Genomic DNA, 57,671 nt, shown 5'->3' on the forward strand with positions numbered 1-57,671 from the left:
CTCAATATGGATACGGGAACAGTGAAGAGTCTTCCAAAAAAACGTTTCCAAGCACTGATGAACCAAAGCTACCGTGAACGTATTCTTTCCCTAGCTTGATCGCCCTGTTTCAATGACAAGGTTGGAATATTCGGAACCTAATTGCCCTACGGCCTCGGCTAAAACATCACAGAGTTCGCTCGGGATCGAAAAGAAACCCATTTCCTCCTCGGACAGCTCTAACAAGTTAACGGCATCCAATTGAGATTTTCCGTTCAACCTTTGGCTCTTTGTAGGCAGACGGGATTCCTCCGCTGGGTCAAAAGGCCCTCCGCCATTCTTAGCGCCAGACTCGTTACTTCCCTTCTCCAATAGACGAGAACCAGATTGATTTTCATTCCAAAGCCAAAAGGCCGCCAGCATTAGAAAAATCGCGAGAAGAGAGAAGAGTATTCGCGACGATCTCATTGCATTCTAGAAGTGTATAGATGCCTTTTCGGCTATAGAGAGTCAATCGCCTCTACTTTTTGGGCTTCGCTTTCTTGGCCTCAGCTTTGGGAGCCTCCCACACGTGCGAGTCAGCCACGAGGGCGGTGTATTCCTTCTCGACCAAAGTCTTCAATTCCGCCAATTTCTCCGGCTTTTCGCCTGACAAGTCATTAGCCTCGTGCACGTCGGAGGTGAGGTTGAAGAGCTGGAAATCGGAAAGCGTCGCGCTCTTCACTTTCTCGGCAATCTTCTCGTTGACCGAGTTGTAGCGCGGCAGGTTCAGCTTGGCCATGAGCTTCCAATCGCCATGGCGCATCGCCACCCGGCGCTCGTTGAGGGCATTGTAGAAAACCCACAGCAGAGGCTTTTCCCGCTCTAAAGTTCCGCCGCCGAGATAGGGCAAGAGACTGGTGCCATCGAGGGCTCGGTTGCGGGGAACCTCGGCGCCGGCCAACTCCAAAAAGGTCGGGAAAAAGTCGAGACTGGAGAATGCTGCTTTTTCGGTCTGCTTGGGCGCAATCACTCCCGGCCAAGACATAATACCCGGCACGCGGAATCCAGCCTCGGTGGTCCAAAGCTTCATCCCCCGCAGCGGCGCGGCCGAACCAAAGGAATTCTTGGCCCGCTGGTAGCGAAGAAGAGTCTCGGGCCCGTTGTCCGAACTGAAAATCACGAGCGTATCATCGGTCAACCCCATCTCCGCCAGCCTCGCCTGCAGCCGTCCCACCGCCGCGTCCACATTGGCCACATTGGCAAAGTAGAGGGCCTCCTCTTCCTGACGAGCGTCCTCGCGGTAGTCCTTCACCAGACTCTCGGGCGAAGCGATGGGCTCGTGGGGTTCATGAAAGGCGAGATAGAGAAAGAAGGGCTGCTCGGCATCCGCCTTTTGCTGCTTCTCAATCCAGCCCAAGGCCTCGTCGGTCGCGATTTGGCAAGAATACCCTTCCAGGGCTCCTACTTCCTCGCCATTGCGCACGTAGTTTCTTGGGTTGGCATGTGAAGGACTGGCATTATTCTGAGTCGCGAACCAGTGGTCGAAACCGGCGGCATCGGGTTGGGGCTGGGCATCGTTGTTGAACTTGCCGTTGCAGTGCCACTTCCCTGAGAGACAAGTCGCGTAACCTGCCTTTTTCAGCAGTTGGGGAAAGGTCACCTCGGAGGCACGCAGATAGATGTCCTTGTTTCCAGGAATGAAATCGTAAACACCGGCACGGTTCGGATTACGCCCCGTCATCAGTCCCACCCGCGAAGGAGAACACACGGGCGCGGCAGAATAAAAGTCGGTGAAGCGAATCCCGCTCTCCGCCAGAGCATTGAGATGGGGAGTCTTGATATGAGGATGCCCGTAGCACTCCAGATCACCGTAACCCAAATCATCACAGAGAATCACCACGATGTTGGGGCGCTTGCCTTCCAGTGCCCCTCCCTCTTGGCCGTGGGCTAAAGTGGAAAGAAGGGCGAATAAGAAGAGAAATAGGCGGCTGCTCATAGGGAGGGTGTCGATTAGAAGACCTTTTCCAAACGAGACCGAGCAAAAACTCTTTCAGTTCTTGTCCCTGATTGGCGAACTCTTGTCTCTTTGAGCCAACCAGCAACCGGCGCCGAGAATTCTACAAAGCGACCACGCCGACCTTCAGCTTCTTGGCCAATTCCGCCGCTTCCTCCCAACCGAGAACGAGGGTCTTTTTCGCCTCAATGGCGATGGCACCCACCCCGGCCTCCGCACAATTGCGGATGGTATCGGGACCAATCACCGGCACATCGAAGCGCATGTCCTGATTGGGTTTGGAAACCTTGGCGAGGATCACCTTCTTGCCTTTTCCCAAAGCCCCACCACGGCGAACGCACTCATTGGTTCCCTCAAAGGCCTCCACCGCCAGCACCGTGCCCTCGCGAACCACCACGCTCTGCCCGATGTCGAGCCGGCTGGTTTCCTTGGCGATGCCGAAACCATAGCGCGCGGCTTCCAACTCCTCCTCGGACAAAGCGCGCCCCAAGACCGGGCCTTCGGGCGGAAGCAAGTGATCGAGAAAAGTCGTCGCAGGTAGCACGGTGATGCCGTCCTTGGCGAACTCGTCCGCCAAAGCGCCGAAGAGGGTCTCGGCGTTGCGCTGCTTCAGCTTGGCCATCGCCATCGTGATGCGGAGGTCGGGACGAAACTCGAAGAGGTTCTTGGGGGTGATCTGGCCGACCATCACGATCTCGCTGACCCCCTCCTTTTTGAAAAACTTGATGATCTTGCCCAGCTGACCCACGCGACACCAATCGAGGGTATCGACGGAATCAGCCAAGGCCGGATCCGTTTCTCCGGTGAAGGCCATGGTCACCAGCCGCATCGGTTCCTCCTGCCGCCTCGCCCCATCCACAAAGGCGGTCGGATAGAGTCCCTTCCCTGCCAGCATTCCAATCGTCCTCACGCCGCCCAGTGAACCCGACTTCGAGCCATGTCGCAAAACCAATTGCCCGAGTTGACGGATTTCGTTGCAAGCAGCCCGACAAGGGATAAGCTCTGCAATATGGAAATCATTTTCTTAGCAGTCGCTGGAGTAGTCGGTCTCGTCTTCCTCCTCTTGATGATTAACTTCTTCAATCTCTGGTTGCAGGCCCGGGTCTCGGGAGCTCCGGTCGGCTTCTTCAACCTCCTCTTCATGCGTTTACGAAAGGTGCCCCCCGCCCTGATCGTGAACAACCGTATTACCGCCTCGAAGGCCAACATCGAGATTTCCACCGATGACCTCGAGGCCCACTACCTGTCCGGTGGTGATGTCACCAACGTGGTGCTGGCTCTCGTCGCGGCAGACAAGGCGGGCATCCCTCTCCCGTTCAACCGCGCCTGCGCCATCGACCTCGCCACCAAGGACACCGGTAAGACCGTCTTGGAAGCGGTGCGCACCTCGATCAACCCGAAGGTGATCGAATGCCCGAATCCCAACACCGGAATTTCCAAGATCACCGCGGTGGCCAAAGATGGTATCGCGGTCAATGTCCGTGCCCGTGTCACCGTCCGCACCAACTTGGAGCGCTTCGTCGGTGGTGCGACTGAAGAGACCGTGATTGCCCGCGTCGGTGAAGGCATCGTGACCTCGGTAGGTTCGGCCAATTCCTACAAAGAGGTGCTCGAGAATCCCGATTCCATCTCCCGCCTCGTTTTGCAAAAAGGCGTCGACTCCGGAACTTCCTTCGAAATCCTTTCCATTGATGTCGCGGATGTTGATGTTGCCGACAACATCGGTGCCCGTCTCCAAGCCGAACAAGCCGAAGCAGACAAACAAGTCGCGCAGGCCAAGGCCGAGATGCGTCGCGCCGCGGCCGTCGCCAGCGAGCAGGAAATGTCCGCCCGCACCCAGGAGATGCGCGCCAAGGTTGTAGAGGCCGAAGCCGACATCCCCAAAGCCATTGCCGAGGCCTTCCGCAGCGGTAATCTGGGCATCATGGACTACGTGAAGTATCAGAATGTGAATGCGGATACCGACATGCGGAACTCCATCGCGGGCGAGCAGTCCTAAGCTCTAACAGCCCCCTTTCCCTCTTCCTTATGGACGACTTTCCCTTCCAGCTCGTTGTAGTCATCGTCTTCATCGTCATCGGTGTGATTCGATGGTTCCTCGAGAACGTGCTGGGGCGAAAGCCCAGCCAACAGCAGCCAGAGCATTGGGAGGAGTATAACTACGACGAGCGCGCGGACACCGTGCAGCCCCGCTCCAACAGCCTGGAAGACCTCTATGAAGAGGCTCGGCGGGAGATTCTGGATCGGCAAAACCGCAACAATCCTGAACCCGAGGTGGTTCAGGAAAAATTGAATCGCACCCCTCCCCCACTCCCACCGGTTCCCGGGAAGGCACGCATCAACCGCCCGGTTCCCGCGCAAACTTCGTCGCAAAAAGCGCAAAGTTCTTTTCAAGCGACCGCGCAGAAATCCCTCAAGCGAACCGTTCTCACCGACGCGCAGAAGAAAGCCGCCTCGGACTTTCAACAACTGGGCAAGAAAGCGAAGCGAGCCACTCGTCAGAAATCACGGGTGAAGGAAATCCTTTCCACTCCCTCCTCAGCAAGAGACGCCATCGTGCTGGCTGAAATCCTGGGCAAGCCAAAAGGACTGCGCTAGTGTCCTGCGCGCTAAGGTCGTTGCAGAAATCCGAAGGGGATTTTTTTTCAAGGGCAAGGCGTGAAGAAGGAGTGAATTGGAATTCATGACTGACGAACAACGCAGCCATTGGAAAAAAGACCCGAGATACCGCAAAATTTCGACACCGAAGGTACTGTCTCATTTAGGAATACGAAGATTGAGTTCTGTAACGAACTTAGCGTGCAGAACACGAGTGCACCGTTCCGGAAAAGGCCCCACGTTGGAGATGCGGGGCTTTTCTCATCATCTCAGGAAAGGGCGAAATCCCCTTACTCCCCATGCGGACAGCACGGGCACTAGAGCGAGGCCTCTCTCCGGAGAGAAACTGATAGCAACTGCCTTTCGTGACTAGGAGGAGCGGTGACAGGCCTCGTGATTTCGAACTCTCGATTCACAAGAAGCTCTTCACCCTCACTCGACTGCCACGACACGATAGAAACGCTTGGTCTCTTCATTCGCAGTGCTGTCGGTTGTGGTTGCACTCCCATCAACCAAAGTCATCACTTCCAAGTCGGTCCAGCCCTCATTCGTCAGGTCCGCAGACCACTGCAACTGCCAGCTCGAATCTCCCGCCCCGATCAACTGCAGCTCGGGAGCCCCATTTTCGTCGAATCCTGTTAGGGCTAGAGTCACAGTCTGGCTCCCAACGGTTGTAACGCCATCATAGGTAAAATCGCCATTACCCAGTCCAAACCCGGCGAGCGAATTCCCGGCCGCATCGAGAATGGAATCATCGTCAACGAGCCCGAAGCTTGTGGGCACCCCATTCACTTTGACTTTCCAACTATTGCCAATCCGCGTGGTGGACAGAATCTCGAGAACTCCAATCTCATCCACCGCCATGAAATCCTCGGCCCGAACGCCCGCAACCGCTTCGTCGAAGTTGACCACATAGGTCGTCACCACCCCATTGCTTTCCGACAGATCGAGCGCGATGCTCTGGACTTCAGCAGGATCCGTATCACCCACATACTCATAGACTGCGATGAAGCGCTTGTTCTGATTATTATCTACCAACAGAGTCCGGCTCGCCTCGTCCCCATTCGTCGAAGACCCCGCCAGATAGTCGCCGAGTGCATTGTTATAAATGGCATTCTGACCAAAAGCGTTGAGGTATGACTCCCCCTGTTGGCGAATACGGCCTCCGGTCTGCGAAATCCAGTGCGAGAACCGGAAACCATTGGGCTGGGCATCGCCCGCCGTGAGCACATCTCCATAAAACTCTTGGGGACGAATTTCAAAGGAACCCGGGGTGAAGGAACGGGTAATGGAACCAATTCCATCGCGACGGCCCCACTCTTCATTCGGCGCCTGGCCATTCGCGAGGTCGAAACGGAAGCGAGGCAAAATATCCAACGGATTGCCATCAGGATCTTGCACTCGAATCTCAGTCTCTTCGGTTCCAGTAGACTCATAGAAATCAATTCCAGCGCACAAGTTCAGACTTTCGATAACGACCCCGACATCGCCAACCGGTGCCCCGGACCATTCCGGCTCGGGGGTCAAGACCTTCACCACCAGATCGGCTGCAGCTCCCGGACGGGAAAACCTCTGAATACTCAAGTCGCCATCGTCTCCAAGAAAGGTAGTGAGAAGCGATTCACTGGCATAACTCAAATCAAAAGAAGACACATTAGCAACCGGCAGATTGTCCTCTGTCAGATCAACGGTGAACTTCCAGCGAATCGGATTTTCAGTCTCGCTCCCACTGGTGTAGTGATTGAAGAGATAGCGCTGACCTTCGCGGGTAATCACTGAACGACCGGAATGAACCACTTGAATCTCGACCTTCGAACCGGCAGTCAACCCAATCGCTGCCGCAGTGGTCGGTTGACCGTCCAGAGTCAGGGAAAAGCTCACGTTGTCTAACACCAAGCTGCGAATCCTTTGCATTTCTTTGCCAACATCCAGCTTGCCTGATTTCTCCAAATTGACTGTCACTTGGCCTAGGCTGCCATTGAGCATTTCCAATTCCCGCTCATCAAAAACAAGAGGATCACAATTCTGCTCAAATTCGCTCGTATCGTAATTGTCGACAATGCGAGTCGAAATCTTCGACAGCTCGTCTCTAAAAATACTAGCGAGGGCCCTGAATCCATCCGCATTGATAATATGGGGAGCTGCGGTAGCAGTGGGAACGACACTTTCCAAGTTTCCATTACTGTTAGTGAAGGTAACCAAGTCTTGGGGAGCCTGAATAATGGCCTCCACTTTCTCAAAAACATCCACGGCATCGAAGGCTGCGCCTGAGCCCTGTCGATAAGACTCCACTAGGCGATATTCGTATGCCTTGGCGAGGAGATAGAATTGCTTTCGCAAGCGGTCCTTCGCCCGCCGCTCCATCTCACGAACCACTGAGAGAGCTTGCGGGTCAAGCACGCCTTGGAAGTCCGTCGCGCTGCGATCCAATCTCTCGATCGCAATGGCATTCTTCATGACCAAAGCCGGAATTTCCCTCACTTGGTTCTGGGCCGAAAGCAATCGAGCGGCAAAGGCCTCCTTGCGCCTCATCAGTTCGCTGATCGAGTCCACCATCGAGACAAACTGAGGGTCCGTGGCCTTTACTTGTTCCAGCATTGCCGCAATTTCGTCTGCTGGAGCCTCATAAGTCCCCAAGAAAAGCTGGAGTTCCTTGACCCCCAAATAGTCATCCGAGGTTTCAGCATTTCCATCATCATAACCTTGGTCCAGATAGCCCAACTTTTGCTCAAGGTCGTTCGCCTGTGCATTGTAAGCCTCCTGCTTCGTCGTCGATTGCAGCGAAGGAGCCTCCACGGACTCTTCCAAGTCTTTGGCACTCTTTCTGAGGTCGGCCACTTGATAGCTTCCGACAATCGAGGCCCCGTCCAGAATAGTCTCCAGCGAATCCTGCTCATCGACGCGAGAGACCAGATCGAGCCCGCCCCCCGCAGCAGCCAAGGCCGGTTGCCCGACCGGCACAACTTGCATCACCGCACCCAATGTGCGCGCGGTCTTTTTCCAAGCCTCCTTGCGATCTTCCTCTTCTTGGAGATCTTCCGCCCGTTCCAAAAGCCTAGCCTCCAATTCCTGCAAGCGCTCGGTTTGCCTCTCAATCAGATCATTCAGCTCGCTCTCTTCCAACTGAAGCTCGTAGATTTCACCGCTAGTCTCGCCAGTGCGATTCTGTCCTAACAGGAAGTCCATCTGCGCATTCAAGAGCCCATTTTCCGCCGTCAGCTGAGCCTCAGCCTCGCTCAGAGCAGCGGTCTGCTCTTCGATGAAATCAGAACTCCGATTGATCCAGTAGCTTACATACAAAGCCTCGATCGCATTGTCGATGAAGGCGTCAGTGAGGAGAAAGTTGGTTTCCAGAGAGAGAAGAGGGACCCAGCCCGCGGGATTTCCATAATAGTCCAACTTGTCTGACAAACGGGCCAAGTGACGATCCACATCAGCCTCCAATTCTGCAAATTCCAGTCTCGCGTCCAAAGTATCTGGAAAGAAATCCAACGAAGGATCGACCGGACATCCCACTTCGTCCGGGTAGTTGGCGTCATCAGGCAGATGGGAAAAATCACCCAACTGGGAAAGATAGCGTTTGTAGGCAAGAAACTCGCTCTCCGCTTCGGTGAGAAAGCCTAAGAAATAGAGATCTTTGGCATAGGCCAGAGCAGAACGAACCGCGATCGGATGTAGCCATGAGTAACCCCGAAACTCCTCCGAAATCCGATCTTCGCATTCACTCAATACAACCGGCACCGTGGCTCCTTCGCTAGCGCCATTTCCTCCCAGAAGTTTCGCAAAGAGCGCCATCCCCTCGAATGGAGTTTTCAGCATGCCAGCCGCCCCACCGGAGCCGTTGGTTGAATCTCCACCATTGAGCACAAATCGAGGATGGTCCGAGGGAACTCCCTCAATCGCCAAAGCGTGAATGGTCACATCTCCCGCATCCAAACGGCTCCCTGGAGAATCCGCCAAAGGAGTGGTAATCAGTTGCCCCTGCTCGGTAGGAAAATTCACCGTTTTGGCATAAATTGTCACCTTCGTCCCAGGAACATGAAGCGCGGACTCGAAGGTCACCGTCTCAGCATAAATCCGCAACTCTTCAATGGCAGTTGGCCCCACCCAGGAGAGATTACCACTGCCGTCATCCTGTTGATAATAACCAACGGCCTCAAAGAACCGTCCCTCATCGAGACCATCCTCCGTCTGGCGAAACAGGATCTCCTTTCCCGACATCGTTACGATTCGGGTATTCGTTGATTCAGAATTCAGATTCATCAAAGCCTCCCCCTTGGCCTTGTGAATCTGATTGTAGTTGGCCCCAGCGGGATCAGGGAGGCTTTCTGGCTGCGGCTGCAGAGCAAGAATCTCCAGCTCATTCGACAAGTCTGGCTCAGGACTAATCATCACGACCTGACTTTCGCCGCCATAAGAAAAACGAACTTCAAACGGACTGCGATCTTCAATACTAGGCTCATAGTAAAACCAACCCGACCCGGTAATGAACAACGCCCCTTCCGGAGCACCAGAGACCAGTTCCAAACTCGTGCCCGGAGCGAAGGTCATTCCCAGCACCTGACTTTCTCCTACCGTCTGGGGAGGGATGGCTCCGATCGTCGCGCTTGCAGCTTCGTCGAAGGTCACCGTCACCGTAGTCGTGATTCCACCTGGCACGACATCGACCCGACTCCCGCGCGGTGGCAGCCATCCCGGCACGGTGGGAAAGGAAAGCTCATGAACGCCCAGAGGAACATTGGGGACAAGCTCTCCACTCTGGTAAACCCCTCCCTGCGAATCGACTTGCCAGCGAGCTCCCGCCGCGACCGCCTCAGCGGGCACGATATTGACCTCCAGCTCTCCAGTAGAAGTGAAGAGCAACCGGTCCCCGCTTTCCGGGTAACCGGGACTGATGAAGTCTTCCTCAACAGCATCCGGAATTACGGTCGCAACGGTGAAGCCGGGCGTCGTGAGATACTCCACCTCGAGAATCCCCAACTCCAAATCAGCACTCTCCTCGAGAAAAATCTGACCATTCTCAAAGCCCCAGGCGACAAAGCTCACTTCCGAAGGAATCAAGGTGGCATAGACCCCATGAGCTTCCAGATAGGGATGGATCGAAGAGCCCGCCCCTCCAAACGCCTCTTTAGTGGCCAATCCGCCATCAATCAAGCTTGAGAACCAGCCACTATCACCGGCCCCTAAGACCGGAGACTGCAGCTGATTGGCTGTGAGATTGATCAAGAAAATCCAATCATACCCCGGGTAGGACTCCCCCGCGAAAGTAGCAGATCGCATCACCGCGAGGACGGCATCCCCAGGGGCGCCGGAAACCACAGCCGAGAAATCCCCGGCGTTGAAGCCATTCAATAATCCACCCACTTCTGCCCCTCCCCGGAGGGAAGCCAAATACGGAGTCTCGGTCAAAACGTCCAAGTGAGGATTGGCCCCACTCAAACCTCCAAAGTCTTCAAACTTGCTCCCAAAATCGTAGCCAAAAAGCTCATTGGGACCGGACTCGGAAAAAATAATCCGACCTTCGGTATCTAAGCTGGTTCCCCCCGTCACAATCAGAACAGCCCCGTCGGTATCGATGCGATGGCCCTCGAACTTGAAGGTTCCTCCCGAGCCTCCTCCACCTTCGCCACCATTGCCACCATCACCTCCAGCGCCACCCCTTCCGCCATCTCCCCCATCTCCCCCGTCGCCACCTGCACCACGACTAGGATTGATACCGCCAATTCCATTCTCACCATCTACTCCCGACGCCCCCATGTGGATTGCTGTCGGTGCCTCTGAGGCGCCCCCTTCTCCCCCCGTTGCGACGAAGGTCCCCTTGGCCACCAGATAGCGATAAGCGGTCAAAGCGACTGCCCCTCCTCCGCCTCCACCTTGACCACCTGCAGTTCCAATCGCGCCCGCTCCGCCATCACCGCCTTTTCCGCCATCGCCGCCTGCTCCCCCTGATTCTCCATTTCCTGTATTCCGAAAGGCTTCTCCACCACCACCTCCTCCGCCGCCGCCAGCGCCGCCTGCTGCGCCACCTCCGCCACCAGCACCACCTCGCCCGCCCGAACCTCCGGCCCCGCCGGAAATCAAAAGTCCACTCCCAAGATTGCGACCGCCCCGGCCACGCCCCCCTCGCGGTCCATCCCCCCCTGCGGCTCCAACGCCGCCATCAAGGGTAGAGCCTCCGCCCCCATTGGAGCCATTGGCCCCAGCGGCGACAAAATTATAGTCCCCACCATTGCCACCATTGCCTCCGGGTCCGTGGGCGCTGCTGCTGAAAAGAGCCCTCTCGCCGCGCCCGTAAACGAGAGTATCAGAGCTCCCGCCACCACCCGAGGCCCCAAAGCCCGGCAGTCCTGCCCCTCCTTCACTACCCCACTCACCCCATCCTCCATTCTGTGCTCCTCCATTGCTGATAGCGAGCTTGCCATCGTTGCCATCGAAACCATCTTTCCCATCAGTGCTTCCCAGAATTCCACCATCACCACCATTCCGGCCATCTCCTCCTTCGGTGACCGAACCATCACCCCCAGCTCCGCCCATTCCACCAGCTCCCCCGCCACCACCAAGACCTCCCCCGGGTCCGGGCAGCACTCCATCAGCAGAGGCATCGATGACGGCTCCCTCAGGAATCACAAGGTCACGCGCCGCCACCAGGGAGATGGGATAATCACCTTTGCAAATCACCCTATCGTTGGGCTGAAGAATCAAATCCTGCCCGAAAATGAAGTGCATGATCCCTCCACGAAGCGCGACCTCATAGGGCATGTCATCACGGAAGACCCCTTCTTCATCGGTGAAAATGCCATCGCCATCTGCATCAACCGAAAAGGTTCTCGCAGTGGAATCGATCTCAATGGTGGGGCGCACTCCTTTGAAGAAAGCAAAACTGAAGACGTCTTCAAAGCCCGTCACGTCTTGCACGAAATTGCCGTTCACATCATAGGTGGTGATCAGCCAGCTCTCCGATGCTTGGTGCCATGCAGCGGAAACTTGATTATCAATATTATTAATGCCTCCCCCCTCATTACTCAATAGCAAGGTACCCGTCTCAAAGGTGTGCTTGATCGTCTTTGCGGCGTCTTGGTAAATCTCCAACTGCCAAACTGCGGAAGCCCCGGAACCAGACTTGCTCACCGTGTAGTGTCCGCCTTGGACCTCCGATGTCCCTCCGCCCTCTACCCGGCCCAATGCTTCCAGATTTCTAGTCCCTACTGCATTGATAGGGAGATAGACGAACGAGATCGGACGACGAGTATACACTCCCGCATTATCCCTGGGATCCATCACGAAAACATCGAATCCTCCATCCGACCGATCTTGGGAAAGCGCGAAGTCTCCGAGATTCGCGGCAGCGTTCACGAGCAATACTCCTTCCGAAGACGAAAAATCGCCCAAGCTCGTCAGGTCCACTCGACTCACTCCGCCCCCGAGATCTTGAAACTCTTGTCCGAGAAAAATCCCTCCCGCCGCAGACCGGATTTGCAGTGGTCCTTCGTCGGTTTCAGCAGAAGTCACCGCGCCCAACCAGTCGGAATATGGAAACCACCCAAAGGAAACATCGAGATTGGCTTCACCTCGCTCCACGTTGTGAGTAGCAATAAAGTAGCGATCCGGAAAAAGGTAAGAAGCCGTGCCAGCCTCCGAAACAGCCGTCTGACTTGTAATGCGAGAGCTGGAAGCCGCGACCGAACTCACTAAAACACCTTCCGCAACATCATCCTTGGAGGGAAAATTGAGAAAGTAATCAGCTCGTCCACTTTCACCATAACCAATCTGCACCCCCGCACTCGAAACCGAACTCAAGGAGAGAGAGATGGAAGAAGAGTGATTCGAACTCGCATCTAATTCCTCCACCAAAAGAGTCCCCACCGCAGGAGAAAGGGCCGGAGCCGAATTCTGCGAGGGTCCTTCCTGATACAAAGCCGCCAACTCGACCGCCGAAAGCGCCTCATCATAAATTCTCGCCTCTTCGATGAAGCCCTCAAAAAAGCGATTGCTCCCATCTGTATGCCTCTGTCCAAAGTGCGCGAAACTTGTTCCGCCAGCATAATCCTGCCGCGTGCCCTGCGTCGCACCACTGGTGCTATAAAGAGCCCCCTCGCGGTAGATTGTGATCTCATTTCCGGGACCGTAAACAATCGCCACCATCACCGTTTCCGGCGAAGTCACACTCTCAGCAGCACCCCCGTTGTTGGATACTGAACGCAGAAAACTATTACTGCCATTCATCCACTGAGAGGTCGCTCTTTCGCCAAAAACAATCCCATCGAAAGGGTCGGTCGCAGCCGTTCCTCCAACCACAGTTAGAACCCCGCCTCCTCCCTGCCCCAAGTCATCAACTCCTGCCCAAACAACCAAAGTGCGCTCAGACAAATCGCCGGAAAGCGGAGCTTTCGTGACCGCAAAATCGTCACTCCCATCCAGATAGAGCCGACCGTCATAAAGTGCTCCTCCCCCGTTGAATTCCAGATCGGCTCCTCCAACCGAATCCGTCCCGTCCTCAAAAGTCCAGCGGTGAACCTCGTCAGCGTGCGAAGAGTTGGAACAGAGTAAGACTAAAGCAAAGCTTCCGATCAGACCTACCTTTTGAAAATGGCGCGAGTACGTTGTCATGTGATGTTGAAGAGGGTTGTTATCTCTTCATTAGGTTCCTGAACGTAATCCTTACAAAAAATCGCCTCATGGCTCGATATTTTTTCCCAACACCAATTTGGGAGACCGTCAGAAGAAGCCAAGCGGGCGTTCTTGATATGAGTTTGCCGAGGGGTTGGTGGAGTGGACGTCTCGTCTACTCATCGGGTTTGACGGGTGGACGAGACGTCCACCCCACTCGCGCAAAGACTTCGCGAAAGCCATTCTCTTCTCTTCTTTTTCAGACGACCTCAAGAAGCGTCCTCCCAGACATCAGAAAGCCGAAGCCCTCACGGACTTCGGCTATTTAAAAGATGAAAAAAGAAGATTTCTCGAATCGAGATGGAAGCGAGTGAGGCCACTCGCAGTGAGGCGCTTCACTTCCCGCCACCCCAAGAATCACGAAGAGCCACCGTGCGATTGAAGACCAGCTTCTCACCCGCCACATACTCCTCGCTATCCGCAACGAAGTAACCCACGCGCTCGAACTGGCAGCGTTCTCCGGGCTCCATGTCCGCCAAAGCCGCTTCGACCTGCACGCCAGTCACGACCTCCAGCGAGTTCGGATTGAGCACACTCTTGAAGCCATCCTCAGCCGCATCAGGATTTTCTGCCGTGAACAAGCGGTCATAGAGGCGGACTTCCGCTTCCTGCGCATGCGCCGCGCTGACCCAGTGAATAGCCGCCTTGCAGACAACTCCCTCCGGAGCATTTTGCCCAATGGTGCCTTCGAGGTATTCGCAATGAACCTCGGTGACCTCCCCGGCCTCGTTCAACTCGTGGCCCACATGCTTGATGATGTAGCCGCCGCGCAGCCGGACCGCGCCGTCGGGCTTGAGACGGTGATACTTTTTGTGAGGCTCCAGTTCGAAGTCCGCGCGCTCGATCCAGAGCTCGCGCCCCAGGGCCACATCGCGCTCTCCCGCACTTTCATCCTCCGGATTGTTCGGCACCTTAACCGTCTCGCTCCGATCGGCATCGTAGTTCACGAGCACCACCTTCAAGGGATCCATCACCACCATGCGACGATTCACTTCCTTGTTCAAAATCTTGCGCGTCTCGAATTCCAACAACGCGATATCAGTGACTCCCACTTGTTTGGTGATGCCGGTGATCTCGCAGACTTCCCGAATCGCCTGCGCCGGAATCCCCCGACGGCGAGCGCCGCTGATGGTGGGCATGCGCGGATCGTCCCAACCGTCCACAATCCCCTCGTTCACCAACTCGATGAACTTGCGCTTGCTCATCACGGTGTAGGTAAAGTTGAGGCGCGAGAACTCGATCTGACGTGGCTGGGCAGGTACTGGGCAATTCTCCACCACCCAGTTGTAGAGCGGACGATGGTCTTCGAACTCCAGGGTGCAAAGCGAATGGGTGATGTGCTCCTTGGCATCCTCCAAGGGATGGGCGAAGTCATACATCGGATAGATCTTCCACTTGTCGCCCGTGTTGTGGTGCGGCGCGTTCATCACGCGATAAAGAACAGGGTCCCGCATATTCATGTTGGGCGCGGCCATATCGATTTTCGCTCGCAGAACCGCCGTCCCATCGGCGAACTTGCCCTCGCGCATATCGGCAAAGAGAGCGAGATTTTCCTCCACCGACCGCTCGCGAAAGGGAGAGGGCATGCCCGGCTCGGTCACCGAACCCCGATTGGTGCGCATTTGCTCGAGAGTCTGCTCATCGACATAAGCTTTCCCCTCTTTGATCAAGTGAACTGCGCAATCATAGAAGAACTCGAAGTAGTCGCTGGCAAAGTAAAGATGCTCGCCCCACTCAAAGCCCAGCCAAGCCACATCGCGCTTGATGCTTTCCACGTATTCACTCTCCTCTTTGGCCGGGTTGGTATCATCGAAACGGAGATGGCACCGCGCTCCACTCGCCGCATTCTCCTGCGCCAAGCCGAAGTTGAGACAGATCGCCCGGGCGTGTCCGAGGTGTAAGTAGCCATTCGGCTCCGGAGGAAAACGCGTGATGGTGGTCTCGTGCTTTCCCGAAGCCAAATCCTCCGCGATGATGTCTCTGATGAAATCCCGTTTCTTGCTCATTGAAATTGCGGCCCTGTCATCACCTCGACAGCCGAGTTCTGCAACCCCAGAGAGGACAATGGCGTTCTTTTTCGAAGTTGGGGGCGTTGGGAGCACAATTTTCAACCGCAGATTGACGCAGATGAACGCAGATTGGACGGATTGATTCAGGACCAGGATGGATAGGATAGATAGGATTCAAATTATGATTCTTTTCTTAAAAATGAGAGCAGCAGTCATAAAATCCAATCCATCCAATCTATCTTGGTCCAAAAAGAACCCAGATCACCTTTAACAGTATCACGTCAAATCTGCGTTCATCTGCGTCAATCTGCGGTTCCTCAAAGAAATCCCCCTTCCACCAAAGAGCCCCCCCCACCTCTCCCACCCCAATTAGAAACCAAAAAAATCCAATCCATCCTATCCATCCTGGTCCAAAAAAACTCCCCCTCCCAAAAATCACCCCAACAGCACATTCCACATTGAAAGCCCGTCCATCTTCTCCAGACTCCCGCCGCTGATGATTGCTCGACAGACTATTTTCGAAGGCCGGGTGCAGGGAGTGGGCTTTCGCTACACCTGCAAAGAATTGGCAAAAGGCTATGACCTCACCGGCAGCGTGGAAAACCTGCCCGAGGGCACGGTGAAGCTGGTTTTGCAGGGAGAAGAAGAGGAAATCGAAGAGTATCTTCAGGACCTCAGCGAAGAATCCGCCCTCTCCCACCACATCAAGGGCCAGATGACCACGCCCATCGAGGTCGACGACTCGCTGAAGGGCTTTGTGATTTCCAAGTAGCCCCTGCCCACCTTAAGGAGCAGTTTCCCAGTCGGAACCGACCCAAATCTTGCTGCCCAATCCCTTATCGCGCCCTCCTGAAACCGACTTTGTGAAAAATTTCACAAAGTCCGCTTGCCCCTGATTCGTTGGGTGCTCATAGTCCCGCCGTATTTCGATGAGCGATTCTGCCACGACCACCCCAACGCTGCCCAAGGACCTTGCTGCCGAAAAGGGCATGGTGAACGTCCAAATCGATGGGCACTGGATTCAAGTGCCCAAGGGAACCCGTATGATTGAAGCCTGTAAAATGGCGGAAAAGGAGGTTCCCCACTACTGCTATCACCCCAAACTTTCCTCCCCGGGCAATTGCCGCATGTGCTTGGTCCAGATGGGCATGCCACCGCGTCCAGCGCCTGGTGAAGAGCCCAAATTCGGCGAAGACGGCTATCAGGAAATCGGCTGGATGCCCCGCCCCGTGATCGCTTGCGCCAATACCGTAGGCGAGAACATGGGTATCCGCACCGGCGGAGATCTGGTCGAAAAGTGCCGCGAGGGCGTGATGGAGTTTCTCCTCATCAACCACCCGCTGGATTGTCCGATCTGCGACCAGGCGGGCGAATGTTCACTGCAAGAATTCTCTGTCGAACACGGCAAAGGCACCTCCCGTTTCCAAGAAAACAAGGTCAAGAAGCCGAAAAACGTCGATATCGGCCCCCGCATCCGCCTTGATGACGAGCGCTGCATCATGTGCTCGCGTTGCATCCGCTTCATGGACGAGGTCGCCGACGACCCCGTGCTCGGATTCACCGATCGCGGCACCCACACCACCCTTTCGGTCCACCCGGGACGCAAGCTGGACAACAATTACGGTCTCAACACGGTGGACATTTGTCCCGTGGGAGCCTTGACCAGCAACGACTTCCGTTTCCAAATGCGAGTCTGGTTCCTCAAGGAGACCCCGTCCATCGACGTGAACTGCGGCACTGGCTGCAACACCACGATTTGGACCCGTGGCAACGAGATTTTCCGGGTAACGCCCCGCGAGAACAACGAGGTCAACTCCGCCTGGATGCCCGACAGCCACCGTCTCGCTTTCCACGAAATCCACTCCGACCGCCGCCTCACCTCTCCCCTGACTCTCAGCGGAGGCCAACACGCTTCCACCACCATGGAACGCGCGGTGAAGGAAGCCGCTCTCGGCTTCGAAGGCCTTCCCGGCAACGAAGTCGCCATCATCGCCTCGGCCCGCGGCACCAACGAGGAACTGCTTCTCATCAAGAAGATCAAAGAAGCTCTCGGCACCGACAACCTCGTGCTCATCGGCCGCTTTGGCGAATCCGACGGCAAGCTGATCAGCGCCGACCGCAACCCCAATACCACGGGAGCGAAGATGGTGCTTGGGGACGACAATCCTTTCGAAAAATACGACCAGATCAAAGGCGACATCGCCTCCGGTCAAATCAAGGCCGCCCTCGTCATTGGCGAGGACCTTACCGAAAGCGGTTACAGCTCCGACGAGCTCTCGAAGCTTCAGCACCTGGTCGTGCTCAACATTCTTTCCAACGCGACCGCAGGAAAAGCCCACGTGGTTCTTCCCGGAGCCAGCTTTGCGGAGAAACGCGGCTCGATGGTCAACGTCACCGGCCGTCTCCAGAGACTCAATCGCGCCATTCTCCCTCCCGGCGAATCCGCACCCGATTGGGAAATCCTCTCGGCTCTCCTTGCCGAACTGAATCCCGAAGGGCCCAAGCCGCAAAAAATTCAGGACGTTTTCCAAATGCTCGCCGACGAAGTGGCCGAGTTCAAGGACCTGACGCTCCAGAAAATCGGCGACCTAGGAGTGCAGGTCAAGGACACCGGCGAAACGATCCCTCTCTTGGAGAAAGAAAGGAAGCGGATCGAGAACCGCGAAATTGTTGGCTAATTACTCAACCGCAGATTGACGCAGATGAACGCAGATTCCGAGTTATTGAGACAGACGATGAAAAGTCTTTTCCATTGCTCCCAATTCAGTCACAGCGCACCCAGCGTCATCCACTTTCCTTTTCCTTCACTGATTCAACAAATCACACCAAACCAAAATCTGCGCAAATCTGCGTTCATCTGCGGTTAAAAACTCTCTCCAATCATGGAACTCGACCTCGCTTTTCTCATCGCCACCGTCATCAAGATGGGGCTCTACTTCACGATCGTGCTGACCTTCGTGGCCTACGCCGTTTACGCTGAGCGCCGCTTTTCAGCCATCATTCAGGACCGGGTGGGACCGAACCGGACCATGATTCCGACTTCGATTCTGGGTTTCAAAAACGACATCAAGCTTCCCCTCGGCGGACTGACCCAGCCCATCGCGGACGGACTCAAGTTCATTCTGAAAGAGGACTTCACCCCCGCGCACGTCCGGAAGCACTTCTTCTGGTTGGCACCCTGCATGACGATGGTTCCGTCCCTCATCACCATCGCGGTCATCCCCTTTTCCAGCCCAATCGCAATCGAAGGACGCGACGTTCCTCTTTCCATGGCTATCGCCGACCTCAATGTCGGCCCCCTCTTCATCTTTGCCATCTCCTCTCTCGCCGTCTACGGTATCGCGATTGCGGGTTGGGCCTCCAACTCGAAGTTCCCCTTCCTCGGCGGCATTCGTGCTTCCGCCCAAATGATTTCCTACGAAATCGCCCTTGGTCTCTCCATCATCCCCGTTTTACTGGTCTTCGGCGAACTCAACTTGGGTCGCATTGTGCAGGAGCAATCAGTCAATGGCTGGCTGATTCTTCCCCTCTGGAACGAGGGCGGACACATCCTGAGCGGTGGTTTCTGGGATGCGGGTGGCTTGCAGCAGTGGATCCTCTGGCTCCCCATGATGCTGGCCTTCATCATCTTCACCATTTCCATCTTCGCGGAAACCAACCGCACTCCCTTCGACTTGGCCGAATGTGAAACCGAGCTCGTGGGTGGTTATCACACCGAATACTCTTCCATGAAGTTCGCCCTCTTCTTCCTGGGTGAATACGCCGCAATGGTCATCGGCTCCGCTCTCATCGTGACCATGTTCCTGGGTGGCTGGTCCTTGCCTTTCGGTTGGTCCAATGCCGAATGGTTGGCTTCCGGCGGCATCATTGCGACCTTCATCCACCTCGGCTGCTTCCTTACCAAGGTCATCGGCTTCATCCTCTTCTTCATCCTCGTGCGCTGGTCCATCCCGCGTTTCCGCTACGACCAGTTGATGAAGCTCGGTTGGGTCATCTTCTTCGAGCTCGCCCTCATCAACATCGTCCTCACCGCGCTCATCATCGCCAAACCTGCCCTCGATAAAGAAGGCCCTATCGCTTTCTGGGCCGCTCTCGCTGCTCTCGCCGCCTTCTCGGCCTTCGTCTTCTACCTCGCCAAAACGATCGACAACCAAGTCGGCCCCGGCAAGCGCGTCGCGCCCGTCAAAGCCAAGCCCGCCCCCGTCAACTAGGACCGTCCTTTCCAATTTCTAGCCCATTCCTTCCATGCCCGTCGTCAAACTCCAACGCCCCACCCTCACCACCAGCGAAAAGCTGACGTTGCCTTCGATCTTCAAAGGCTTCCTCGTCACTTTGGGACACGCTTTCAAATCTCTGGCCGGAAAATCCCGGGGCGCGGACTCGCTGAACGGTTCCGGGCTCGGGGTCACCATGCAGTATCCCGAGCAGAAGTGGGATGGCGAGCTCCCCGAATACTATCGCGGAGCCCCCGCCCTCGTCACCGACGAGCAGGACCGCGAACGTTGTGTCTCCTGCCAACTCTGCGAATTCATTTGCCCGCCCAAAGCGATCAAGATCGTTCCCGGCGAAATCCCCTCCGATGACGAGTGGGCCAAGGTCGAGAAACGACCCAAGGCCTTCGACATCGACATGATCCGCTGCATCTACTGCGGCATGTGCGAGGAAGTCTGCCCCGAGCAAGCCATCTACCTCCGCAAGGACTACGCCATCACCGGTCTCAGCCGGGCCGAAATGGTGCACGACAAGGAGAAACTCTACGAAATCGGCGGCAAGCGAGTCGGGCTGGTGAATAAGTGGAACGAATTGAAATAGTTGCGGAGCAGAGATTGGGACATTGAGAAAATTTGGATAATTGGGTTATGGCATTGGATACAAAAACATTCGAGGAGTTGGAGGCTTGGAAAGCAGGCCGCAAACTTCGTGTGTTTGTATTTCGCCAAGTAGTCCCCTCCCTAATCTCTCAGAAAGAGTTTAGTCTGGCCGACCAGATCAAGCGCGCCTCCCGCTCCGTCACTGCGAATATTGCGGAGGGACATGGACGCTACCATTACCGCGATAATTACAAATTTTGCTCCAACGCACGAGGTTCTCTCACCGAAACCCTTGACCACCTGATCGTTTGCGAAGACGACGAGCTCATTGCCCCATCAATCATCTCTGAAGCACGCACCCTTTTTGAAACCGCATTGAAAATTCTCAACGGATATATGTCTTGGCTGGAACGTAGCGCCAAGATTGCGAACGCAAAGCCCCGGCCCTAAATATCCCAATTTTCCAATCTCCCAATTTCTCATACCCACCATGCCTCAAGTTCTCTTCTACCTCTTCTCCGTCCTCGCGGTCTTGTCAGCGTGTCTGATGGTGATTGTGAAAAATCCCGTCTCAAGCGCCCTCTGGATGGTGGGTGCGTTCGTCGGAATGGCCGCCCTTTTTGTAGGACTCAATGCCTACTTCGTCGGGATCATCCAGATTCTGGTCTACGCCGGTGCCATCATGGTGCTCTTCGTGTTCATCATCATGCTCCTCGACCTCAAGGCCGAAGAAAAGCGGGTCTGGAAGCCAGCCAACATCGCGGCCGGCGCAGTGGTTCCGACCATTTTGCTCCTGCAAATTCTGGGAGTCCTGCTCAAGTCCGATTTTGAGCCTTTCCAAGAGCTCGACCTCAAAACCGCCGCCACCGCCCACCAACAAGCTTCCCTGGACCTCTATCAAGAGAAAGCCAAGAAAGCAGGCGAAGAATTCGACCCAGCCGATGTCCCGGTCGGAAAGATTCAGGCCAACCTCGAAGACAACCAGCTCCCTGATGTTCACTTGGTCGGTCGCACCGTTTTCGCCGGTCGTGCCGACAAGGCCGCGAGCCAATCCTTCGGTTTCGATGACACCAGCAACAACCTCCCTCTTCAAGTGATGGGCGTTCTGCTGGTAGTCGCCACCATTGGAGTGGTCGTTCTTTCCAAAAAAGGCAGCCCTGCCAAGAGCAACTGATATCCGGCAACCCGAAACCTCAACTCTTCTCACCCGATGAACCCCGTCTCACTTAGCGAATATCTCATGGTCAGTGGCATCCTCTTTGCCATCGGGCTGGCTGGCGTCATCGTGCGCCGCAACATCATTGTCATCTTCATGTGCCTGGAGATGATGCTCGCCGCCGCCAACCTGACCCTCGTCGCCTTTTCCCGTCACAATCTCAGCACCTTCGACGGACTTCCCGACTACAACGGCCAAGTGCTCGTCTTCTTCATCATCACCGTAGCCGCTGCCGAAGTAGCCGTCGGCCTCGCCATCATCGTCGCCCTCTATCGGGCCCGTCAGACGGTGAATGTGGATGATTTGACTTCGATGCGCGGGTGATTTTTTGGACAGAATTAACAGGATTTTACAGGATTAGCTTTGAATTTGAACCCGTCAGAAATGGAGCAGCTCACTGGTAAGGTGATTGGCTGTGCTATGGCTGTTCATCGCGAGCTTGGTCCGGGATTTCTTGAGTCCGTTTATCAGAAGGCTCTCTCCATCGAACTGAACCATCAGAGGGTCCCCCACGCGGTTGAAGCCCCACTCGCGGTGCATTATCGCTCCCAACTGGTGGGTGAGTTCAAAGCCGACATCCTCGTTCAAGAATGCCTCATCCTCGAACTTAAGGCCGTCACCAAACTTATCGATAAGCACGAAGTTCAGACCGTCAATTATCTCACCGCAACTGGGATCAATGTCGGCCTCCTCTTCAATTTCGGCTCTCAGCGCCTTGAATTTAAGAAAAAGTTCCGAATCTACCGGCCTACCAATTCCACCGAGTCCAATCCTGCTTAATCCTGTCAATCCTGTCCAAAAAATTTCCCAATGCACGCCTGGCTTCTCCTCCTCCTTCCGCTTCTCAGTGCGGCCGCGATTCATCTCGGTCTCAAAAAGAACGCCCACCTTTCCGCACTGATCTCCACGGGTTCAGCTCTGGCGACCTTGATTCTGACCATTCTCCTTCTGGGGAACGACATCAAGGAACCGCTTCAGTTTGCTTGGGCCAGTTTCGGAGGTGAACCTCTCATCAACATCGGTCTCGTGGTCGATAAAATGGCGATCAACATGATGCTGGTGGTCACCGGAGTGGGCACTCTGGTCCATGTATTCTCGCTGGCCTACATGGCAAGCGACGAGGCCAAAGCACGCTACTTCTGCGGGCTCTCGCTCTTCATGTTCTCCATGACCGGCATCGTCTTGGCGGACAACTTCCTGATGATGTTCATTTTCTGGGAGCTGGTGGGTCTGTCTTCCTACCTTCTGATTGGACACTGGTTCACCAAGGCATCGGCGGCCGATGCCGCGAAGAAAGCCTTTTGCGTCAATCGCATCGGTGACTGGGGCTTCATGGTCGGAATCCTTATGCTCTGGGCCATCACTGGCACGCTGACTTTCGGCGAGATGAACCTACCCGAAGGCCTCACCGCAGGCATCTTGGGAGCGACTTTGCTTTGCATCTTCTGTGGTGCGGTCGGCAAGTCCGCGCAAGCGCCCCTCCACGTCTGGTTGCCAGACGCGATGGAAGGCCCGACCCCCGTTTCCGCGCTCATCCACGCCGCCACCATGGTAGCGGCCGGGGTCTACATGATGGCCCGCGTGTTCGTCTCGGTCGGCTTCGAAGCCTTCCCCCAGTGGTCGACCGACACCATCGCCTGGGTTGGTGGCATCACTTCCCTGATGGCGGCCCTGATGGCCACTCAACAGAACGACATCAAAAAGATTCTCGCCTACTCCACCCTTTCGCAGCTCGGCTACATGGTTCTCATGCTGGGAGTAGCTCATGGGCACTCGACGGAAATCTCGATGTTCCACCTCTACACCCACGCATGGTTCAAGGCTCTCCTCTTCCTCGGATCCGGTGCCATCATCTATGCCTGCCACCACGAGCAGAATATTTGGAAAATGGGTGGTCTCTTCAAGAAGATGCCCATCACCGCCATCACCTTCGCGGTCGGCACCTTGGCTTTGGCAGGCTTTCCGATGACTTCGGGCTTCTTCTCCAAAGAGCAGATTCTTCACGAGACCCTCCACAGCAACATCTACCTCTTTGTGCTCGTCGCCGTGGTCGCCGCGATGACCACTTTCTACATGGGCCGCCTTTTCATCGTGGTCTTCCTTGGGGAAAACCGCTCCAAGCATTCCAAGGATGCTGCTGAGGTCAAACCCATCATGCTTCTGCCGCTGGTACTTCTCGCAGTGATGGCGGTCTTCTCCGGCTACAAGTTTGTCGCTGAACCTCTTGCTCCGCAGTTTCACCACGTTCCATTCGAAGCCAAAACGCCCTTCTTCACCTCTATCGGAGCCATTTTGCTCGGAGCTGCCGGAGCCTTCGTCTTTTACTTCAACAAGAAGAGCGACCCTCTGTCCAACAACCCCGTCTCCAAGGCTTTCGCCAATCGTCTCTATATCGACAAAGGCTACGACCAGTTGGTCAAATACGGCATCAATGTGAAAGCGGCCGTCATCGACTTCCTCGACGGATTCATCATCAACGGCCTCATCGTCGGCGGACTCGCCCGCTGTTCGGCGGCCTTGGGACAACTTTTCAACCGCGCACAATCGGGTTCCCTGCAGACCTACTCCCTGCTGATGGGGGTGGGAGTCCTTCTGGTCATCTACCTCACTGTCTTTGTCAAATAGACGAAACCCGTTTTCCCAACTTTCCCATTTCATCTGAACCGTCATGATTGACCAAACACTCATCCTTCTCCTCGCCATTCCACTGGTTGCCCTTGTGGCCATCATTGCTGGTGGGCCCGCTCGCAACATCGCCCTGATGGCGTCTGTCGGCAACTTTGGCATCGCCTTGGTCACCTCCATTGTCTGGACCCAAGTGGCGGCTCCGGAACAGTTGGGAGCCTTCGAACTGATCGTATTGGCCAAGCCCCAGATTACCCTCGCCCTCGGTCTCCCCGATGCCATGGCGGTTATCATGATGCTGCTGACCACTCTGGTGCCCATTGCCGCCGTTCTCGCGGGCAAATGCCCCGAAGGCCGCGAGCGCCTTTGGTTCTCGTCAGTCTTGCTCATCTCACTCGGCGCTCTGGGTGCCTTTCTCTCCACCGACCTCTTCTTCTTCTACGCTTTCCACGAGCTAGCGTTGATTCCGACCTTCCTGATGATCGGAATGTTGGGCAAAGGCGACCGCAAGGCTGCGGCTTGGAAAATCACGATCTACCTCGCCTTCGGTTCCATCGTGCTTCTCGCCGGTTTGCTCTGGCTGGTTGCGGCGACTGAATCCCCCTCCCTTCTCTTCAAGGATATCCTCGCCGGCCAGGTGGACAGCGGAGACCAAATCGGCATCGCAGCTCTCCTCCTCGTGGGCTTCGGCGTCTTGGTTTCGCTCTTTCCCTTTCACTCTTGGGCCGCTCCAGCCTACGCCTCGGCGCCCACTCCGGTTGCGATGCTGCATGCGGGGGTTTTGAAAAAGTTCGGCCTCTACGGACTGCTCCGTCTCTTTCCCCTTGTGCCGGAAGGTATGCAGCACTGGCTCGTCGCTCTCGTCGTGCTGCTGCTTGGTAATATTCTTTGGGTCGGCATGGTGACCATCAACCAGAAGCGCCTCGACAGCATGCTCGCCAACTCCTCGGTGATGCACATGGGCTACGTGTTCCTCGCCATCGCCGCGCTCATCGCAGCGGGCTCGACCGACGCCAACAACATCGCCCTGCCTGCGGCTGTGGTCCTGATGTTCGGTCACGGAGTGTCCATCGCCCTCCTTTTCGCCCTCTCCGATCGCATCGAAAGCAAAACCGGCAGCCTCCGCATGGAGGAGCTCGGTGGCTTGGCCAAGTCCGCACCCGGTCTAGCCTTCCTCTTCGGGCTCGCTGGAATGGCGTCCATCGGTCTCCCCGGCCTCGCCAACTTTGCCGGTGAAGCAGCGGTCTTCCTCTCCGGGTTTAAAAACTGGGATGCTGGTCAGCCACTTGGCGCCGTCCAGATTGCCACCATCATCGCCATCTTCGGGGTGGTCATCTCCGCCATCTACATGCTGCGTGCAGTGCGAAACATCTTCCACGCCGCCCCGGTCAAGCTCACCGAGTCCGCCGAGGACCTGAATATGAGCGAGAAGATTCCCGCCCTCATCCTCGCCGCCGCGCTGCTGGTGGTCGGGCTCTACCCCAACATCCTTTTCAACCTCTTCAACCCCACGGCTGAAGCTGTCGAGCCCGAAGTCTCCCTTGTCGAGGCCCCGTAACTCATCCGAACGATTCTCACATCCATGCATCTTCCTCTTCACTATCTCGAAGTCATCGTCGTCGCACTCGGGCTTATCGTCCTGCTGGCTGAGGCTTTCTTTCCTCGCGAAAAAAAGGCCATCCTCGGCTGGTTTGCCGTCGCCGGTCTCGTGGCGACTTTTGTTCTGCTCATCTTCGCCAATCGCGACATCTCAGGCCCCGAGCTCGACCGCTTCTACGCCACTGATGACCAGGCCATCTTCTTCAAGGGATTTGCCCTCATCATCACCGCCCTGATGCTTCTGATGGCGATTGATTATCGCAAGGTTCTCACCCGCTTCACCGAAGACCCCTCCTCCGAGGACGGCACTGGTGAGTTCTACGCCCTGCCCCTCTTTGCCTGCGCCGGCATGATGTGGATGGCTTCCGCCAAAGACCTCGTCATGGCCTTCGTCGCGCTCGAGCTGACCACCATCACGTTCTACGTTCTGGTTGCCTACATGCGCCGCAATGTCGGTTCACTGGAAGCGGGCGTGAAGTATCTCATTCTCGGTGCGCTTTCCACCGGATTCCTGGTCTACGGAATCGCTTGGATTTACGGCATCACTGGCACCATGAGCCTGGAGGCCATCAATCTGGTCCTCAGCCCCGAAGCCCTCTCGACTAACAATATCGCGCAGAACACCACCGCCCTGCTCTTCGGCATCGCCCTCATCGTGGTAGCCCTCGCCTTCAAGGTTGGCGCGGTTCCCATGCACCTGTGGATTCCCGACGTTTACCAAGGCGCTCCCACCCCCACCACCACCTTCCTTTCCGTCGGCTCCAAGGCCGCCGGTTTCATTGTCGCCATGCGCATTCTCGAGCCTTTCCTGACTCACGAAATCACCCGCGACAAGACCATCTTCATCCTCACCATCCTCGCCGCCGCAACCATTTTGGTCGGCAGCTTGGCCGCGATTGCACAGACCAACCTGAAGCGTCTCCTCGCTTACTCCTCGGTCGCCAATGCGGGCTTCATCCTTCTCGCGGTGGCCGCTTGGAAAGGCTCTAGCGAGACAGACCTCTCCTCCTTCCAGGTGGTTGGTTTCTACCTCGCCACCTACCTCATTATGACCGTTGCGGCCCTCTTCGCCCTGCAGTCCATCAGCCAAAGCACCGGTAGCGAAAGCATCGCTTCGCTCCGCGGCCTTGCCCAGACCCACCCTTCCCTCGCTTGGACCCTCACCATCATCTTCTCCGCATTGGCCGGCTTGCCACTGACAGTGGGATTCGTGGGTAAGTTCTTTGTCTTCCGCGCTGCCGTTTACTCCGACCTTTGGTTGGCTGTTGGATGCGGATTCGTGGGAGCCGCAGCAGGCTTCTACTTCTATTTCAAAGTGATTCGCGAGATGTTCTGGAGCCCCTCCGAGCACGGTCCGGAAATCTACCTTTCCAGCACCGCCAAAGCCGTCATCTACCCGGCCGCGATCCTCATCATCTTCCTCGGTCTCTACCCCCAGCCGATCTTGGCGCTGCTTGGGAAGTAGACCGTCCCAACCACTCGCGACGCTTCGCCCCCGTTGATGTGGGGGCGAGATCATGAGTGGACCTTCTATGGCCTTGTCAGAAATGACGAGATACAGAAGATGGGCCGATGATAGCGGCTCTTCGAACTCTGTTTTTTCTCGGGCTTGCCATTCCCGTTCTCTCTAAGCCCAATATCCTCCTCATCTCGATTGATGATCTGAACGATTGGGTTGGCTGCCTGCAGGGTCACCCACAGGCGCGAACTCCCAATATCGACCGATTGGCGAAAAGCGGAACCCTTTTTGCCAACGCCCATTGCCAGGCCCCCGTCTGCAATCCATCGCGAGCCAGCTTGATGACGGGACGGTATCCGCACTCTTCAGGGGTCTACTTCCTGGCTCCCGATCTCAAAAAAGCCCCCGCCCTCAGAGACCTCCCGACTCTTCCGGAAGTCTTTGCCAAAGAAGGCTATCGCACCCTCGCAGCGGGCAAACTCTTTCATGGCCATGACCAGCGCTACTTCCAAGAGTATGGAGGCAACATGGGCGGCTTCGGTCCTCGTCCGGCCAAGAAGCTGTCCCAACCCCACGGACACCCGCTTTGGGACTGGGGTGCCTTTCCGGAGAAAGACGAGGAAATGCCAGATGAAAAGGTCGCCGACTGGGCGATAGAGCAACTGGGAAAGGAGCATGAAACGCCGTTTCTGATGGGTGTCGGTTTTTGGCGCCCTCACGTTCCGATGTATGCACCGCAAAAATGGTTCGACCTTTTTCCCCGCGAACAAATCCAATTACCCAAAGTGAGGGAGAACGATCTGGCTGACATCTCTCCCTATGCCCGGGACCTGACGACGCTCAATCACGTCGCGCCCACCCACAGTTGGATGACCACAGCCGGTCAGTGGAAACACGCGGTGCAAGCCTATCTCGCCTCCATCGCCTTCGCGGATCATCAAGTTGGCCGGGTTCTCGACGCGCTGGAGGCCTCCCCCCACCGCGACAACACCATCGTCGTTCTGTTCTCCGATCACGGCTTCCATCTCGGAGAAAAAGAACGGTGGGCCAAACGCAGTCTTTGGGAAGATGGGACGCGGATTCCTCTCATCATCTCCGCACCCGGGTATCAGGGAGACAAAGTTTCCGCCCGACCTGCCGAGCTTCTCGACATCTTTCCCACCTTGCTCGAACTGGCCTCCCTCCCCGCGGATCCAAAGCAAGAGGGCCAGTCCCTGGTGCCCTTGCTCGAGGATCCCCAAGCGGCTTGGCAACATCCCGCGCTCACCTCCTTCGGGCCCGGGAACATCGCCATTCGCACCGAAAGAATGCGCTACATCCGATACGCGGATGGTTCCGAAGAACTCTACGACCATCGCACCGATCCCGACGAGCATTTCAACCTCCTTCATCAGTCTCCGGTTAGTCCCTCTGATAGGAAACTGGCCGATGAACTGGCATCCCACCTCCCTGAACGCGAAGCTCCTTTGCTCCCAGGAAAATCAACTGGTCACGAGGCCTTTCGAGCCGCGAATGATGCCCGAAAGCTGCCCACCGGGGACTGAGCGCGAAGCCGAGCAAAAATCTTCGCAAAATTGGGAAACTCGGCTACGATGATTTCGTAGTTAAAACGATGTTTGACCAAGCCAACCCCTATTCAGTGAGCGCTGCCCCCGTGGATCAGCGTGCCGAGTTTATTCGCAAGACCTACTTCCATGTTGCGGGCGCAATCGGAATGTTTGCGCTGCTGCTTTCCGGGCTATTGCAAATCCCGGCGGTGGTGAACCTCGCCTTCAAAATGACCGGAGGCATGAACTGGCTCATCGTGTTGGGCGCGTTCATGGGAGTCTCCTGGCTCGCCAACAAGTGGGCCCACTCCTCGACCTCGCTTTCGACGCAGTATCTCGGCCTCGGTCTCTATGTCATCGCGGAAGCCATCATCTTCCTGCCCATCATGGCGATGGCCACGCTGTATTCCTCCCCGGCGGTCATTCCCCAAGCGGCACTCGCCACCTTGGCCTTGTTTCTCGCCCTGACCTTTGTCGCCTTCACCACCAAGAAGGACTTTAGCTTTCTGGGAGGAATCCTGAAGGTCGGCTTCCTCATCGCCCTAGCCGTCATTGTGGCCGGTGTGATCTTCGGCTTCAACCTCGGCCTGGTTTTCTCGGCCGTGATGGTCGCGCTCGCGGCGGGTTCGATTCTCTACAACACCTCGAACATGATCCACCACTACCGCACCGACCAATACGTGGCGGCATCCTTGGGACTCTTCGCCAGCATTGCCCTCCTCTTCTGGTATATCCTGCGCATCTTCATGAGCCGGGACTAACCCCCAATGGGGCTCAATTAGCGAGAAAGCCTCTTCTTCTCTTTATCCTCACAAGCCTTTTGGTTTGTGAGGATTTTTTTGATCTCTCGAAAAGCGTTCCAAGGCGTATTTGCAACTTCCTGTCAAAAAATCACCTTTCCGGTTGTTTGGCCTTTCAGGTGCTTTACTCTTTTGGCTTGGTGGCTCTTCTTGGGAAAAGAGAAGATTCCTAGCTCGCGCCACCCCAATCTCCCGAAATGAAAGTCAGTATTTTCAATGATGTCATCGGCCCTGTCATGCGGGGTCCCTCCAGTTCGCACTGTGCTGCGGCCCTCCGCATCGGCCGTCTGGCTCGCGACTTGATGGAGGGCGAATTCACGGATGTTCTAATTGAATTCGACGTCCACGGCTCGCTTCCCAATACCCACGATTCACAAGGGTCGGACATGGGTCTATTCGGTGGCCTGATGGGTTGGGAAGCCGCAGACGAACTTCTCCCCGGCTCCATGCAAGCTTTCATCGATACCGGGGTGCGGGTCTCGATCGAGACTATCGACGTCCAAGACCCCCACCCCAATACCTATCGACTGACTCTGCATGGCAAAGGTGGCACCCATACCATGCGGGCTATCTCCACTGGCGGAGGCATGATGGAAGTCATCGACCTGGACGGCTTCCCAGTCTCTTTTTTCGGCGACTGTTGCGAGACCTTGCTATGGGTCGAAGGCTCGCCCGAAGCTGCCATCACTCTCCTTTCCAAGGAGATGAACGCCCACGATATCATTCTCCACCAACAGAACGGACACCACCTCATCGAGGTGAAAGCCGCTGACTTCGTGAGCCCGGAAATCGTGGCTCTCTTGCCCGAGGTCAAGACGGTGCGTCGACTCCATCCCGTGCTGCCAGTTCTTTCAGGCGACCAGGTTGAAGTCCCCTTTGGCAGCTGTGCCGAGATGCTCGAATTCGATGCGGAAAAAGGAACTCCCCTTTGGAAACTGGCCGCTCAATACGAAATGGCACGCGGAGGAATCACTGAAGATGAGGTTCTGGCTAAAATGGTCGAGATCATTCGAATCGTTCGCCGTTCCATCGCCGAGGGGATCGCCGGCACCGAATACGATGACCGCGTTTTGGGTCACCAGTCCGGACGTTTCAACGACTTGATGCAATCCGGAGGCCTACTGGAAGGCGGAGCGCTCAATCGCATCATTCTCTACGTCACCGCTCTGATGGAGGTGAAAAGTTCCATGGGCGTGATCATCGCCGCTCCAACCGCCGGGGCCTGCGCCGCCCTCCCGGGAGCCGTGGTCGCAATGGCTGAAGCGATGGAAAAGGACGAAACCGAAATGGCTAAAGCCCTCCTTGCGGCCGGCCTGATTGGTGTCTTCATCGCCACCCGCTGGACCTTTGCCGCCGAAGTCGGAGGGTGCCAGGCTGAAGGCGGTTCCGCTGCTTGCATGGCCGCGGCCGCTTTGGTGACTCTTGCCGACGGGCCACTCGACCAAGCCGTCGCAGCTTCTTCCATGGCCTTCCAAAGCATGATCGGCCTCATCTGCGATCCCGTGGCCAACCGGGTGGAAGTTCCTTGTCTCGGCAAGAACGTGATGGCCGCCAGCAATGCTCTCTCTTGTGCCAATATGGCCTTGGCCGGATACGACCCCGTCATCCCGCTCGATGAGGTCATCGAGACAGCCAAACAGGTCGCCACGCAAATGCCGCGCGAAGTGCGTTGCACCAATCTCGGTGGACTTTCCATTACTCCAACCGCCATTGCTCTCGAAGAAAAACTCGCCGCCCGCAAAGCCGCAGCTTGTGGAACAGGCTGCGGGTGCGGCTCATAACTTCCAATCGAACACCTTCTTGAAACCTTCTCTCTCCTACCGCTACCCGCTGCTCACCGCCGCTTGCCTGTCGCTCGGCTCCGCTGCCCTTGCGCAACCCATCATCGGTGGTCTCGATCGCGAGATGGACGCCATCCTTGCCGGGCGCGTGCTCCTCACCGAGCTCAACTGCGTCGCCTGCCATAACTCCAGCCTGCAAGCAAAGGGCGCTCCTGCACTCAGGGAAACCAGCACCCGAATCCAGCAGAGCTACTTGGAAGAATTTCTAACCGATCCTCATCAGGCCAAGCCCGGCACAACCATGCCCAACCTCTTGGGTTCGCTTGAAAAGGAGGAACAAGTCGAAGCAGCCAAATCTCTCAGCGACTATATTCTCAGTCTCCAGACGGAAGGAACGCCCACTCTCCCGGCTCCCAAGCCCAGTGCCGAGTCAACTGCCCGGGGGAAAGAGCTTTATCATCAGGTTGGCTGCGTTGCTTGCCACAATCCCGAAGGCAGTTCTCTCGAAAATTCCATTCCGCTCCATCGTCTCGGCGAGAAATTCATTCACTCGGCCTTGGTCGCTTTTCTTGAGAATCCACACAAAGCCCGCCCCAGCGCCCGAATGCCGGACTTCCAGCTGGAGCTTTCCGAGGCCACCGACTTGGCCAGCTACCTTCTCCGCGACGCGAAGGTTAGAGAATCGGTTCAAGCCGATCTCTCTCGCGTGGCCGCAGGAAAAGAGTGGTTTGAGAAGCTCCACTGCGCCCAGTGCCATGATCCCGAGCAAGCCCCTTTGCCATTGGCCAAAGCTCTTACCGAGCTCGACGGAAACAGGGACTGCTCGGCGACCGACTATCAGCTGACCGAAACCCAAACGTCTTGGATTCAAGCCGCCTTGCAGTCAATGGATGACGAATGGGACCCCCAACGGGAAATCGACTTCCAGATGACCCAGCTCAATTGCTATGCCTGTCACCAGCGCGATGGCAAAGGCGGCCCCGGAGATGGCCGGGACAGTTACTTCACAACCACCAATCTCAACCTCGGCGAACAAGCGCGTATTCCCCCTTCCCTCAGTCACATCGGAGCAAAGCTCATCCCCTATACCTTGAAGGAAACCTTGACTAATGGCAGCAAACAGCGCCCCTACATGAACACTCGGATGCCCGCTTATGGCTCCGCGCCAACCAAGGACTTGTTAGAACTGTTTCTCGCTCACGACAAACTCCCGGTGGCTGAGTTCACCCGCAATGAGGTCAACAAGGACGCCCGTCTGGCGGGACAAACTCTTGTCGGGGACCAGCACTTCTCCTGCGTGGCCTGCCACACCTTCAACGGGCACGCCATGACCACACTCAACGCCATCGACATGACCGTCATGGCAAACCGCTTGACCGAAAACTGGTTCCACCTCTTTTTGCGCAATCCACAGCAATTCCACGGCACCACCATCATGCCCAACTTCTGGCCTGACGGAAAGTCGATTCGCCCGGAGATGTTAGACGGTGACCGCGGAAAGCAAATCGACGCCATCTGGCAGTATCTCGAACCAGGCCAGCAAGCCCGCATGCCTTCCGGAGTGCGCCCCGAACCCATCTTCCTCGATGCCGATCAAGGAGAAGCCGTCATGCTGCGACGCCAATACACCGGCATCGGCAAGCGCGGAATCGGAGTCGGCTATCCCTCCGAACTCAACATCGCTTTCGACGCGGCGCAATGCCGTTTGGGTTCTCTTTGGCAGGGACCGTTCGGCGAGATGTCGGCAGTCTGGCGCGGCCAAGGCTCGGGCTTTGTGAAAGAGCGCAGCAAGACCGTCTACCGCTTCCCAGTCGGCCCTGCTCTTGCGCTGTTAGACGATATGGAAGCCGCTTGGCCCGTGGTGGAAGAAGCCGTCAAAGCCCCCGGATTCCAGTTCAAGGGCTACACACTGGACGCTGTCCAACGCCCGACCTTCCGCTACCTTTTTGACGGAATGGAGATCAAGGACTTCTTCGAAGACCAATCCGATGGTTCGACCTTCGTGCGTAGTCTGACCTTTGACAAAAAAGGCAGTGAAAAGCTCTTCTTCCGCGTTGCTGCCGGCGAGAAAGTGACTGCCGGAGCCGACGAAAAGACCTACCTGCTCGATGGCCAGCTCCAGATGAAACTCTCTCTTCCGGGCCAAATCCGAACCGTTGATTCACAACAAGAGCTCATCGTTCCTCTAGCTGGTGCCGAGTCCTTTACCATCACCTACGAATTCCTCACGAAATGAAAACCGTCTTCACCCTACTGACCCTGGCGACTGCATTGCCCGCCGCCGAACCCTTGGCCGACACCTGGGGCACAGCCGAGCGGGAGGAGAATTACTATCGCATCACCCGCATCACGGTGCCCGAGCCTCACTTCATCGAGCCCGGTTGCTTCGCCACAACGCCTGACGGCAAAATTGCAATCGGTTCCCGGCGGGGCGACATCTTTATCGTGGACGGCCTTTCCCTGCCCATCCCAGACCCTACCTTTCACAAATTCGCGGCTGGCTTCGACGAATTGTTAGGGTTGGATTGGAGGGACGGCTCTTTCTACGCCACCCACGCCGCGGAGCTCACTCGCGTCACCGATACCGATAATGACGGCCGGGCGGACCGCTACGACACCGTGTCCGACGTCTGGGGTTTCGCCAATTATCACGAGTATGCGCTGGGCTCGAAGTTCGATGACGAAGGCAACATCTGGGTCGCGCTTGGACTCTCGAAGTCCTACTACTCGGACGCGCTCTTCCGGGGCTGGGCCTTCAAGATTTCCGCGGACGGAGAAGCCACCCCGATCGCCAGCGGTCTGCGTAGTCCCCTCGGCGTAGGTGACAACGGACACGGCGTGATGATTTACACCGAAAGCCAAGGACCTTGGAACGGCTCATGTTCCCTCAAAGTTCTTAAGCCCAGCGGCTTCATGGGCCACCCCATCAGCTACAACTGGTATGAGTTCGCTCCCGAAATGGGCCCCGTGCCCGTGGAGCCCAATTCGCCCTCCCGCATGGAGATCGAACGTGAGCGCGTGAAGGAGCTGGTTCCCTACGCAGTGGTCTTCCCATTCATGCGCATGGGACGTTCCACTTCGGGCTTCGTGGTAGACGAAACGGACGGGAAATTCGGTCCCTTTGGCGGACAAATCTTCATCGGCGACCACACCATCAGCGTGGTGATGCGAGCGACGATGGAAGAAGTGAATGGCGTCTGGCAAGGGGCTTGCTACCCCTTCCGCGAAGGTCTTTCCACCGGCATCCTCAATAGTCACTTCACTCCCGCAGGGCAGCTTCTCACAGGAGGAACCACCCGCGGCTGGCCGGTGCGGGGCTCGCGCACCAACATCCTTGAACGCTTGGATTGGACGGGAATCACCCCCTTCGAAATCAAAGAGGTCACCATCGAACCCGATGGCTTCTTGCTGGAATTCACCAAGCCCGTCGATCCCGAGACTGCGAGTCAGTCCGAGAACTACACCATGGACACCTTCACCCACATCTATCAGTCCGGTTACGGCAGTCCCGAGGTGGACCAGACCGAACCCAAGGTCCTTTCCGCCAAGGTTTCCGATGATGGCCTCAATGTCCGCCTGAAGGTCGAAGGGGTTGTGCAAGGACATGTCCATCACATCAAGGTCACCGACGTGCTTTCGACCGAGAAGGACGAACTGCTCCACGTCGACGCCTACTACACGGTGAACGAAATTCCCGCGAAGTAATCCCGCCAAAAAAAAGCACCCTGATTTTGGGTGCTTTGATGTGTTCGCCATTGCGCAGACGAATGGCTAAGCTCACGGTCAGCCTACTTGATTGGACGATCGTCGGTGCGGAACTGGGCGGCGGGCAGACCTTCTTTATTCATCAGGTTGGGCTCATCCGCATTGCCCCAGGCGAAGCGCACGTCGGCAGGCCGGCTCACCTCATCGCTCCAAACCACCACGGTGTCGCCGTCGATCTCAGCCTGGGCTTCCACGAAGGGTCCGTTTCTTTTGGCAACCGTAAAGTGACTCAAGGGCTCACCATCACGGCTGACTAAACCACCTCCAATGCCTTTGAAGGATAGGCGAACTTTCTTTCCTTCCACTTTGAAGCTTTCATACATCGGGCCGGAATCCACCAAACCTTCTTTGCCATAGTCACGAGCGAGCGCCAATCGCGCGAGACGTTCCCCCACTGGCTTCTTGTCCTTGGGATGAATGTTGTCGACTTGACCCACATCCATTGTGACCACCATTCCGGTGTTCGGTTCAGCCAAAGCCATCGCTTGGGCCTCCCGAAGAAATGCAACCGGGATCGGCTCGGCCTTGTAGGCAAAGGGTGCGATCTGGACGAAGTAAAAAGGAAAGTCGCCCTGCTGCCAATCCGCGCGCCAGCTCTGAATCAATCGAGGAAAGAGAGTCTGATACTGCTCGGGAGCCTTCACGTTGGATTCCCCCTGATACCAAATCACCCCACGCATGGCGAAAGGCTGCAGCGGCTTGATCATGGAGTTGTAGAGCACCGCCGGAGTGCGTTGATTCAAGCCCTTCGGCACGTCCTTGCCACGAGGAAAAACCGAGCCCAAATCATCCACCAGCTTGGCGCTCTTTTTCAACGGCTCTTTGAATTCGGGAAAGTCTTTCTGCAAGACCTCTTCGCTCATCCAGGCCTCGGCACTGGAACCACCCCAGTTGGTCGAAACCAAACCGATGGGCACGTCCAGTTCCTCGTGCAACTGCGAGCCAAAGAAATACGCCACCGCGCTAAAGTTCAGCACCGTGTTCGGCGAGCAGACCGTCCAGCGGGTTTGGACGTCGTCCTGCTCCTCCAATCCCAACAACTGCGGAACATCACAAAAACGAATCTCCGGATGCTTGGCCTTCTTGACGTCGTCCTCGAAGTGGTCGACGCCGAAGCCGCGCATCTTCCACTGCATGTTAGACTGCCCCGAGCAGATCCAGACCTCGCCACTTAGAACGTCCTTGAGCTCCACTTTCTCGTCGCCACTTTCCACCTCGATGGTGAAGGGGCCGCCCGCTTTGGGAGTCTCGATTGTCGTCAGCCATTTCCCCTCTTTGTTGGCTTTCACCTTTTCTCCTCTCCGGCTCCAGGAGGGTGTCACGGTCACGGTTTCTCCAGCTTCTGCAAAGCCCCAAATCGAGGCGTCGGTCTGCTGTTGAAGCACCATGTGATCGGCAAAGACTCCCGCGAGCTTTAATCCGTTTTCTTTGCCCGACGCTGTAAAGACGGAACTGGCGGCGAGAGTGTATACGATTATTCCTTTAGTGTGGCACTTCATGATAATTTTTGAAACATTGTATCGAAACGAAGCTTACAGCAAGAAGTCAAATTCACCTTTTGAACCGACCTTGGCTTCGCGACTTGCTGCCCACTAACACCCCGCCACCTGCTGTCTATACGACTTTTTCCCTACTATTCCACATCCTGACTTCCCATATGAACCCTAAATTCGCCCTACCATCCCTCCTGCTTGCCACCTGCTTGTCACTTGGCAATCTCTCTGCTGCAGACGATCTCTCCGCTGCCAAAACAGCCCAAGCCGCGACTGACTCCCAATCTCGCGTCCGCACCAATTTCGACGACGGCTGGTTCTTTGCCAAAGAGGATGTCGAGGGCGCGCAGAAGGTCGACTTCGACCACTCCCAATGGCGCAAACTCGACTTGCCCCACGACTGGAGCGCGGAAGGTCCCTTCGACCAAAAAGCCCCTGCGGGAGCCCCCGGCGGCTTCCTCCCCTGCGGCATCGGTTGGTATCGCAAGACCTTCACCACTCCGACTTCCGGCGAGCTGCGCACTGCGATTGAGTTCGATGGCGTCTACAAGAACAGCGAAGTCTGGATTAATGGCCACTCCGTGGGCAAACGTCCCTTTGGTTACCTCGGCTTTCAATACGACCTCACCCCTCACCTCAAGTCCGAGGGAGAAAACGTGTTGGCAGTGCGCGTCGACAACTCCCTCCAACCCTCCTCGCGCTGGTATACGGGTTCGGGAATCTATCGCCACGTGCGGCTCACCCAGACCGACCGAATCCATGTCGCCCACTGGGGAACCGCGATCACCACTCCCGAGATTACAAAGGACGCCGCCACCGTCGCGGTCGAGACAACGGTTCGCAATGACTCCGACCGCGAAGAATCCATCACGGTAAAGATCTCTGCCGAGTCCCAGACCGTCTCGACCGAGGTCACCCTGGCTCCAAAATCAGAACAAACCGTTGCACAAAAACTAAAAGTCCCCCAGCCACGCCTTTGGTCCCCTGATTCACCCAACCTCTACTCTCTATCCACCGAACTTCTCGTCGGCGACAAACAAGCGGATGCACTCGAAACCACTTTCGGGATTCGCGAGTTTCGCTTCGACAAGGACAAAGGCTTTTTCCTGAACGGTGAGAGCCTGATTCTGAAAGGCATGTGCAACCACGACGACTTGGGACCTTTGGGCGTCGCCCTCTGGGATGACGCCTTGAAGCGCCGCCTCGTGATGCTCAAGGAAATGGGCTGCAACTCCATCCGCACCGCCCACAACCCCTCTTCTCCCGAGCTCATGGACCTCTGTGACGAGATGGGCTTCCTCGTCGTCAACGAGACCTTCGACAAGTGGCGTTATGGCTGGAAGTCCGAGAACGGCCAGCTGGTCGCGAACCGCGACCGTCCCGCCGTCCGCTACGGCTACCATCTCCACATCGACGAGTGGTGGGAGCGCGACCTCTCCGATCACATCAAGCGCGACTTCAATCACCCCTCCGTCATCATGTGGAGCATCGGCAACGAGGTCCCCGAGGCGCAGAAGTATGGCGAGACCGAGACTCTGATCCAGATGCGCGACCTCTGTCACAAGCTCGACCCTTCCCGCCCGGTCACTGCCGGTTGCAACTTCATCGCGGGGGCCAATGAAAGCGGCTTTGCGGAGCTCCTCGATATCGTGGGTTACAATGGCGGAGGCGGCTCCTGCTTCCAGTATGAGCAAGACAAACTGCAATTCCCCGAGCGGAAAATGTATGCCTCCGAGGTTCCCCACTCCCTGCAAACTCGCGGCGAATACCGCACCCTCTCCCGCTACCGCGAGCCCAAGCACCAACCCGCCGACCTCACTGCCGAAGAAGTGTTCCCCGAGACTCATAACAAATACGAGTCCTCCTACGACAACGCCGGCGTGCGCATCAGCTCACGCGACTCCTGGCGTCTCACCCGCGACTTCGAGTTCATGGCTGGCGAGTTCCGCTGGACAGGCTTTGACTACATCGGCGAGTCCGGAGGCTGGCCCCGCGTGCTCGGCAACTTCGGCATCATCGACCTCTGCAATTTCCCCAAGGACACCTACTACTTCTATCAAAGCCAATGGACCGAGGAGCCCATGGCCCACCTCCTCCCCCACTGGACCTGGACCGGCAAGGAAGGAACCGATATCCCCGTGCAGTGCTACACCAACTGCGACAGCGCGGAACTCTTCCTCAATGGCGAATCCCTCGGGGTCCAAACCTTCACCGAAGAGAACGACATGCACCTCCAGTGGATGGTTCCCTATCAAGCTGGAGAAATTCGTCTGGAGGCCAGCATCGATGGCGAAGTGGTTGTCACGACCGCTCACACCACCGCAGGCCCTCCCGCTGCGGTCAAACTAGCCAGCGACCGGGACGAGGTCTCCATCGCCGACCGCCAGCTCGCCTATGTGACCCTCACCGCCGAGGATGGCAACGAGACCATGTCACCCAAGGCTGCAGTTCCCATCCAACTCAGCATCGAGGGTCCCGGCCGCATCCTCGCGGTCTGCAATGGCGACCCCATGGACAGCGCCGGATTCCAGCGTGACAACATCACCACCTTCAACGGCCTCGCCAGCGTCATCATCGCCCCGACTGGCGAAGCTGGCAGCGTCACATTGACCACCCAACCCGAAGGACTTCCTGAGGAAAAGATAGTCATTGAGATGAAGTAATACTCACATCCCACACACCGCAAAGAACAGGAGCGAGAGGAGTCGCGGGCCATCAAAAGCCCCAGACTCCCTCTCGCTCCTTGTTTTTTGGGCGGAGGGAAAAACAGCTATCTCCACCGGAAACGGGCTTGATCCGCGATAGGCTTTTGCAGCCGAATCCAGATCGGCATGTGATCACTCACGTCATACTCGAACAAGGTATAATCAGGCTTGCCGTTGCTCTTGGTTGCTTCGGGAACGGCGTCCAGAAACAGCTGCTCAAAATCGAACATCCCGTAGTCGAAAAGATCCGGCCCCTCATTTCCTGCACTATCATTCTTATGAGGAGGGGGAAGTCGCTTGTCTCGCGCGATAAGGGCAATCTGGTCGTAGGTTTGGTCTCTACGTGCGTTCGTCCGAAAGACCTCACCGTCTTTGGATGGATGGGCATCCAGGAAGGGCATGTTGATTTTAGCCTTTCCTGTCCGGCCCTTTTCATTCACCGACTTGATGAACTGTTCGACCGCTCGTCGCCGGATATCCACCTTTTTAAAATCAAGATTAAGGTCTCCGAATAAGAAAATGTTCGGCTGAAAAACCCGGTCTAATTCCCGGGCTCTCATCAACAGCCAATCCAACAGTGCCTTGAACTCCATCCACCGCTCTTCACGCTGCTTCGATTGGTGACCGTATAGCAAATGAGCATTCACTGCCAAAAAGCGATAGGCGTCAGCATCACCCTCTCCTTCTGCCTCGAAAGAAGCCAAGTGCGGGGTCCTAATGAATTGAACGAACTTCGGAATCACGAAGGGAGGCTTACGTGGTTTCCTTTTCCGCGCCTCAACAGCAGCTGCGACCTTGCCTTCCCAAGCGAGTAGCTCCTGAACCCGAACCTCGAAGCTTTCCGCGAAGAGCTCACGGTCCTGAAAAAGTGTTTCCAGAATGACACTCCTTTCAAAACTAATGTCCGATGAAAGCTCGGTGTGCCGGATTCGGTCTTTCCGATAAAGAAAAGCCAGCCGTTCGCGGTTTCCTTGTCTGCCGGGAACACCTCCTGCAACGTCAGAAATGACAAGTCCGTATTGGTCGCCCAATTGCTCACGCAGATGAAAAAGGCTGGAGAGATCGTCCAACACCTCTTGAATGGCGACAAAATCGCAACGTTCACAGAAACGAACCAGAAGCTGCCAAGAACCTTGCGAACGCTTCGTTTTTCCCGCCCGCATAAGCGCTCCAAATTTGCGGATATTAAACGAGGATAGGACAAGGGAGCCATCTCGCCGCGAAGGAAGGCCATATTGAGCTTCCCGGTCGCCGAGCTGGTCAAAAACCTGCTCCCACTGTTGCCTCGTGAAGGAAGCCATGGCTATTAGGAAACAAATTCCGGCGCGGTATTCAAGCTCGCCGCAAAAGCGAAAGAAACAGAGCGAAGAAGAACTTCGCTAACGACTTGAAAAGTCACTCTAGAAAAAATGGTAGCACCGGGCAGATTTGAACTGCCGACCAAAGGCTTATGAGTCCTCTGCTCTACCACTGAGCTACGGTGCCGTTTTTCCGTGGGGGCAGGCGAAATACTTCATCCTGGCCCGTCTGTCTACGGAAAAAGCATCCTTTTCCAGTCAGGCGGAAATAACTCTGGCCAGTTTGCCCCTGAGTGTCCAAGGTCCGCTTTCGCGATGCGTAAAAAGGCTCTTTTGGCACTTGAAGACGGGCGGGTATTCCAAGGAACCGCTTTTGGACACGATGGTACAACCACCGGCGAGGTTTGTTTCAACACCTCAATGACTGGCTATCAGGAAATTTTGACCGATCCCTCCTACCGGGGACAGATCGTAACAATGACCTATCCCCAAATCGGAAACTACGGGATTACCGCCGAGGATTCCGAATCCGCCCAACCCCACGTGCGTGGTTTTGTGGTGGGCGAGCTTTGCGACGTGCCCTCCAGCTGGCGCTCGACCCAGAGCCTGAGCGACTACTTGGCGGAGCACAAAGTGCTCGGCATCGACGACATCGACACCCGCGCCCTCACCAAGCACCTCCGGTCCGCAGGGGCGATGCGCTCCTGTCTAACTACCGAGTTGTCGGAGGAGGAAGCGGTGAAAGCGGCCCAAGCCTCAGACTCCATGCTCGGAGCGGATTTCGTGAAGGAAGTCACCACCGACAAGACCTACCACTGGGATGGCGAGTCCCGTCCCTGGACCATTCCTTCCGTCTCGCAAAGCATCGAGGGCAACTACCTCCCTCTTTCCGAAGCCAAATACAAAATCGTGGCCTACGATTTCGGCATCAAGCGCAACATTCTCCGTCGCCTCCGTCAGGAAGGCTTCGACGTCACCGTGGTTCCCGCGACGACTTCGGCCTCGGACGTGCTGGCGATGAGCCCGGACGGTGTCTTTCTCTCCAACGGCCCCGGCGACCCGGCTTCCTTGGACTATGTTCACAAAGAAGTGCGCGAGCTCATTGGCCGCACTCCCCTCTTCGGCATTTGCCTCGGACACCAGCTCTTGACCCACGCCTGCGGCGGAAAGACCTACAAGCTGAAGTTCGGACACCGCGGGGGCAACCAGCCCGTGCAGGACCTCCGCACCGGCAAGGTCGAAATCACGGCGCAGAACCACGGCTTTGCCACTGACGGCGAGAACCTGCCCCCCGACACCGAGGTCACTCACATCAACCTGAATGACCAAACGGTGGAAGGCACTCGCTCGACGAAGGACCCAGTCTTCTCCGTCCAGCACCACCCGGAGGCAGCGCCCGGACCGAACGACTCCAAGGAATTCTTCGTCGACTTCGCGAAGATGATCGAGGGCAGTCGATAGGCTCGGCCTACTCACGCTCCGCATCCACCTCAGCGAGAAGATCGCGGGTGGCAATGAGCTCTTTGACTCCGTAGAGAGACAAAAAGGAGGTATTGGCTCCCCCAGAGACGATGCGCATGCGCACGGTTCCGACTGTGGGCTTGTTCTTTCGTTTGGAAGAAACGGCCTCGTAGTCCCCAATCTGGCGGAAGTGAATTTTGCGGTCACTTATCCCATCGATGATACGAAGGAAAGCGCCTTCGACATCGACGGAAAAGCCGGCCGCCCGCTTCGCCCCCATCCGTTTGCCGATGGTGCGGTAGATCAACTCACTCAAAAGCCATACGCCCGCCACCACGAGGACGGTGCTGAGGATGAAAAAACCAACCACCAGCACCTCATTGGGAACGACTGAGTTCGGATTGTAGGAGAGGAACTCAAGGGACTTGGTGAAGACTGCCAACCAGACCAGAAAGCCCACCGCACCCAACAGCATCAAGGATGAGACCCGATAAAGTTGCGCGAACTCACGGGCGACTTCATCGCGGTCCAGTTCGATAGCAAAGACTTCAGGGTAGTTTGTTTTCATAACGAGGGCAGCGTCTCATTCCCCTCACCGCCCCTCTACTGCAACCGAATCGACCGATTGTAATCGCCTCCAATTTTGCCCCACTCGTTCCACACAAAGAGTAGAAAGTTCGGAGGTTCCCCTGATTTTGCAGGCGGGTCCCGGGCGGGGTTCGTGTTAGTCTTCGCCCATGCCGCCAGGTTTTCCAGAGACGCGATGGACGCTGATTCAAAAAGTCAGGACTGAGGCGGATTCCACCGCGGCGCTTCAGGAGTGGTGCCAGAACTATTGGCAGCCAGTTTTTTCCTATATCTGCGCCCAAGGCTACGATCGCGAAACAGCCCGCGAGCTGGCCCAAACTTTTTTCGAAAAACTCATCTTCAAAGGACCTCAGAATGTCCTGCCCCAGGAACTCAAAGGAGCATTCCGGGCCTATCTCATGCGCTCGGTCAAAAACTTCCTCACCGACCAATGGCGCAGCCGTCAGTCGCAACGCAAGGGCGGCGGAACCCAAGCTGTGCCGGAGGACGAGCTGGCGCACGTAGGAGACGAGGCGCCCAATCCCGACCGCGCTTTCGACCAAAGCTGGGCCCTCACTATCCTCACCCTGGCCATGACCAAGCTGGAAAATGAAATGGCCTCCAAGGGTCGCAGTGACTTCTTCCACGTCGCCAAGACCCTGTTAGACGGACGCTCGGTGACCGATGAGAACAGGCAAGCCTTAGCCAGGTCGCTCGATATGCAGGACGGGGCCTTTCGGGTGGCCCTGCACCGCCTGCGGGGACGGTTTCGCCAGCTGATTGAGGATGAAGTGCGCGAGACAGTCTCCACCGAAGAAGAATTTCAGGAAGAACTTGGTTATCTCTTCCAAGTTTGGTCGTGAACCAAATTAAGGATGAAGAACTCTTGCAGCGAATGTGGCCAACAGATCCCGGACGAAAGTCCATTCGGGATCTGTCCGCAATGCTGCTTTGCGGCCCTTCCCAAGAATCAGGATTTGCTCATCGATGGCATCGAATTGGGCCAGAAGATTGGTGAAGGCACCTTTGGCGAAGTCTTTGAAGGCATCATTCTCGACAACACCCTCGCGGAAGTGGCGGTCAAGGTCTTGCGGGAATCCCATCTGGAGCGCGCACGATTTCTCAAGGAGCTCCAAATCGTCTCCCTCCTCTCGCATCCCAATATTGCCCAGCTCAAGACATCCGGCGAAACCCGGGACGGCCGCCCCTATTACGCCATGGAACTGGTCCATGGCGAAAGCATTGACCAAGCGGAGACATCTCCGCTGGCGGCCATGGTTCAGCTGACCCAGGCGGTCGCCCATGCGCACCAGAACGGAGTCATCCACCGTGACCTGAAGCCGTCCAACATCCTGGTGACGGGAGAGGGAGTGGTCAAAGTGATCGACTTTGGCATCGCGCGGGTGTTCTCCGGCCCGCTCACCATTGCCCACCAGCCGACGCAGAACATGCGCATGGGCACCCCGCTCTACATGAGCCCCGAGCAATTGGAGGGCAATCCGCGCATCGATACCCTCTCCGACGTCTACTCGTTGGGTCTCATTGCCTACGAGCTCTGCCTGGGCCGACCGGTTCTGCAGAACGTGGTATCCACCACCGACTCTTGGTCTGACAACGCCCGACGCTTGCAGGACTTCAACTTTCCTCGACTGGAATCCAAGGAGTGGAACTGGGTGGCGGCCAAGGCTTGTGCCTTTGACCGCAAAGATCGCTATCAAACCGCGGACGCCTTGCTGAAAGATCTCCTGGCTATCGAAAAGGGCACCATGGTGATGGCGGGCAAAACCGACCGACTCTACCGCGCGCAAAAATTCTGTCGCAAATACCGCACCGCCATCGCTGCGGTCGCCGTTGCGATGGTCTTTCTGGCCACCGTTGCAGGCATGAGCTTGCAGATGGCAGGCAAAGAGCGGCAGGCGGCGCAGGAAGTCCGGGAAGCAATGTTGGAACGAGAAAAGGCTCAGCTCGCGACCCGCATCGCGGCCTCGGACGCCCGCTTGCGTGAAGCCAATCTGGCCCTGAGCCGCGACAACGCGGGCGAGGCCCTGCGTATTATCGACCTCGCTCTCGAGCTACATCCCAACAACGAGCAAGCGCGCTACTTCCGAAACTTTCTTCTAGCAACCCGATCCTTTGCCCTCCCCGTCGCCCCGCCCCCAACCAAAGCCCCAGCCAAACAAATCGAAAAACATAAAAACGGGTTTCTCGTCAATGGCTCGGAAGTCATCGCGCTCCCTCCAAGAAAGATCGCCCATTCGCGGAACGACATTGCAGTGCACGATGACGGCCGTGGCCGGCTCACGTTTACGAGTAAAGAAACCGGAGAAAGCCTTCTTGATCCTCTCATCTACGGCTCAGGCTTTGAGCAGGCCGCCTTCTCCCCCGAGCACGCCGCCGTTTGTGCCACCACGGAAGAAGGCGCTTTGCAGCTCTGGGATGTCTCCGCGATGAGTCCACATGCCGAGTCCGCAACGGTTTCCACTCCCGTGACTTGGTTGAGTTTCGAGCGGGAAAAGGACACTCTCTGGCTGGTTGATCGCAATGCGAGACTGGGGCTGTGGGCCAAGAATCTAAAGCCCCTGCAATTGACAAAAATGAAGGGCTTCGAGCCCGAGTTCTTCGCCCGCTATGCCCAGCACAACCACCGCGACTACCTGTGGCAATTCTGGCAGGGTGGCAATCAACGCGGCCTGGCGGGAGGAAGAGCCCAGGCCTTTGCCGCCATGCTGGCCGTCGACAAGCATACGAAGAAAGCAGGCAGCTCCCTGATGATCTCGACTATGGCGCGGGACGAAGACGTGGTGGTCTTTGTCGACTCCTTGGGTTGGATCGGAATTCGGAACGACCGGGGCAGCTATGACTTCCTCCCCGGCCCACGCCGACCAGTCAGCCGCATCACTCTTTCGGCCAAGGGTGAGCGAGGCGCGGTCTTGCTCGAGAACGGCGAGCTAGCCACCTTCCTCCCCTTGGAAAGAGCTGTGCTTTGCCGCTGGGCACCCACCGAGTCCCTGCGCAGTCTGGCTTTCACCGACAGTGGCGACCTCCTCATTGCCGCCGGCCACGATGGCCGCATCCACTTCTACGACCCGTCCACCGGCAAGAAAAAATATCCCAGCATCGAGACCCCGGGAGAGGAAATTGAGCTCGCGGCAGTCCCCCATCGGGAGGAATTCCTCACCTGCTCCACTGGTAACCTGCACATCAAAAGAAGGGCAGCCCATGGAGGCAAACTCCTGCACTCCGGGATGAGGCATCGCGATGGAGTTCACTGGTTCTCTTGCTCTCTGGATGGACAGTTTCTCTTTTCCATCGACCAGACCGATATTGCATCCACCCGTGGGGCCTTGCGAATCTGGTCGCTGCGCAATGGCCAGGAAGTGGTGCCCGCATTGGAGCATGACTCCCCCATCAACTGCGCCACGATCTACAAAAACGGACAACGCTTGGCCACCGCCAGCGCCAACGGACAGGTGCGCCGCTGGTCGATTACCCAATGAGCCAGGGGCGAGGTCATTGACGGGAACCGGCCAACTCCCTAAGCTCGTGCCGGTGGAGGCACGTGAACAGGAGACTCAAGGCCAGACCTTTCCAGTGACTCGCTGGAGCCTTGTCGTCGCTGCGGGCGAGAGCGTGGAGAATGCCCTCGAGGAAATTTGCCTCCTTTACTGGAAACCCATCTACAGCTTTCTCCGCCGGTCCGGTCACTCTTCCTGCGATGCGGAGGACATTACTCAGACTTTTTTGACCGAACTCTTGCGGGACAATGCTCTGGAGCGAGCAAGTCGGGGAAAGGGCCGCCTGCGCTCCTTTCTACTGGGCTCGCTCAAGCGACACCTCACCGCGCGCCACCGATACGAGAATGCCGAAAAACGAGGCGGTGGAACAAAAGCCCTGGCCTTGGCGAACTCCGAACTGGACTTCAACGAAGCCGAGCACCAGTTCGCCAACATGCCCGCCAGCGGAGCTTCGCCGGACCAGCTCTTTGACCAGCGCTGGGTGCTCCAACTTCTGGCACGGGCGCATCGTCGGCTCAAGGCGGACTATCAGGCCGTGGGCAAGGGATTGGAGTATGAACTCCTCAAAAGCGCGGTGACAAACACCGAAGAAATGGACGCTCCACAGGTGGCGAAAAAACTGAAGGTCGCCCCCTCCACCGTTCGGGTTCTGGTTCATCGATTGCGCAAAAACTTTCGAGCGGCCTTCAGGGATGAGATCGCGGAAACGGTGTCCTGCCGCAGCGAAGTCGATGCCGAGTTCGAGGACTTGCTCAAAAGCTTTTCCAAATCCTGAGGAGAAAAATTCATTTCGTTTGAAACAATCGCGGACCGATTTCCAGAGAAAGGGAGATGAAGAACAACCAACATCGCAAAACCCGAATTGCTTCGAATCCTCTCAGCAACGTTCTGCTCTGCAGCATGGCCGGCCTCCTTCCGGTGGCAGCGGGGACCATTGTGGTCACGACCGCCGATGACCAACTGGACGCCCCGGGTTCGGGTGGTCTGATTTCTCTTCGCGAAGCCATCCGGGATGCTCCCGATGAAGCGACTACAATCGAATTCGATGAGTCCCTGAGCGGAGCCATCTTCGCGCTCGATCCCAGCTTGGGCAGCTTGATCGTAGCAGATCCCGACGCAGGAACGAGCCCGACCGACACAGGGCGACTGACCTTCGACGCCACCGGCCTCGCCAGCCCTCCGCGCATCTCTTCGCCCACTCTCAACGAAACCAGTGGCGCCGCCCTCGAGGTCACCGGTCGGAGCGTGCGGCTGCGCAACATGGTGATCGAGAATGCCAGCCATCAGGGAATCCGGGTCGATGCGCTGGTCGATCTCCAACTGGAGAACGTGGACATTCGCCACTGCGACCACGCGGCCATTTGGTTTCAGGGCTTTGGCCTTTACATGACGGAATGCGAGATCCACGGCAACATCATCCCCAGCTCAGGCCTCGATGAAGAGGTAGCGGCAGTCTGGTTCGACAACGGATTCACCCTGAGCATGAACGCCTGCTCCATCTATCAGAATGCGGGGCGCGGCATTCTCTGCGAGGCGTCCTCATCCTTTGGACGCTCGGCAGATCTCACGAATCTCACGATTGCAGAAAACAGTCCCAAGGATGCAGACACTCCCTACGGCGGCATTTCTATCAATGGTTCACTCGCGACCGAGATCCGGCACTGCACCATCGTGGACAATGCTGGTGGCGGACTGGGTAGCACGAGCTCCAACACCCGAGCCTTCTCTTCTATCATCGCACGCAATTACTCGCGAGAGACCGGCGGACTCCTCAACCTCTCCGACAACGTCACCTCCCGGGGATACAATCTATCCGATGATTCTCCCGCAGCCCTTGACCACCTCACGGACAAGACCAATCAGCTCCCGAGGCTCAGTCGCATTGGTTACTACGGCGGTCACGCTCCGACTTGTTATCCGCTGGTGGGGTCCCCTGCCCTCAGCGCTGCCAATGCGGAAGATACCGAGAGCATTGATGGACGGGGCTACCCTCGCGAAATCAGCACCTCCAACAACAGCTCCCGAAACCTTCCTGACATCGGAGCCGTGGAGGTCAACACCTCCACCTCCCGCAGCCTCAACGTGGTCTCCACAACCGCCAGCGTTGTCGGCTCGTTGCAGAATCGGCTCGACCAGAATACCGTCTACCATCATCGCCGAATCACCTTCGATGCCAGTATGAGCGGGCAGACTTTTCTCTTTGAGAATATTCAGAGTCTGGCGAACGATCAGCGCGTGGTGGTCGATGCTTCCGCCTTGGAAGAACCCATCATCCTTGAGACCGGCGGTCTTTATTCGGGAAAGGGTTCCAGCCTGAGCCTCATCAACGTGGTCCTTTCCGACTTCAATCTCACGGCCCAGTTCGATGGCTCCATCGGACTCAATTGCGCCGAGGTCACGGACACCTCCGTGAACCTGACCAGCTCGGGGAGAATGCTTCTCAACGAATGCGAAGTTCACGACACCACGACCTCGGGCACCTACTCGGTGGTGAGTTCTTTTGGGGCCGGCCACTTGCAAGTTTGGAACAGCACCTTTTCCAACAACGCTAAGACTGGCGAAGCCCACGGAGCGGCGATTCTAAGCACCTCCTCCAAGCCGAGCGAACTCTTCAACGTCACCTTCGACGGCAATCAAAGCAACAACGAGGGCGCGGCTATCTACCATGAGGGCGACCTGCTCGTCGCGCGCCATTGTAGCGTTCTGGACACGCAGAGTTCCTACGGGGCCTTTGCTTTCGGCCCCACTGCCAGCAGCCGAGTAACGGGTTGCCTCTTTGCGGGGAATCAAAACAGCAGCAACTCCAGCTTCGATGCCGACGTCCTCATCCCCTCGGGCAGTGAAGACAGGCATGACTTTTTCTGGAACTGGACCACCGCCATCAGCCCCCGTCCGGACGGATTCGAGGCCGGATCCCAGAATCAGATTGGAGCCGATGTTTCCCTCCGGGAACTGGGCGACTACGGCGGCAAAGTGCCCTCCCGCCCCCAGACAAGCGACAGCGGCCTACTTGGGATCTTCTCTGGAATTCCCGCCCGGGCACTCGACGCCATTGGACAAGTCCCGGAAGGGATTCGTCCGGTGCCCGGAGCCGTCACTGAGACACAAAATCAGGGCCAGCCTTTTGCCTCCATCGACTTGATATCGGTCTCGGGAAACACCGCCACTCTCACCATCAGTCGCACTCCTGGCAGTGCTTGGATTCTGTATACTGGCGAGGCTCCCAATAGCCTATCCGCCACCAGCTACGAAGTGCCTTCCGAAGCTGCGGTGCCAGTGACCTTAAACGTTCTTCTCCCGAGCCCTCATCCGGAACAATATTTCATGCAGTTGGAGGAAGACTAGCTTCCGCTTCCAGCCGAAAGACAATGCCAGCCCGTCCCGAAATATGCCCCCGATGCCAACAAGCCGTCCCACTCGAGGTGGAGGGACTCTGCCCCTGGTGCACCATGGCGGCACTGGCGGCTTTGAGGAAAAAAGAAGAGAGTCCCGGCCTCTCGGATTCCGCTCCTTCTATCGATGGGCTTACCGTCCACGAAGAGGTTGGCGAAGGAGGATTCGGCATTGTCTATCGGGCGACTCAAGTAGGGCTCGTGCAGCGAAAGGTCGCCCTCAAGGTGTTGAAACCAGGAGTCGATACCCGACAGGTCTTACGTCGCTTCGCAGCGGAGCAAAAAGCTCTCGCCCTGTTAGAGCATCCCTACATCGCCCGCATCTATCAGGCAGGGAGCACCAGTGACGGCTACCCCTACTTCACGATGGAGTTCATCGAAGGGCGCCCCATCACGGAAGCTCTCCACGGAGTGGACTGGCGGAAGATTTTGGAAGTATTCCTCAAGGTCTGCGACGCCATAGATTACGCGCACGGCCAGGGCCTCATTCATCGCGACCTGAAGCCGTCCAATCTCCTCGTCACAACCAGTGGTCAGCCCAAGGTCATCGACTTCGGGCTCGCCAAAGTCGTCGACCCCACCCGGGAGGTCGGGATGACGCTCTACACCTTGGCTGAGAAGTCACTGGGAACTCCCGGCTACATGGCACCGGAGCAAAAGGTGGAAGGCGGCCTCGTCGACGAGCGAAGTGACCTTTACTCCCTGGGAGCCATCCTCTTCGAGCTCCTAACGGGGACGACACTGCCCGAGAATCGAGTGCCCCCGCCCTCTACCCTCACCCTGCAACAATTCCCCCTAGCCTTTGACGAAGTGGTAGCCAAAGCAATCGCGCTCACTCCCGAACAGCGCTATCAAACCGTGGAGGAACTTGCCGCTGACCTGAAAAGGATCGAACTCGGGGAGCCACTCGGAATTCAATCGGCAAAGTCTCACAAGACAAAGAAAAGCGCCCTCGCGCTCGCCGCCATCCTCATTGCATTCACATGCTTGTTAGCTTTCTTTTGGCCGAGTGAGAGAGAACAACCTCGGGCAACTCCGCTCCCGACTCCTCTCACCGAGCCGAGCATCATCTTCGAAAACGTCACCAAAACCCCTCTCGAAATTCTAACAACCCCGGACGGACGATATGGCTTGGCGCTCTTTCGCAGCGGAGGACGGGCGGTCTTCTTTGATGCCCAGACCGGAGAGGAAACCGGAACGATTCTCCCACTTCCCTCGGCACCGTTCTCCGGTTCAATTGGCGTTGACGATCGTAGCTTTCTCGTCGGTCTCAATGACGGCACCTTTCGCAACTACGAGGCATCTAGTAGCAAACCACTCAGCTCGCCCTTCAATCTCACTCCCGGATACCCGGGCCGAGTCGATCGCATCAGTCAATACCGCAGCACTTCTGGCGAGGTTCACATCCTGAGCACCTCCGGCGACAAGCGGCTCCGAATCTGGAACTCTGGACTTCAGGAGGTTTCCAGTCTTCCGCTCATCGACTCGCCCTACGGTCTGGCGGTTCATCCAAAGGGCACCCAAGCTCTGGTCGGAAGCCTGGGCGGGCAGCTCAACTGGATTGATTTGGAAAAGCAGGAGGTCATTGGAGTTCTAAAGGGAATTTCCAGTCACCCGCTCAGCATTCAGTATTCTCCCGATGGCCGCCTCTTCGCAGTTTGTTCAGACCGGGGGCAGATTCGGGTTTGGACCGAGACGGGCGATGTTCATCAGGTCTTTCGGCTGCCCGAACGCATCGAAGGTTTCTCCTTTTCCCCCGATTCCCGTCTCCTCGCCGCCACGTGCCACGATGGCTGGGTCCGGCTGTGGAACCTCGGCTCCGGAGTTCTCCTTCACCGGTTTCCCCACGACCACGAGGTCCTCTGCGTGGCCTTTTCCCCCGACGGCAAGCTCCTTGCCAGCGGAGGACAGGATTTCATGGTGCGCTTGTGGGAGGTGGAAAGCGGAAGACCCGCGCGCGAGCCCTGGAGGGTCAACTCGGCGGTGTCCAAGATGCGATTCGTCGAGCGGTTGGACGAGGGCTGCAACCTCGCGGTCCTGACCTGGGAACGCGCGGTCAGACTCTACCCCGTGCGGCCCGAGGATCTCGATCCGCGGCCGGAATCGTAAAAAAGTGCCCCACAAGCGAACGAATCCGCTCCGCTGGCAGGAAAGAGAAAGATTTCACTCGAAATTTTGCCCTCTCCGGTTCATTGAACCCCTTCGCCGTACGGTCATATCCGGGCGGCTTTTGGACCATGAATACCGTAGTCGTAGGCCTCCAATGGGGTGATGAAGGAAAAGGGAAAGTCGTAGATCTGCTCACTGAAGATGCTGACTTGGTCGTGCGCGGCCAAGGGGGCGCGAACGCGGGTCACACCGTCATCGTTGAAGACAAAAAATACGTCCTCCACCTGTTCCCCTCCGGCATTCTCTGGCCCGGCAAGCAGAATATCATCAGCAACGGAGTGGTGCTGGACCCCATCAGCCTATGCGAGGAAATCACCACCCTGGAAGGCCAAGGCATCGTCATCAATCCTGAGAAGCTGCTCATCTCCGACCGTGCCCACCTGGTGCTTCCCCTCCACCGCGAGCTCGACGCCGCCCGCGAGGCCAAGCTCGGCGACAAAAAGATTGGCACCACCAAGCGCGGTATTGGCCCCGCCTACGCCGACAAGGCCAACCGCCAGGGCATCCGCCTCGCCGACGCCATTCGCCCCGAAAAGCTCCGCGAACTCTTGGAAATTCGCGTTCCGGAAGCCAACGCCACTCTCGAGCCCCTCGGACTGGAAACCTTCACCGTCGACGGCATCATCGATGCCATCACCCCAGCCCTCGAGCGCCTCCGCCCGCACATCGCGGACATCATCCCCGTCGTTCACAAGGCCTGGAAAGCCAAGGAGACCATCCTCTTTGAAGGAGCCCAAGGGACCTTCCTTGATATCGACTTTGGCACCTATCCTTTTGTCACCTCCTCGAACACCACTTCGGGCGGTTGCACCACCGGAACCGGACTGCCTCCCCTCGCCATCGAGGCGGTCGTGGGAGTCTGCAAAGCCTACACCACCCGCGTTGGCTCAGGGCCTTTCCCAACCGATAACGAGGACCTCGCCAACTACCTGCACGGCCTCGGCCGCGAGTTCGGCGCTACCACCGGCCGGGCCCGCTCTTGCGGTTGGCTCGATACCGTTCTTTTGCGCTACTCCTGCATGGTCAACGGAGTCACCGGCCTCGCCATCACCTGCCTCGACGGTCTGGACGAGCGCGATACGATACAAATCTGCACTCACTACGAAATCGACGGTGAGAAGCACGAATTCCCACCCGCCGACCGCGATGCCTGGGACCGCATCGTCCCCGTCTACGAAACTCTCCCCGGCTGGAAAGAGGACACCACTTCATGCAACACTTGGGGAGACCTTCCCGAGAATGCAAAAGCCTACCTCACCCGCCTGTCCGAACTCTCCGGAGCTCCCATCTCCCACGTCGGAATCGGCCCGGGCCGGGATCAGACGATCCTGGTTGAGCAATCGGCGGGCTAGGCCCTGCGAACGCGATATTTGGTTTTGGTCTTTGGTTGTTGGGATTCCTTTTAGGACGATGATTGGCTATCGGGACCTTCAGTTTTGGCAAGAGGCTCGAGAACGTTCGATTGAGATTGATCTCATATCTGTGTGTTGCTTACCCGATTTCGAAAAGCTCGAAGGAATTAGCCAAATGCGCGGCAGCTCGAAACGCTGCACGCAACTGGTTTCATGGCAGAGCTGAAAGCCTATCACTTCCTTTATCCCCGCCCCGACACCCTCGGCCGAAAGCTCAACAACTTCATCCAATCAGTAGAACGCACCCACCGCTCGAAACCGTCCCCCTAAAGTCCCAACATTCAAAAAACAACATCGCCACCGAGCTCATCTCACATGCCCACTTCACCAAACATTCCCGAGCACATCGCCATCATCATGGACGGCAACGGCCGTTGGGCGAAGGAGCGTGGTTTACCGCGGCGTGACGGCCATCGGGCGGGTGCCGAATCGGTGAGAGAGGCGGTGGAAACTTGCAAAGAGCTGGGTGTCAAATACCTCACCCTCTATGCTTTTTCTTCAGAAAACTGGAGTCGGCCCCAGAGCGAAATCGATGCCCTGATGCTGCTTCTGGATCGCTTTTTGGCGGAAAAGACCAAGGAACTGAACAAGCAAAAGGTGCGACTCCACACCATCGGCCAAATCGATCGTCTGCCGGAAAAAAACCAGCGTCGAATCGCGCGAGCCAAAGAGGAAACTGCGGAAAATACCGACCTCAACCTCATCCTCGCCCTCTCCTACGGCGGCCGGGAGGAAATCACGGGAGCGGTCAGAAAGATCGCGGAAGAAGTGCAGGCCGGAAAAGTGAAACCCGAGGACGTCACGAAAGACCTCGTGGCGCAAAACCTCGACACAGCCAACTTCCCCGACCCGGATCTGTTGGTGCGGACTTCGGGCGAGATGCGGCTCTCCAATTTTCTTCTGTGGCAGCTATCCTACGCCGAAATCGTGACCACCAAGAAATACTGGCCAGATTTCAAGCGTGCCGACTTGCAGGCTGCGGTCGAAGAATACACCCGCCGCCACCGGCGCTTCGGGGGACTTTAAGCCCGGACCGCGAGAGCCCTCACTCGCCCCGGTGGACTGATGCAATGAGACCTAAGCCCCGCTAGGACTCTTCTCTGCGGGCGAGAAGCCAGAGATAATCGGACAGCCGATTGAGAAAGAGTGTGATCTGGGGCAGAGGTCCCTCCTCGGCGAGCGCAAGCGCCTTGCGTTCAGCGCGGCGAGCTCCCGTTCGGGCCTGGTCGAGAAAGGCGGCTGCCAATGAGCCCGCAGCGCCCGGCCGAGCCCATCCGGCGAAACTCACCCCCGCCGCCTCGATGGCCTTGGCACGCTCTTCCACGGTAGCCACTTCCTCGGGCCCAATCTGGGGCATGGTATCACCAGCGTAGCGTTCCAGGTCCTCCGGCAACACCGCCAGCTCCCCCATCAGGCCCACCAACTTTTCCTGCAGCCAATCGACCTCCACGGCGAGACTCTCGCTCCCATGGCAGCGGACGACTCCCAAGGTGGTATTCAGCTCATCAATCGCCCCCAGCGTCGCCACCCGGAGGGACGTCTTTGCGATTCGCTTTCCATATAACAAATCCGTGTAACCTTCATCTCCCCGTCCCGTAATGATGCTCATCCCGCAAGCTGTAGCCCAGTTCCCCGCCCAAATCCACCCTCGACAACGCAGGCCTCAGTTGCCAATTTTTTCCCGCCTCATGAAACTACAATATTTTTCTCTCTTACCCCTTCTGGCCGCGACCTCTCTGGTGGCCCAGGAAGGAGCACCGGCCAAACCAACGGAAGCCCCGGCCCAGCCCGCGGCTGAGACCGATCCCGCCGTCATCAAGTCCAACTCATCCTATGGATTCGGCTACAACAATGGTAATGCCTTCAAGCAACAGATGAGCCGCTTCGGTCTGGGCGCCGACGACATCGACCGCGATCAATTCATCAAAGGCTTTATGGACGCCTTGGACGGGAACGATCCTGCCAATGGCCAGGACGCGCTTAACGCGGCCATGCTGGGACTGCGCAATCAGATCCAAGAACGAGAGAAAGCTCTCGGAGAGGAAAATCTCAAGGCTGCCGAGGACTTCCTCACCAAGAACAAGTCTCGCGAAGGAGTGGTCACCACCGACTCCGGCCTCCAATACGAGGTTCTCAAAGCTGGCGAAGGCCCCAAGCACGATGGCAGCGAAGGAGCCAAGTTTCTCGTCAACTACAAGGGAACTCTGATCGATGGCACCGAGTTCGATGCTTCTCCCGAAGGATCTCCCGTTCCCATGAACCTCAATGTGGTGCCCGGCTTCCGCGAGGCGCTCACCTCCATGAACGTCGGCTCCAAGTGGAAAATCTACCTCAAGCCCGACCTTGCGTATGGCGAAAATCGTCGCAACGAGCTCATCGGACCAAACTCCGCGCTGATCTTTGAAGTGGAATTGACCGAGATTCAGAAGGCGGCTCCACGCCCCAAGGCGGTCTCCCCGCCTATCCAGATTCCTCCCGCTCCCAAGAAGGCTGAGTAAAAGGACTCGGACCTCATTTTTCAAAGAAGGAAGGGCAGCGATGCTCTTCCTTTTTTTGTGTTCAAAGGAGAGCACCCGCCTGCTCTGCCAAGCGTTCCTTCTTCATAGAGAATACCCGTTACTGATTCCTAATTTCGTGCAGAACCTCACTGACTTTTGCTTCATCAGGACGATCCGGCAAAGTGGATTTGGCAAAGGCCTCCTCGACGCGTTGGACCTGTTCCTCCGCTCTGGCCACCAACTCCTCATAGCCAAATTCTCCCGCTCTCACCCTCATCAACCACTCTCGGTTCGGACGCCTCACTCGTAGCAATCCTTCCGTCGCAATTTCCTCGGCCATATCGAGGAGGCGCAGGGTGTGCATGAGATTCTTGGAGTCATAGCCCCGCCCGTGCTCCGTGTTGGTCTGATAGCGCTCCTCATTGCGCAGCTCCACCCATTGCCAATATTCGCGATGACTTTTGCAGTGGGCTTTGTAGGCATCGCTATTGCACGAGACCCAAGCGATGGGCCGGGCCTCGCGGGGAACCGAACTGCAGAGCAAAGCCGAGTCATCCTTCTTCGAAACAATACCCCGATACCCAAAACTACTAGATTCATCGTAGAAGAGAGCGTAGGTCCCCGGAGCATGCTCCACCCCGACCAAACCACAACGGGACTCCAGCAAGCCCCGTTCGTGCAACCAGTCCGTCAGAGCAACGCTGCCTTGCCCTTCTAAAACATAGCAAAAGTCCAAGAGACTCTTCCGCTTCTCCGGCTGGGGATTGACGATCTTTTTATTGAGTCCCCGCGCTTTTCGAATCTGCCCCATTGCATAATTGGCATAGGTCTGCCCACAGAGCTTGGAGAGAAATAGAGATGGCGTCAGGAGAGAGAACGCGGGAGCTTGGAACCGTATGCAATCCTCAGGCATCGCCAGCAACTCGAGGGCATTGGGATTATTCTTCAGCAGCAACTCGCCAAAGCGACGCAACTCGTAATAGACCTCATCACTTTTCTCGTCGCTAACCTGCGTGACAGGTTCGAAGCCAAGCATGATCTCGTTGGGCGCCACGAAAATGCCGCGCCGGTCCTCATCTGATCGCGCGTGGTTCGTCCCATAGGCCCGACTGCCCGCCACCGCATCGAAGAGAAGTCCCCGACTGGCTCGCACTCCCCCAATCGATCGGAAAGCCGCTGGACTCTCATTGGACAAAGCGAGCGTTTTTCGGAAAAGCCGTTCACAGACCTGAGAAAGCAAGGGGCGACGACCAACCGTTTCGAAAAGCGATTCCAGCTTCGCAAAAGTCGTTTCAATCACTTTATCGATAAGCGCGCTTCGGGGCATCAACTCACTTTCTCCGCTGCGTGATTTCCACTCGAGCAACTCTTCGAAAGCCTCTGCCATACGTTCACCGCGAAGGTCATTGAAGTTCACGGGAGCCGGGCTCTGATTTTCCAGCACCCACTCTGCGGAGAAGAGCGCGCGCAAAACATAGAGATAGTCTTTCGCCCGCAATTGATCGCCCTGGCACTTTCCTTTCCAAATCTGCACCGCCAAGCCACGATAATGAGACGCATTCGCGTGGGGAGAAAATGCGTCTCGCGCAGCCTTTTGCCAGAGTTCGAGAAAGCCCTTCTCGGCACGATAGACGATGGGTGAATGAAGCCACTCCACGAGCGCCCCGTTCGACTTGGCGAGCAGACCCGCGGCCTTCTTGATATCCCAGCCTCCGGGATCGAGGTCATCTTCAATCGCGACCTCAATCGTGTCGCCCCCCGGAAAAACACGGAGATACTCCGGCTCTCGGCGGGCATAGAGAAAGCGAATATCGTAGTCACTATCAGGCGAAGCAAAGCCCCAGGCCCGGCTCCCTGATTCGCAGGCATAAAGAATCGTGACCTGATGCTTGCGCTCCAAGCTCTCCAGAAGTTCATTGATATCACCCAACCTGTCCATACGAGGTCACAGTTGCGGCCTCAATCCAGGGGAGCAAGGATATTTCTGTAGCAGGCCCACGTCAAAGGCCGCCTTCGGCTTCGAAGCCGACTTGCTTGCCAGTGACGGGATGGGGAAATGCGATTTTCCACGAGCGTAACGCCAAGGGCTCGGCCCCCATTCCAGCAATTTCCGCTACCCCCAGCTTCCTGCCGGGGAGGTACAGTCGATCTCCAACAATCGGAAAACCCTCTTGCCAAAGGTGAACCCTTATCTGGTGGGTTCGCCCAGTCAGAGGGCGAGCCTCCACCAGCGCCGTTCCATCCGGACAGCGCTCCAGAAGCTTGACCTCGGTAGCCGCTTGCAACGGCTTTCCCCACACCCGTCCTTC

The 57,671-nt window shown here is 56.9% G+C and carries 38 protein-coding genes and 1 tRNA gene (1 of these 39 running past the window's edge); 28 read left to right on the forward strand and 11 right to left on the reverse strand.

What is annotated here, in order from left to right; all coding sequences use genetic code 11:
• Nucleotides 1–499 precede the first annotated feature (499 nt).
• Complete coding sequence (locus IE099_RS16600; protein WP_189572380.1) at nucleotides 500–1,957, reverse strand: sulfatase family protein; 1,458 nt, start codon at nucleotides 1,955–1,957, stop codon at nucleotides 500–502.
• Between the two features lie 121 nt (nucleotides 1,958–2,078).
• Nucleotides 2,079–2,885 carry an LpxI family protein gene (locus tag IE099_RS16605; RefSeq protein WP_229809558.1) on the reverse strand — a complete coding sequence of 269 codons (807 nt, stop codon included), beginning with the start codon at nucleotides 2,883–2,885 and terminating at the stop codon, nucleotides 2,079–2,081.
• Between the two features lie 99 nt (nucleotides 2,886–2,984).
• Here IE099_RS16605 and floA point away from each other — a divergent pair, with 99 nt between their 5' ends.
• Together floA and IE099_RS16615 are read left to right on the forward strand one after the other, a co-directional pair.
• Complete coding sequence (floA, locus tag IE099_RS16610; RefSeq protein WP_189572384.1) at nucleotides 2,985–3,974, forward strand: flotillin-like protein FloA; 990 nt, start codon at nucleotides 2,985–2,987, stop codon at nucleotides 3,972–3,974.
• 29 nt (nucleotides 3,975–4,003) lie between these two features.
• On the forward strand, nucleotides 4,004–4,573 hold the full coding sequence (locus tag IE099_RS16615; RefSeq protein WP_189572386.1) for a hypothetical protein: 570 nt from the start codon (nucleotides 4,004–4,006) through the stop codon (nucleotides 4,571–4,573).
• A 432-nt stretch (nucleotides 4,574–5,005) separates the two neighbouring features.
• On the opposite strand, the gene IE099_RS16620 is transcribed toward IE099_RS16615, so the two are convergent.
• Complete coding sequence (locus IE099_RS16620; protein ID WP_189572389.1) at nucleotides 5,006–13,180, reverse strand: LamG-like jellyroll fold domain-containing protein; 8,175 nt, start codon at nucleotides 13,178–13,180, stop codon at nucleotides 5,006–5,008.
• A gap of 395 nt (nucleotides 13,181–13,575) precedes the next feature.
• Complete coding sequence (locus IE099_RS16625; protein WP_189572392.1) at nucleotides 13,576–15,246, reverse strand: glutamine--tRNA ligase/YqeY domain fusion protein; 1,671 nt, start codon at nucleotides 15,244–15,246, stop codon at nucleotides 13,576–13,578.
• A gap of 499 nt (nucleotides 15,247–15,745) precedes the next feature.
• Here IE099_RS16625 and IE099_RS16630 point away from each other — a divergent pair, with 499 nt between their 5' ends.
• The 16 genes from IE099_RS16630 to IE099_RS16705 all read left to right on the forward strand — a co-directional run bounded on the left by IE099_RS16630 (nucleotide 15,746) and on the right by IE099_RS16705 (nucleotide 34,792).
• On the forward strand, nucleotides 15,746–16,021 hold the full coding sequence (locus IE099_RS16630) for an acylphosphatase (protein ID WP_189572395.1): 276 nt from the start codon (nucleotides 15,746–15,748) through the stop codon (nucleotides 16,019–16,021).
• A 157-nt stretch (nucleotides 16,022–16,178) separates the two neighbouring features.
• Nucleotides 16,179–17,927 carry an NADH-quinone oxidoreductase subunit G gene (locus IE099_RS16635; protein WP_189572398.1) on the forward strand — a complete coding sequence of 583 codons (1,749 nt, stop codon included), beginning with the start codon at nucleotides 16,179–16,181 and terminating at the stop codon, nucleotides 17,925–17,927.
• Nucleotides 17,928–18,131: 204 nt separating this feature from the next.
• The gene (locus IE099_RS16640; RefSeq protein WP_189572401.1) at nucleotides 18,132–19,460 is read left to right on the forward strand and encodes a complex I subunit 1/NuoH family protein; all 1,329 of its coding nucleotides are present in this window, start codon (nucleotides 18,132–18,134) and stop codon (nucleotides 19,458–19,460) included.
• 34 nt (nucleotides 19,461–19,494) lie between these two features.
• Nucleotides 19,495–20,061 carry a NuoI/complex I 23 kDa subunit family protein gene (locus IE099_RS16645; RefSeq protein ID WP_189572404.1) on the forward strand — a complete coding sequence of 189 codons (567 nt, stop codon included), beginning with the start codon at nucleotides 19,495–19,497 and terminating at the stop codon, nucleotides 20,059–20,061.
• A 47-nt stretch (nucleotides 20,062–20,108) separates the two neighbouring features.
• Complete coding sequence (locus IE099_RS16650) at nucleotides 20,109–20,510, forward strand: four helix bundle protein (protein WP_189572407.1); 402 nt, start codon at nucleotides 20,109–20,111, stop codon at nucleotides 20,508–20,510.
• Nucleotides 20,511–20,550: 40 nt separating this feature from the next.
• Entirely contained in the window at nucleotides 20,551–21,234 is a 684-nt protein-coding gene (locus IE099_RS16655) for an NADH-quinone oxidoreductase subunit J family protein (RefSeq protein ID WP_189572410.1), read from the forward strand.
• A gap of 36 nt (nucleotides 21,235–21,270) precedes the next feature.
• Nucleotides 21,271–21,600 carry an NADH-quinone oxidoreductase subunit NuoK gene (nuoK, locus tag IE099_RS16660; protein ID WP_189572413.1) on the forward strand — a complete coding sequence of 110 codons (330 nt, stop codon included), beginning with the start codon at nucleotides 21,271–21,273 and terminating at the stop codon, nucleotides 21,598–21,600.
• Nucleotides 21,601–21,660: 60 nt separating this feature from the next.
• Nucleotides 21,661–22,056, forward strand: coding sequence for a GxxExxY protein (locus tag IE099_RS16665; protein WP_189572416.1), 396 nt, complete (start codon nucleotides 21,661–21,663; stop codon nucleotides 22,054–22,056).
• 30 nt (nucleotides 22,057–22,086) lie between these two features.
• Nucleotides 22,087–23,901, forward strand: coding sequence for an NADH-quinone oxidoreductase subunit L (gene nuoL / locus IE099_RS16670; protein WP_189572419.1), 1,815 nt, complete (start codon nucleotides 22,087–22,089; stop codon nucleotides 23,899–23,901).
• 43 nt (nucleotides 23,902–23,944) lie between these two features.
• Nucleotides 23,945–25,459, forward strand: a complete 1,515-nt coding sequence (locus tag IE099_RS16675; RefSeq protein WP_189572423.1) for a complex I subunit 4 family protein — start codon at nucleotides 23,945–23,947, stop codon at nucleotides 25,457–25,459.
• 24 nt (nucleotides 25,460–25,483) lie between these two features.
• Nucleotides 25,484–26,965 carry an NADH-quinone oxidoreductase subunit N gene (locus IE099_RS16680; protein ID WP_189572426.1) on the forward strand — a complete coding sequence of 494 codons (1,482 nt, stop codon included), beginning with the start codon at nucleotides 25,484–25,486 and terminating at the stop codon, nucleotides 26,963–26,965.
• 107 nt (nucleotides 26,966–27,072) lie between these two features.
• The gene (locus IE099_RS16685; protein ID WP_189572429.1) at nucleotides 27,073–28,503 is read left to right on the forward strand and encodes a sulfatase; all 1,431 of its coding nucleotides are present in this window, start codon (nucleotides 27,073–27,075) and stop codon (nucleotides 28,501–28,503) included.
• Between the two features lie 68 nt (nucleotides 28,504–28,571).
• Entirely contained in the window at nucleotides 28,572–29,267 is a 696-nt protein-coding gene (locus tag IE099_RS16690; RefSeq protein ID WP_189572432.1) for a Bax inhibitor-1/YccA family protein, read from the forward strand.
• Nucleotides 29,268–29,503: 236 nt separating this feature from the next.
• Nucleotides 29,504–31,087, forward strand: a complete 1,584-nt coding sequence (locus tag IE099_RS16695; RefSeq protein ID WP_189572435.1) for an L-serine ammonia-lyase, iron-sulfur-dependent, subunit alpha — start codon at nucleotides 29,504–29,506, stop codon at nucleotides 31,085–31,087.
• Between the two features lie 19 nt (nucleotides 31,088–31,106).
• Nucleotides 31,107–33,323, forward strand: coding sequence for a c-type cytochrome (locus tag IE099_RS16700; RefSeq protein WP_189572438.1), 2,217 nt, complete (start codon nucleotides 31,107–31,109; stop codon nucleotides 33,321–33,323).
• On the forward strand, nucleotides 33,320–34,792 hold the full coding sequence (locus IE099_RS16705; RefSeq protein WP_189572442.1) for a hypothetical protein: 1,473 nt from the start codon (nucleotides 33,320–33,322) through the stop codon (nucleotides 34,790–34,792). Before IE099_RS16700 ends, IE099_RS16705 begins: the two co-directional genes overlap by 4 nt.
• A gap of 83 nt (nucleotides 34,793–34,875) precedes the next feature.
• Here IE099_RS16705 and IE099_RS16710 read toward each other — a convergent pair whose 3' ends face one another.
• Nucleotides 34,876–36,351, reverse strand: coding sequence for a sialate O-acetylesterase (locus IE099_RS16710; protein ID WP_189572445.1), 1,476 nt, complete (start codon nucleotides 36,349–36,351; stop codon nucleotides 34,876–34,878).
• 158 nt (nucleotides 36,352–36,509) lie between these two features.
• Here IE099_RS16710 and IE099_RS16715 point away from each other — a divergent pair, with 158 nt between their 5' ends.
• On the forward strand, nucleotides 36,510–39,008 hold the full coding sequence (locus tag IE099_RS16715) for a glycoside hydrolase family 2 TIM barrel-domain containing protein (protein ID WP_189572448.1): 2,499 nt from the start codon (nucleotides 36,510–36,512) through the stop codon (nucleotides 39,006–39,008).
• Between the two features lie 107 nt (nucleotides 39,009–39,115).
• Here the strand turns inward: IE099_RS16715 and IE099_RS16720 are convergent, their stop codons facing one another.
• Complete coding sequence (locus IE099_RS16720) at nucleotides 39,116–40,351, reverse strand: exonuclease/endonuclease/phosphatase family protein (protein WP_189572451.1); 1,236 nt, start codon at nucleotides 40,349–40,351, stop codon at nucleotides 39,116–39,118.
• Nucleotides 40,352–40,460: 109 nt separating this feature from the next.
• Nucleotides 40,461–40,535 (reverse strand) — tRNA-Met (locus IE099_RS16725).
• Nucleotides 40,536–40,663: 128 nt separating this feature from the next.
• On the opposite strand from IE099_RS16725, the gene carA reads away from it, so the two are divergent.
• Complete coding sequence (gene carA, locus IE099_RS16730) at nucleotides 40,664–41,809, forward strand: glutamine-hydrolyzing carbamoyl-phosphate synthase small subunit (RefSeq protein ID WP_189572454.1); 1,146 nt, start codon at nucleotides 40,664–40,666, stop codon at nucleotides 41,807–41,809.
• Between the two features lie 7 nt (nucleotides 41,810–41,816).
• On the opposite strand, the gene IE099_RS16735 is transcribed toward carA, so the two are convergent.
• Complete coding sequence (locus IE099_RS16735; RefSeq protein WP_189572457.1) at nucleotides 41,817–42,377, reverse strand: hypothetical protein; 561 nt, start codon at nucleotides 42,375–42,377, stop codon at nucleotides 41,817–41,819.
• A gap of 169 nt (nucleotides 42,378–42,546) precedes the next feature.
• Here IE099_RS16735 and IE099_RS16740 point away from each other — a divergent pair, with 169 nt between their 5' ends.
• From IE099_RS16740 to uppS, 7 genes are all read left to right on the forward strand, one after another.
• On the forward strand, nucleotides 42,547–43,239 hold the full coding sequence (locus IE099_RS16740; RefSeq protein ID WP_189572460.1) for an RNA polymerase sigma factor: 693 nt from the start codon (nucleotides 42,547–42,549) through the stop codon (nucleotides 43,237–43,239).
• A 12-nt stretch (nucleotides 43,240–43,251) separates the two neighbouring features.
• On the forward strand, nucleotides 43,252–45,873 hold the full coding sequence (locus IE099_RS16745; protein ID WP_189572463.1) for a WD40 repeat domain-containing serine/threonine protein kinase: 2,622 nt from the start codon (nucleotides 43,252–43,254) through the stop codon (nucleotides 45,871–45,873).
• 94 nt (nucleotides 45,874–45,967) lie between these two features.
• Nucleotides 45,968–46,666: an RNA polymerase sigma factor gene (locus IE099_RS16750; RefSeq protein ID WP_229809559.1), complete on the forward strand. Its 699-nt coding sequence runs from the start codon at nucleotides 45,968–45,970 to the stop codon at nucleotides 46,664–46,666.
• 56 nt (nucleotides 46,667–46,722) lie between these two features.
• Nucleotides 46,723–49,236, forward strand: a complete 2,514-nt coding sequence (locus IE099_RS16755; RefSeq protein WP_189572469.1) for a right-handed parallel beta-helix repeat-containing protein — start codon at nucleotides 46,723–46,725, stop codon at nucleotides 49,234–49,236.
• Nucleotides 49,237–49,259: 23 nt separating this feature from the next.
• Nucleotides 49,260–51,392, forward strand: coding sequence for a serine/threonine-protein kinase (locus IE099_RS16760; protein WP_194598401.1), 2,133 nt, complete (start codon nucleotides 49,260–49,262; stop codon nucleotides 51,390–51,392).
• Between the two features lie 128 nt (nucleotides 51,393–51,520).
• Complete coding sequence (locus tag IE099_RS16765) at nucleotides 51,521–52,804, forward strand: adenylosuccinate synthase (protein ID WP_189572475.1); 1,284 nt, start codon at nucleotides 51,521–51,523, stop codon at nucleotides 52,802–52,804.
• Between the two features lie 375 nt (nucleotides 52,805–53,179).
• Nucleotides 53,180–53,890 (forward strand): undecaprenyl pyrophosphate synthase, encoded by a 711-nt coding sequence (gene uppS / locus IE099_RS16770; RefSeq protein WP_189572478.1) that lies wholly within the window; start codon nucleotides 53,180–53,182, stop codon nucleotides 53,888–53,890.
• 61 nt (nucleotides 53,891–53,951) lie between these two features.
• On the opposite strand, the gene IE099_RS16775 is transcribed toward uppS, so the two are convergent.
• Nucleotides 53,952–54,473, reverse strand: coding sequence for an ATP:cob(I)alamin adenosyltransferase (locus IE099_RS16775; RefSeq protein WP_189572481.1), 522 nt, complete (start codon nucleotides 54,471–54,473; stop codon nucleotides 53,952–53,954).
• A gap of 79 nt (nucleotides 54,474–54,552) precedes the next feature.
• Between IE099_RS16775 and IE099_RS16780 the strand changes: the two genes are divergently transcribed.
• Entirely contained in the window at nucleotides 54,553–55,362 is an 810-nt protein-coding gene (locus IE099_RS16780; protein WP_189572485.1) for an FKBP-type peptidyl-prolyl cis-trans isomerase N-terminal domain-containing protein, read from the forward strand.
• A 118-nt stretch (nucleotides 55,363–55,480) separates the two neighbouring features.
• On the opposite strand, the gene IE099_RS16785 is transcribed toward IE099_RS16780, so the two are convergent.
• Nucleotides 55,481–57,301 (reverse strand): DNA polymerase beta superfamily protein, encoded by a 1,821-nt coding sequence (locus IE099_RS16785; protein ID WP_229809560.1) that lies wholly within the window; start codon nucleotides 57,299–57,301, stop codon nucleotides 55,481–55,483.
• A 61-nt stretch (nucleotides 57,302–57,362) separates the two neighbouring features.
• Nucleotides 57,363–57,671 carry the 3' end of an RluA family pseudouridine synthase gene (locus tag IE099_RS16790; RefSeq protein ID WP_189572488.1) on the reverse strand. Its footprint extends 633 nt past the window's final position, so only the last 309 of its 942 coding nucleotides appear in the window; its start codon lies off the right edge, out of view — the gene reads right to left on this strand; it ends in the stop codon at nucleotides 57,363–57,365.

The organism is Roseibacillus persicicus (genome assembly GCF_014651675.1).
GTDB lineage: Bacteria > Verrucomicrobiota > Verrucomicrobiia > Verrucomicrobiales > Akkermansiaceae > Roseibacillus > Roseibacillus persicicus.

Bases quoted from the DNA above. Each gene is read 5' to 3' on its own strand.
- IE099_RS16600 (WP_189572380.1), bottom strand. From the start codon at position 1,957: ATGAGCAGCCGCCTATTTCTCTTCTTATTCGCCCTTCTTTCCACTTTA.
- floA (WP_189572384.1), top strand. From the start codon at position 2,985: ATGGAAATCATTTTCTTAGCAGTCGCTGGAGTAGTCGGTCTCGTCTTC.
- IE099_RS16615 (WP_189572386.1), top strand. From the start codon at position 4,004: ATGGACGACTTTCCCTTCCAGCTCGTTGTAGTCATCGTCTTCATCGTC.
- IE099_RS16620 (WP_189572389.1), bottom strand. From the start codon at position 13,180: ATGACAACGTACTCGCGCCATTTTCAAAAGGTAGGTCTGATCGGAAGC.
- IE099_RS16625 (WP_189572392.1), bottom strand. From the start codon at position 15,246: ATGAGCAAGAAACGGGATTTCATCAGAGACATCATCGCGGAGGATTTG.
- IE099_RS16630 (WP_189572395.1), top strand. From the start codon at position 15,746: ATGATTGCTCGACAGACTATTTTCGAAGGCCGGGTGCAGGGAGTGGGC.
- IE099_RS16635 (WP_189572398.1), top strand. From the start codon at position 16,179: ATGAGCGATTCTGCCACGACCACCCCAACGCTGCCCAAGGACCTTGCT.
- IE099_RS16640 (WP_189572401.1), top strand. From the start codon at position 18,132: ATGGAACTCGACCTCGCTTTTCTCATCGCCACCGTCATCAAGATGGGG.
- IE099_RS16645 (WP_189572404.1), top strand. From the start codon at position 19,495: ATGCCCGTCGTCAAACTCCAACGCCCCACCCTCACCACCAGCGAAAAG.
- IE099_RS16650 (WP_189572407.1), top strand. From the start codon at position 20,109: ATGGCATTGGATACAAAAACATTCGAGGAGTTGGAGGCTTGGAAAGCA.
- IE099_RS16655 (WP_189572410.1), top strand. From the start codon at position 20,551: ATGCCTCAAGTTCTCTTCTACCTCTTCTCCGTCCTCGCGGTCTTGTCA.
- nuoK (WP_189572413.1), top strand. From the start codon at position 21,271: ATGAACCCCGTCTCACTTAGCGAATATCTCATGGTCAGTGGCATCCTC.
- IE099_RS16665 (WP_189572416.1), top strand. From the start codon at position 21,661: ATGGAGCAGCTCACTGGTAAGGTGATTGGCTGTGCTATGGCTGTTCAT.
- nuoL (WP_189572419.1), top strand. From the start codon at position 22,087: ATGCACGCCTGGCTTCTCCTCCTCCTTCCGCTTCTCAGTGCGGCCGCG.
- IE099_RS16675 (WP_189572423.1), top strand. From the start codon at position 23,945: ATGATTGACCAAACACTCATCCTTCTCCTCGCCATTCCACTGGTTGCC.
- IE099_RS16680 (WP_189572426.1), top strand. From the start codon at position 25,484: ATGCATCTTCCTCTTCACTATCTCGAAGTCATCGTCGTCGCACTCGGG.
- IE099_RS16685 (WP_189572429.1), top strand. From the start codon at position 27,073: ATGATAGCGGCTCTTCGAACTCTGTTTTTTCTCGGGCTTGCCATTCCC.
- IE099_RS16690 (WP_189572432.1), top strand. From the start codon at position 28,572: ATGTTTGACCAAGCCAACCCCTATTCAGTGAGCGCTGCCCCCGTGGAT.
- IE099_RS16695 (WP_189572435.1), top strand. From the start codon at position 29,504: ATGAAAGTCAGTATTTTCAATGATGTCATCGGCCCTGTCATGCGGGGT.
- IE099_RS16705 (WP_189572442.1), top strand. From the start codon at position 33,320: ATGAAAACCGTCTTCACCCTACTGACCCTGGCGACTGCATTGCCCGCC.
- IE099_RS16710 (WP_189572445.1), bottom strand. From the start codon at position 36,351: ATGAAGTGCCACACTAAAGGAATAATCGTATACACTCTCGCCGCCAGT.
- IE099_RS16715 (WP_189572448.1), top strand. From the start codon at position 36,510: ATGAACCCTAAATTCGCCCTACCATCCCTCCTGCTTGCCACCTGCTTG.
- IE099_RS16720 (WP_189572451.1), bottom strand. From the start codon at position 40,351: ATGGCTTCCTTCACGAGGCAACAGTGGGAGCAGGTTTTTGACCAGCTC.
- carA (WP_189572454.1), top strand. From the start codon at position 40,664: ATGCGTAAAAAGGCTCTTTTGGCACTTGAAGACGGGCGGGTATTCCAA.
- IE099_RS16735 (WP_189572457.1), bottom strand. From the start codon at position 42,377: ATGAAAACAAACTACCCTGAAGTCTTTGCTATCGAACTGGACCGCGAT.
- IE099_RS16740 (WP_189572460.1), top strand. From the start codon at position 42,547: ATGCCGCCAGGTTTTCCAGAGACGCGATGGACGCTGATTCAAAAAGTC.
- IE099_RS16745 (WP_189572463.1), top strand. From the start codon at position 43,252: ATGAAGAACTCTTGCAGCGAATGTGGCCAACAGATCCCGGACGAAAGT.
- IE099_RS16755 (WP_189572469.1), top strand. From the start codon at position 46,723: ATGAAGAACAACCAACATCGCAAAACCCGAATTGCTTCGAATCCTCTC.
- IE099_RS16760 (WP_194598401.1), top strand. From the start codon at position 49,260: ATGCCAGCCCGTCCCGAAATATGCCCCCGATGCCAACAAGCCGTCCCA.
- IE099_RS16765 (WP_189572475.1), top strand. From the start codon at position 51,521: ATGAATACCGTAGTCGTAGGCCTCCAATGGGGTGATGAAGGAAAAGGG.
- uppS (WP_189572478.1), top strand. From the start codon at position 53,180: ATGCCCACTTCACCAAACATTCCCGAGCACATCGCCATCATCATGGAC.
- IE099_RS16775 (WP_189572481.1), bottom strand. From the start codon at position 54,473: ATGAGCATCATTACGGGACGGGGAGATGAAGGTTACACGGATTTGTTA.
- IE099_RS16780 (WP_189572485.1), top strand. From the start codon at position 54,553: ATGAAACTACAATATTTTTCTCTCTTACCCCTTCTGGCCGCGACCTCT.
- IE099_RS16785 (WP_229809560.1), bottom strand. From the start codon at position 57,301: ATGGACAGGTTGGGTGATATCAATGAACTTCTGGAGAGCTTGGAGCGC.